This window comes from Sciscionella sediminilitoris (assembly GCF_000737195.2).
GTDB classification, from domain to species: Bacteria; Actinomycetota; Actinomycetes; order Mycobacteriales; family Pseudonocardiaceae; genus Sciscionella; species Sciscionella sediminilitoris.
Genome location: NZ_JALM01000053.1, coordinates 1 through 55,827, shown reverse-complemented (window position 1 = coordinate 55,827; position 55,827 = coordinate 1). Strand labels below are relative to the sequence as shown.

Here is a 55,827-nt window from a genome sequence, read left to right as displayed (position 1 = left end):
TATTACCGGAGCGGCCGCACCCGGCCAAGGGGCTGCGCCCAATTTGTCTTGTTGTCATGTCCAATGCGGCGAACTGGCGGCGTCGCCGAAGCGGAGCGTGTCGAGCTCGATCTGCTCCGTGCGGGTTCGCCTGGCGAAAGGGTCCGGGCCGAGCCGGTACCAGTGCCACACCGCCTTCGCCGGTTCCCAGCCGGGGAACCGTTCCGCGATCTGATCGTTCACGTACAGCGCGTGACTGCACCACTCGTACCAGATGCTCGCCCGTCGCCGGCGCAGTTCGGCATCGGTGTGGGTTTCCCGCGGCGGGCGATACAGCTGCGCTCGAGCCTCGAGATGGGCGCGCAGCGAATGCTGCATGGCCAGCGCCGGATCGCGCAGCAGTTCGAGCGTGCCCCCGCAGCACACCGCGCAGCCGCATTCCCACAGCTGGGCCAGTTCGGTCATGCTCGCGACCAGCCGCTCCACCTTGTCCGCACGCAGATAGGTCAGCAGGCTCGGCACGTACACCGAGAAACCCGTTCCCGGTGCGCCGCCATCGCCCGGCGGATAGATGTGCCGCAGCGTCGCGCGGGTGCCCACCGCCGCCGCGTAGCCGCCGTGCGCGAGCAGGCCGAGCACCGAGCTGTCCCCGCGCAGGAACAGCAGCGGCGGGCCGTGCTCGAGTTTGTCGGCGAGCCGCAGCGCCCCGCGCAGCGTGCGCCGCACCGCGAAGGGATCGCGCTGGTGTTCGACCGCGACGGCGACCGGCACCTCGAAGGTCACGATCGCCTCGGCGAGCCTGGCGACCGTTTCCTCCTCGGCGAGCCACCAGTTGGCCAGCGGCAGCAGCGCGATCACCGGCCCCGGGCGCACGGCGGTCTGCTCGAGGATGCCGTGCAGTCCCCGCCAGTCCCGTTCGGCGAGGTAACCGGAATCCGTCAGCGCGATATGTCCCCGGTTCTGCTGGGCGGTTATCCAGTCGTCATCGATTCCCTCGCCCGCGTATTTCCGCCGTTTTCCGGTGTAATAATCGCGGTCGTGCAGCACCGGAAAATCGCCCGCCGACGCCAGTTCCACCCGCCCAGTGCACACCAGCCCGGAATTCCCCGGTTCCACCAACCCGGTGAGCGAGTCCGACTCGGCCTGTCGGCATTGCAGCATCAGCAGGCCACGTAGGTCCCCGATCGAGGCTGGCACACCATTCATCCTGCGGGAACGGTGCGCTATTTGTCAGCGTAATTCCCTCGAATGCCAGCGCCGGTCACCTTTTCAGACCAGTACGCTCGAGCTGTTCAGTCACGCTGCCGTTCGGCGAGGCTCAGTCACGCTGCCTTTCGGCAAGGCTCAGTCACGCTGCCTTTCGGCAAGGAAATGCGCGATATCCGCCGTCGCCGGGTAGAGCTCACGATAGCGGAGGTAGAAATCCTGGTACTCCTCGTGCCGTGCCGGATCGGGGCGCACGGTCCGCACGACCGGGTTCCACCCCTGTGCTTCGGCACCGGTGGCGAGCGCGGCGAGCATGGCGTTGCCGAAACAGGCACCGATGGTCTCCTGAGGCACCGACTGCTCGGCGCCGAGCACATCGCTGACGATCTGGGTCCACAGTCCGCCCGTGGTACCGCCACCGACCGCGACGAGCCGGTTCGTCTCCCCACCGGCGGCCTGCATGGTCTCCAGGTTGTGCCGCACTCCGTAGGCGATCCCCTCGAGCGCGGCACGATACAGCTCGCCGATGCCGTGACCGAGCGTGAGCCCGGCGAGCACACCCCGCGCGTCCGGGTCGAAGATCGGGGTCCGCTCACCCGCGAAATACGGCAACAGCAGCAGACCGGCGCTTCCCGCGGGCGCCTGCCCGGCCAGTTCGGCGAGCTCGGTGTAGTCCCGGCCGCTGAGCTGGCGCAGCCAGTCGGTGATCGAGCCGGAGGTGGCCATTCCCGCGGCGAGCGTGTAAGTGTCCGGAAAAGCGCCGCAGGTGGTCCACAATCCCTTGTGCGGCAAGGGATCGGTGAGCACATCGACGAGGAACATCGTGGTGCCGTACATGACCATGGTGTCCCCGGGCTCGCGCACCCCGACGCTGGTGGCCTCCGACCAGGCGTCCACCGTCCCCGCGGTGACCGGAATCCCTTGCGGCAGACCGGTTTCCCTGGCCGCCTCGGCGGTGACCGTGCCCACCACCTCGGTCGGCCAGGCCAGCCTCGGCAGGGTGATCCCCGGCGCGACCAGCGGGGCCCATTCGGCCGACCAGTCCCGCGCGGTCAGGTCGTACATCGGATCGCACTGGCTCGCCGAATGGTGGTCCAGCACGTACTCCCCGGTCAGCCGGTGCACCACGAAGGAGCTGCACATCAGGAACAGCTCGGTGCGCTCGTAGACCTCCGGTTCGTGCCTGGCCAGCCAGCGGAACTTCGGCCCGACCGCCTGGCTGGACAGCGGAGTCCCCGCGCGGCGCAGGATGTCCTCGGCCCCCAGTTCCTCGGTCAGCTCGGCGATCTCGGCGGTGGCCCTGGTGTCCACTCCGTACAGGATCGCCGGGCGCAGCGGGGTGCCATCGGCCCGTGCGGGCAGCAGTGTCGGGCCGATCCCGCTGACCCCGACCGCGCCGACCGGTTCGGCCGCCTCGGCGAGCAGTTCCGTGGTCAGCGCGCGGAAATCCTGCCACCATACGGTTTCCGCATCGTGTTCGAACCAGCCGGGATGCGGGCTCGCGGTCTCGTGCGGGCGGCTCGCCCGGGCCCGGATCCGCCCAGCGGCGTCCACGAGCACCCCTTTGGAGCTCGCCGTGCCGATATCGATACCGAGAAAAAGTCCGTTCACCGCCGCGACCACTCCTGCACCTCGACACCGAGCATCCGGGCCGCCGCGACCAGTTCCGCCCTGCGGTCACCGGGAACCGCGTGGATGTGGTTCGCCCCGAAGTTCGACAGGAACACCTCGGCGGGCGCGTCCAGGCGAGCGAAGGCGTGCGGCCACTCCGGAGTGGACTGGTTGACCAGTTCGGTGTTCGTCGCCTCGTCGTAGTTCTCGAACTCGCCGAGCATCAGCTGCAGCCGGTAGGCCCCGTCGGCGCGGGTGAGCCTGCCGAGTGTCATCTGCCCGGGCGCGGCGATGTGCTGCACCGAGGCCCCGCCCGCCGGGAAGAAGAACACCTCCGGATACAGGTGCACCTTGGCCAGGTTCTCCGCGGGATCGGCGCTGCGCGCGGCGTACCAGGTGGCGTGCTGGCCGGAATTGCACAGGTCCCAGATATCGCGATCGGCGTGATAGTGCCGGACATCCGCGAACAGCACCGGATCCCCGGAGATCTCGTGCATCAGCTGCATCGTCAGCGCGCCGTCCATGTCCGCCTCGGTCGCGGTGATGTGCGGTGCCTTGGGGCCGTTCCAGTCGTAGGGATCGTTGAGGAAGGCCTCGGTGACATCCATGGTCGCGAAGTTCTCGGTGAGCTCCGGCTGGGCCTTGATCCCGGAGAAGTCGATGTGCCGCTCCTCGATGATGTCCCGGATCGCCAGATAGGAACGGATCTGCCGCTCCAGCAGTTCCGGGGTGAGCTTCGCCCCGTCGTAGTGCACGCCCGCAGCGTAGCGCTCCAGCCATTCCCGTGCCCGCTTCGCCTCGGCCGCGTCCGCCCGTTCGGCGCGCAGCACCAGCTCGTACTGGTCGATCTCCTCCACATCGATGCCGAACCGGCGCATCCACTGGTCGGTATTGGCCACCGTGGTGTTCATGCCCATCGGCCTGCCGCCGAACCGGCCGAAGGTGCGCCCGCGCAGCCCGCGCACCGCGGCCGCGGCACCGGCGACGGCCCCGATCCGGGCCACGAGCTCCGTCTCCTCCGGCGCGCCCCACAGCCGGGTGTGCTCCCGGCCGATCTGATCGAGCGAGCCGCCCGCGGCCAGCATCCCGACCAGCCCCGGCTCGGCCGGATCGGTGCTCGCCACCAGCACGAGCGGACTCTCGGTCGCGTCCGCGGCGAGCATGGAGAAGTGCGGGAAGGCCCAGACCGCGTAGTAGAAGACGGTCAGATCGACCCCGGCCGCGGCCACCTCCCTCGCCCGAGCGGTCGCGATCGCGTTGCTGGACAACGACTCCCCGGCGCGTACCACCTCGTGTCCCGCGGCCTCCAGCGCCCCGGCCAGCCGATCCTCCTTGGCGCGGATGAACTCCCGCACCCGCTCGTGTACGTGTCCCCGGCCGTCCGAAATACTGATCACGCCGATTCGCGCCACGTGTATCCCTCCAACGGACACCTGCCCGGGTAATCGTTTACTCACGACGTTATGCTGGTGCATGATGGGGTGTCAATAGCCCTTCAGAGCCCACGAAACGAGCCCTGTCCGGCACCCAGTGAGGAGCAGTCCGTGGCGACGATCAGCGATGTGGCAGCCCGTGCGGGGGTCTCCACCGCCACGGTGTCCCGCGCGCTGAACGGGAAGAGCAGCGTGGATCCGGCGCTCGTGGAACGGGTCGTGCAGGCCGCGCGCGAGCTCGGGTACCAGCCGAACGGCCTCGCCCGCAATCTGCGCAGGCAGGAGACCGCGGTGATCGCGCTGATCATCTCGGATGTGGAGAACCCGTTCTTCACCGCGCTCGCCCGCGGGGTCGAGGATGTGGCGCAGGCGGTCGGCTACTCGGTCGTGCTGTGCAACGCGGACGAGAACGGGGAGAAGGAGCGCCGCTACATCGATGTCGCCGTGCAGGAGCGGGTCGCCGGGGTGCTGCTCTCCCCGACCAGCACGGGCACCGATGTCCGCGCCCTCACCGAGCGCGGCACTCCCGTCGTCGCCGTCGACCGTCCGCTGCCGCAGGCGGCGACCGACAGCGTGCTCGTCGACACCCGCGCGGCGGCCAGGGAGGCCATCGTGCACCTGGCCGAGCAGGGCTACACCAGGATCGGCTGCCTCACCGGTCCGTCCGGGATCCCGACCGCCGACGAACGCCTCGCCGGATACCGGGACGGGCTGCGCTCCGCACGCCTTCGCCGCGATCCGAGTCTGGTGCGGCGGGCCGAATTCCGCGCGGCAGGGGCCCGCGCGGCCATGACCGAATTGCTGGCCGGGGAAGGCGGCGAGCGCCCCGATGCGCTGTTGATCGCGAACAACGCGATGGCCATCGGGGCACTCGTCGCCATATCGGAGGCGGGTTTACGGCCGGGCACCGATATCGGGGTGGTCTCCTTCGACGACGCGCCGTGGGCACCGCTGATCGACCGGCCGCTCACCGTGGTCGCCCAGCCCGCCTACGAGATGGGAACCGTTGCCGCGCAACTACTCCTGGCGCGCGTCAACGACAGCTCCCGCGCACCCACGCGAACCACCCTCTCCGCGCGCCTCATCCCGCGCGCCAGCTCGAACCCCACGGCCTGAGGCTTTTCGCTTTCCACCCGGCTGTCCGCTCGCACCGCGGCGGGGTTCCGCCACCGGACCCGCCAAGCAAGCCGCACCCAGCTCCTAGCCCTGGTTGAGTTTGGTGTAGACCTGGGCGGCATTGTCCTTGGTCACCTGCTGCGTCGGCAGGGTCTGGTTCTTGGGCACCGGTTTGCAGTCCACGAGGATCTTCTTCGCGGCCTCGATGGCCTCTTTGCCTCCGGTCGGGTACACGAAGGTCGCGGCGAGCCTGCCCGCTTCGACCGCCTTGATGCCGCCGGACGGGATCGGCAGCCCGTCGATGCCCACGAATTTGACGTTCTTGAGCCCGGCGGACTGCGCGGCGAGGTAGGCACCTTCGGCCATCGGGTCGCCCTGGGCGAACATCACCTGGATGTCGGGGTGTGCCTTGAACATCGCTTCGGCCTTCTGCTGGGCCTTGTCCCGCACCCATTCTCCGGACTGGCTCTCCACGACGTCGATCTTCTTGCCCTGGATGCCTTCCTTGAACCCGTCGGAGCGTTCCTTGGCGGGGGTGGAGCCGTCCAGTCCGCGGATCTCGCCGACCTTCCCGCCGCCCGGCAGCAGCTTCGAGGCGACGAACTGGCCCGCCTGTTTGCCGATGTCCTTGTTGTCCCCGCCGATGAAGCTCGTGTACTGATCCCCGTTGATCTTACGGTCGAGCACGATCACCGGGATCCCTTTGTTGTAGGCGTCCTTGACCGCCTGGGTCAGCGGTGCCGCCTCGTTGGGGCTGATGATCAGCAGGTCGACCTTCTTGGTGATGAAGTTGTTCACGTCGTCGCGCTGTTTGGCGTTGTTCTGCTGGCCGTCCTGCACGTCGACATCGGTGACCTGGGGCAGCAGTTTCTTCGCGTATTTCTTGATGTCCTCGTCCATGCGCTCGCGGTACGGCTCGGCCACGTTGGCCTGGCTGACCCCGATCTTGTACTTCCCGTTCGGGCCGCCGCATTTGGGCTGCTGCTGCGGGGCGCCGCTACTGCCCTTGTCGGCGCTGGTGGTGGTGCCGCAACCGGCGATGAGCGCGAGGGTGCACGCGGCGGCCGCCGCCACGGTGCCGATCTTGCGTACTGACATGGGTTTCTCCAACCGTGTAGAAGGGATTCAGGCGCGCATCGAGGCGGGGCGCAGCAGCTGCAGTCCCGCGGTGAGCACGATGACCAGGCCGATGATGATCAGTTGCAGATCGGAGTTGACCCCGCGCAGGGCGAGGATGTTGCGCAGTACGCCGACCAGCAGCGCACCGGCGACGGTGCCGAGCACTCCACCGCGTCCACCGGTCAGGCTCGCTCCGCCGATCACCACCGCGGCGATCGCGTCCAGTTCGTAGGTCTGCCCGTCGTTGGGGTCACCGTTGTTGAGCTGCCCGGCGTGCACGATCCCGGCGAGCGCGGCGAGCAGCCCGCAGATGCCGAACACCAGGATCTTCGTCCGCAGCACCGGAACCCCGGAAAGGCGCGCGGCCTTCTCGTTGCCGCCGATGGCGTAGACGTGCCGGGAGAACGTGGTGAACCGCAGGAAGAGCGCGGCGAGCACGGCGATCACGATGAAGATGATCGCGGGAATCGGCACGGTGCCACCGAAGGTCTTGCCGCCGATGAAGGCGAAGGCGTCCGAGACCGGGCCGCCCTGGGACTGGTAGGTGATCGACACTCCCTGCCCTCCGGACCAGATCCGGGCGATACCGCGGGCCACCTGCATCCCGGCGAGGGTGACGATGAACGCCTGGATCTTGAACCGCGCGTTCGCGATTCCTTGCAGTATCCCGAAAACCAGGCCGACCCCGAGTACGCAGATGATCGCGGGCCACATGCCGAACCCGCTGTGCGCCAGCAGTACCGAGATGCCGACGCTGGCCATGCCCAGCACCGAGCCGACCGAGAGATCGATCCCGCCGATCAGGATCACCATGGTCATGCCGACCGCGAGGATCCCGTTCTCCGCGGAGGCGCGCACCACGTCGAGCAGGTTGTCCGGGCGCGGGAAGGTCGCCGGGTCCAGGATCGTGGCGAGGATGAACACCGCGACCAGGCCGAAAAGGCTCTGGAACTTGAATATCGTGGCGATCACCGTGGCACCGTTCGACCGAGTGCCCGGCAGGTGCTCCTCGAGCCCCTTCGCTGCGTTCATCCGTGCTCTCCCCTTGTTTCGTCCGTCGGCGCCGTGCCCATCGATACGGCCAGCAGTTCGGCCTCGCCGAGCCGTGCGGTGGACATCTCCCGCACGCTCACCCCGTCGCGCAGCACGACCACCCGGTCGCACACCCCGATCAGCTCCGCGAGTTCGGAGGAGGCGAGCAGTACCCCGAGTCCCTGCTTCGCCGCCTCGGTGAGCAGGGTGTAGATCTCGGCCTTCGCCCCGATGTCCACGCCCCTGGTCGGCTCGTCGAGCAGCAGCAGTCGCGGCTCGGTGACCAGATTCCGCCCGAGCACGACCTTCTGCTGGTTTCCCCCGGACAGTGCCCCGACCGCGGTGCGCACCGAGGCCGTCTTCACCCCGAGCCGTTCGACCATCCGCGCCGCGGCGTCCCGTTCGCTGCTGCCGCGCAGGAATCCGTTCCAGGCGATCGTGGACAGTGTCGACAGCACGCTGTTCGCGGTCACCGAATGGTCCAGGCTGAGTCCCTCGATCCGGCGGTCCTCGGGCACGTAGGCGATCCCGCTCGCCATGGCGTTGCGTACCCCGGAGGGGCGGTATTCCTTGCCGTTCAACAGGATCCGCCCGTGCAGCCGTCCCTTGGCGCCCACTCCGTACAGCGTCTGCAGCAGCTCCGTGCGCCCCGCGCCGAGCAGCCCGGCGAGGCCGACGATCTCCCCCGCGTGCACCCGGAGGCTGATCCCGCGCGGATCGCGGCGCCCGGGAACCGGGCGTTTGCGGGACAGCCGGAGCTCGCTGACCTCGAGCAGTTCGGCTTCGCGCGCCGCGGATTCGTGGGTGAACAGCGCCTCGACCTTGCGCCCGACCATGGCCTCCGAGGCCTGTTCCGAGGTCATGGAGCCGACGTCGAACTCCTTGACCACCGAACCGTTGCGCAGCACCGTGGCCACATCGGCGATCCGCCCGATCTCGTCCATCCGGTGCGAGATGTAGACGATGCCCACACCCGCCGCCCGCAGTTCGGCGACCACCCCGAACAACTGCTCGACCTCGTGCGAGGACAGCGCGGAGGTCGGTTCGTCCATGATCAGCACCCGCGCGTCGAGGGCGAGCGCCTTCGCGATGATCACCAGCTGCTGTTCCCCGGTGCGCAGCTGTTCCACCGCGCGGCGCGGATCGATCGGGATCCCGGTGCGCTCCAGCAGTGCCGCGGTGCCCGCCACCATGGCGCCGAAGTCCGCGGTGCCCAGCCGGGTCCGCGGTTCGCGGCCGAGGTACACGTTCTCCGCAACGGACAGCGCGGGGACGAGGTCGAGCTCCTGGTGGATCATCGCGATCCCGGCGTGCTGCGCGTCGGCCGGGCGGGCGAACCGGCGCGGCTCACCGCCGACCTGGATCATCCCGGTGTAGTCGGTGATGTCCCCGGAGAGCACCTTCATCAGGGTGGATTTCCCGGCCCCGTTCTCCCCGAGCAGCGCGTGCACCTGCCCCGCGCGGATGGTGAAGTCGACATCCACGCAGGCCTGCGCGCCACCGTAGGATTTGCTGATCCCGGCCATCGCGACAAGTGGGACGCCGCCGTCCGTCTCGTTCCCCATGAGCTCCCCGACACTTCGGGTAATCGATTTCCGCAACGCTAAGGCAGTCCCGCTCAGGGTGTCAAGCATCACGCTCACTGACGGTATGCGGGCGCGGGCTATTCTGGATCCCGTGCGCCGCCCCAATCCCCTGCTCTGGCTGGCCTACCAGTTCACCGGCAGGCTGCCCGCCCGGTATCGGGACTGGGTGCTGCACGACGGCATCTGCCGGACCTGGCTGCTGCGGGTGTTCCTGCGCGGCTTCGTGCAGATGCTGCCGGTGCTCGCGGTGCTGTTCGTGTTCTTCGCCGTGGTGCTCGGCGGGCCGCTACTGCTCGCCTTCGGTTCCATCCTGCTCGCCCTGCTCGTGGGTTTCCGGTTCGTGCTGGCCTATTCGGTGGAGAGCGTGGACCACCGGCTCGCCAAGAACGGGCACCCGCCGGGTTACGGCACCACGATGCGCAAGGCCCGGTACAAGGCCGAGCACACCGATGAGGACGAGGACTACGACCGGGTCTGGCGCACCCCGGGACGCTGATCCGGCGCTAACGACTCCGAGTGGAACCGATCGAGGCCACCACGACGCAGCCCACGGCGATCCACTGCCGCCAGCCGAGCTGTTCCCCGAGCACGATCAGCCCGGCCAGCGCGGCCACCGCCGGTTCTAGGCTCATCAGCACGCCGAACACCCGCGGCGGGATCCGGCGCAGTGCCTCGAGTTCCAGGGTGTAGGGCAGCACCGAGGACAGCAGGGCGACGCCGAGCCCGGCCAGCAGCGCGGTCCAGGAGAATATTCCGGATCCGCCCTGCACGATGCCGACCGGAAGCGCCAGCACCGCGGAGACCGCCATCGCCAGCGCCAGCCCGTCGTGCCCGCTGGTGCGCTTGCCGAGGGCGCTGCCCGCGAGGATGTAGCCGCCCCAGCAGACACCGGCTCCGAGCGCGAACACCACGCCGAGCCAGTCGATCCGCCCGCCCTCGGCGAGCAGGAACACCCCGAGCGCGGCGAGCAGTGCCCACCCGGCGTGCACCAGCCTGCGCGCCCCGATCAGCGCGATGGTCAGCGGGCCGAGGAACTCGATGGTCACCGCGACCCCGAGCGGGATCCGGGAAATCGCCTGGTAGAGCAGCATGTTCATACCGGCGAGGACGACCCCGTAGCAGATGATCGCGGGCCAGGCCTGCCTGCCGACCCGCAGCGAGGGCCGCAGCACCGCGAGCATGATTCCGGCCGAGAACACGATCCGCAGTGCCACCGCGCCGATCGGTCCGGTCACCGCGAACAGCTGTTTGGCCACGCTCGCCCCGAACTGCACCGAGACGATCCCGACCAGGATCATCGCCGGCGGTGGCACCCGGCCCCATGCCGCCCCCGCCGATTCGCGGATCTCCCCGGCGAACGACCAGAACCGCTGTGCCCGTTCCGAGGAGGTAACCGTGACCACTCGCCCTTCTCCTTCCACCGCCCACTCACCAGCGTCTCACTGTGTACATGTCAAGCTGACGGTGGATCAATGACATTTCAGTGGGAGGGACCCAACCGTGCGGTACGCGCCCGTCTGCGCCGCGATCGTGCTCCTCGCCGCGGTGCTCGCCGGATGCACGGCGGGCCCCTCGGCACGGCCCGCGATCATCGGCGCCCCGGGCCCCGCTCCGGCACCGGCCGGTTCCGGTGACCCGGCCAAGCGTCCCGTTCCCCCGCTGGACCGCAGCAACCAGGATCAGCTCGCCTGGCAACCCTGCCCCGCCGATGTGCGCCGGAATCTCGCCGAGTCCAATGCCCCGCTGGGCAACGCCCAGTGCTCGACGATCGCGCCCCGGCTCGGCGAGGACACCGTGCCGAGCATGATGAACGCCAAGATCAGCCTGCTCAAGGCGGGCACCGGCGCGGTCCCGCTGCTCGTGCTCGACGACGTGGACGGGGAACCGGGCACGGTGTACGCGGCGAAGCTCGCCGCGACTCTTCCCCCGGAGATGCTGCGCACCTTCACCCTGATCGGGATGGACCGGCGCGGTACCGGCGACTCGGACGGGCTCGGCTGCATCCCGCAGCCCGACCGGGCCGCGATCCTCGGCTACGACCCGGCCGAGGACAAGCTGGACGACCTGATCACCGCCGAGCGCGATGCCGTGCAGCAGTGCCAGGTCGACATGGAGAACACGCTGCAGAGCTTCGACACCTACAACACGGTGCGCGATATCGAGGTGCTCCGGGACAAGCTCGGGGTCGCCCACCTGAGCGGCATCGGCCGCGGTGAGGGTGCGCGGCTGCTCGCGCAGTACGCCACGCGCTATCCAGGGCACGCGGGCCGGATGGTGTTCGACGGGTTCCCCGATCCCAACGCCGAGATCCAGGACCGGTATCGCACCAGGGCGGACACCGCCGAGCAGACCTTCGACGCCTTCACGGACTCCTGCCGCGAGGACGGCTGCCCGCTCGGCGCGGATCCCCGGGCCGCGCTGACCGCCCTGCTGGGCTCGCTGCGCGCGAAACCGCTCAGCAGCGCGGGGATCAGCATCGGGCCGGGGATGGCGGTGAACGCGGTGCTGACCGGGCTCGCGGACAAGCAGCGCTGGCCCGAGCTCGCCAAGGCCATCGCGAGCGCCCGCGGCGGGAACGGAGACGGCCTCGCCGCCTTCGTGCGCCCGCTGATGCAGGGCAACGAGGACACCGGATCGCGGCTGGACGCCCGCATGGTGACCGGGTGCAACGATGACGAGGCCCGGCTGCCACCGCAACAGGTCAGCGCTTCGGTCAAGGAATGGCGCGCCAAGGATCCGCTGTTCGGCGCCACCTTCGGGCACCGGTTGCTGCTGTGCCTGCCCTGGCCGCCCTCGTCCAAGGCGGTCGGGAAACCCAGCGACAAGCTCCCGCCGAGCCTGATGCTGTCCACCGCGCACGATCCGGTCACCCCGCAGGAGGGAACCCAGCGGGTCGCCCAGCAGATCCCCGCCGTGGTGCGGGTCGGCTGGCAGGGCGCGGGACACGGCGCGCTCGGGAATTCCGAGTGCGCGACCGGGAAGGCGAGCAACTACCTGGTGCACGCGAAGCTGCCGAGTTCGAGTACCGCCTGCCCGGCCTGAGAGCGCACCGGACACGCCCGGCGCGCGGATTCCGGTCCGTGCCTCGCCGCCCGGCTAGCCTTGGCCCGTGCACAGCCGAACCCTGTCCGCCTGCGTCCTCGCCTGCGCCGCCGTCCTCGCGACGGCCTGCTCGGGAACACCGCACTCCACGCCGGCCGAGCAGTCCCCGGCACCGAGCAGCCCGGCCCTGTCCAGCGCGCCCAGTTCCGCACCGCAGTCCAAGGCGGGCAACGGGATCGACCTCGCGGGCGCCGATCCGTGCGGCCTGCTCAGCGCGGCCAAGGCGAGCGCGATCGGGATGCCGGCCAAGGGCAGCCCGGCACGCAACGAGGTGCTGGACAACGCCCCCATGTGCGGTTACACCAGCGAACAGAGCCACCTCGGCCTGCTGCTGACCGCGGTGAGCAGCAAGGGACTCGAGTTCTTCGGCCCCGGCAAGGTCGCGGGCTCGGTGCGCAAGACCACCGTCGCGGGCCTGCCCGCCTTCCAGAACCGGCCCACCGATGCCCCGCCCGGATCGGATTTCTGCACGGTCACCGTCGGCGTGCGCAGCGGCCAGGCACTCGACGTGCTCTACCGCGAGGACGCCGCCGAGGAATCCAGGGGCGAGGATTTCCTGTGCCAGCGCGCGAAACAGGCCGCGAACGCGGCGGTGGGCACGCTGCGCGCGAAGTGAGCACCGCAACCCGGAACCCGAGTGGTCAGCCGGATTTCAGCCGTTCGAACAGCGCCCGGAACCCGTCCAGGGCCGCTTCCAATGCCACCTCGAACGACTCACCGTCGATCTCGGCGGCGTGCGCGTGCAGGCGGTGCGCGTCGTAGAGGTTCGGGTACCGGTCGAGGTAGACCCGAACGTCATCGGAGAACCCCTCGGAGAATCCGCCGGAGTACTGGGTCATCGCCGCACCGATCACCAGATAGCTCACCGAGGCGCCCACCATCGTGGCGTAGCGGGGTGGCCAGCCCGCGGCGAGCAGGGCGCCGTGGATGGCATCGGCCTGGCGCAGCGAGGCGGGCCGGCTGCGCGGCCCGCGCGCGAGGAACGGGACCAGATTGGGATGTTCGGCCAGCAGTGCCCGGTAGGAACGTGCCCAGGCGCGCAGTCCGCCGACCCAGTCCCGCTGCCGCAGCGCATCGGCGATGTCCACCCGCGCGGCGAGATCGTCGACCAGCGAGTCGAGCAGTTCGTCCTTGGTGGCCACGTGCCCGTACAACGAAGCCGCCCGCACCCCGAGCGCGGTGGCGATCCGTCGCATGGTGAGCCCCTCGAGTCCCTCGCTGTCCAGGATCTCGAGTGCCTTCGCCTTGATCACCGCCCCGGAGAGCAGCGGCGTGGACGGTCGCGGCACGCTCGCTCCCTCCTGCCGATGGGCCGGCCCTTGACCGCCGAGGGTACAGTAAACCTAACGATGTTCGGTTTTTCGGGAACGAGCGAAGGAGCGAGAACAATGGCGTTGCGCCACGATGTCGTCGGTACCGTCACCGGCCCGTGGGACCGAACCTGGAGCAGCACCGACAGCCTGCTCTACGCGGTCGCGGTCGGCGCGGGACAGGACGATCCGCTCCGCGAGCTGCCGTTCACCACGGAGAACAGCGCCGAGATCGCGCAGCAGGCGATCCCCTCGCTGGCGATCGTGCTCGCCCAGTTCGACGGCCCGCCGAACACCGCACTGGAGGGCGTGGACTTCACCAAGCTGCTGCACGCCGAACAGGCGCTCACCCTGCACCGGCCGCTGCCCGCCGAGGGGAGGATCAGCCTGCGTTCCGAGGTGACCGGGCTCTACGACAAGACCAAGGGCGCGCTGCTGGAGACCTCGTTCACCGCGAGCGACGAGCGGGGCGACGACCTGTTCACCACGCGCACCAGTGTGTTCATCCGGGGCGAGGGCGGCTGGGGCGGTGACCGGGGCGCCAATCCGGACTCCCCCGTTCCCGAGCGCGCACCCGATGCCGAGGTCTCCTTCCGGACCGCGGTGAACCAGGCGTTGATCTACCGGCTCACCGGCGACCGCAACCCGCTGCACTCCGATCCCACCTTCGCCAAGGCCGCGGGCTTCGACCGGCCGATCCTGCACGGGCTGGCCACCTACGGGATCACCACCCGGCTGCTGGTCGGCGAGGTGTGCGGGGGCGACGCGAGCCGGTTGCGGCACATCGAGGGCCGGTTCACCAAACCCGTGTTCCCCGGTCAGGATCTGACCGTGCGCACCTGGTCCACCGGGGACGGCACCGCCTTCCAGACGGTGAACGAGGACGGGGACGTGGTCATCGACCGGGGACTGGTCAAGCACTCCTGACCGGCTTACCGTAGGTCCCATGCCGCAGGGACCGCGCGAGCTCTTCGACGACGAGCTGCTCGGCCTCGACCCGGAGGACCCCGAAGCGGTGGCGTTCGCCGAGCACCTGCACCGGATGCGCGAGGCACGGCCGACCTACACCGTGGAGGGGCAGCTGGGCGGGGTCGCCCGGTTCGCCGACTCCGCCAACCGGGCGACCGGGCATCGCCGGATGACCGCGGTACTGCTGGTCGGGCTGATCCTGTTCGGCGTGGTTTTCACCGTGATACGCGCGATCGCGGAGATGCTCGCCGTGTTCGGCTGACCGGCTCGCGCGTACCGTTGGCGGTATGCGACAAGAAGCCGAGCCCGGTCCGCGGATCGTCAAGACCGAACAGGAATGGCGCAGCGAGCTCAGCCCCGCCGAGTACGCCGTGCTGCGCGAGGCGGCCACCGAGCGCCCCTATACCGGCGAGTACACCGACACCGAGACCGAGGGCGTCTACGAATGCCGCGCCTGCGGGGCGGAACTGTTCCGCAGCACCACGAAATTCCATTCGCACTGCGGCTGGCCGTCCTTCTACGACCCCGCGGAGAGCGAGGCGGTACTGCTGCGCGAGGACAATTCGCTCGGGATGCGGCGCGTCGAAGTGCTGTGCGCCCATTGCCACAGCCACCTCGGCCACGTCTTCGAGGGCGAGGGCTATCAGACCCCCACTGACCAACGGTATTGCATCAACTCCATCGCGCTACGACTTTCGCCTACTGACGGTAGCGATTCGTAGCGGCTGTGCACGCAACCTCCCACTTCGTGGCTAGCGAACCTTAAATCTAGGTGAAACGGTCTTGTCACGCCGCGTGGTTTTCACGAATATGAATGACTGTGCCGGGACGGCGGTACTAATCCGCGAACAGCGGTAACAGGGCCGTCGGCGTCGTCGCTGGGGGTACGACGCCGGCGGCCCAAGAGAACGATTACCCGGAAAACCTCGTTCCGGCTCAGCTCCACTCGGCGGGATCGGCTCCGCGCGGCCGCGGACCGTGTGCCCAGTACGGCGGACAGCCCTCGATGCCCCCGGGAATCCGGAGATGCGCCAGCCTGCCGAACGGCGAACCGGTCTCGGTCAGATAGCGCGCGACTTCCCCGTCAGCTGCCTCGATTCCCTTGCGCCCCAAGCTGTCCAGCCACCGTCCGGTACGCGCCAGGGACAGCCGCACCCGCCAGGATCCCCCGCCGCGGGCGCGCCTGCGCAGCGCGGTGACCGCGCCGAGCGCGGCAAGCCAGCCGGTGGCGTGATCGAGTGCCTGCGCGGGAAGCGGACGTGGCTCCTCCTCCCCCGCGGCGACCGCGCCCTCGTGCGCGATCCCGGAGGCCAGCTGCACGAGGCTGTCGAATCCACGCCGCCGCGCCCAGGGCCCGCGCCAGCCGTACGCATCGAGTTCCACGGTGACCAGGCCCGGCCGCAGATCCGCCAGCTCCCGCGCGCCGAACCCTTTCGCGGCAAGGGATCCCGGCCGATACGACTGCACGAGCACATCGGCATCGCCCACCAGCTCCCGCAGCCGCGCCCGGCCCGCATCGGTGCGCAGATCCAGATTCGCGCTGCGTTTGCCGAATCCGGTGTCCACCACCAGCGTGTGCACCGCGGGCAAGTGCTCGGCGTCGATGCGCAGTACCTCGGCACCGTGCGCGGCGAGCACCCGGCCGCACACCGGTCCCGCGATCACGTGGGTCAGATCGAGTACCCGGATCCCGGAAAGCGGGCGCGCTCCCGCCGGTTCGCCGCGGGCGGGCGCCGGGCCGAGGCGCTCGAATCCGACGAGCGGTTCCCCGGCAAGTGCCCTGCCCTGTTCGTGGGCCAGCCAGTCCGCACGGGAACGCAGCGCCGCGGCCGCGCCGCCCGCGGCGAGCACCGCTTCCTCCACGGCCACCGCGCGCATCCCGGCGATCACCGCGGTCATCCGACCGGCGTCCCCGGCACCGAGCGCGCGCAGCGCCGCCGCCGAATGGTGCGGATAGTTGCCGTGCACCCGCACCCAGCCGTCCGCGCACCGGTAGAGCCCGGAGACCCCGCTCCACAGCGGTTCCGGTTCGGCGCCCAGGATCCGCAGATGGCGTTCGCTGCGAAAGGACTCCGCGGCGTGCGCGAGGTCCACGGAGACCGTGCCCGGTTCCCCGCCCCGTTCCGCGTGATAGCCCGCCATGGCCGCGGTGGTGGCTCCGACACAGGCGGCGGCCGCGGTGCCGACCAGGAACGGCCCGGCGAGCGCGGGTTCGGCGCCGTGCACGGTGACCGGCAGCGATGGCTCACCGGTCACCAGTCCGGCGAGCTCCTCGGGGGTCACGGCAGGTTCGCGACCAGCTCGGCGATCGGGGTGCGGGTTCCGGTGTAGAAGGGGGTTTCCTCGCGCACGTGCCTGCGCGCCTCGGTGTAGCGCATCAGCCACATCAGCTCGACGATCCGGTGCAGTTCGTCCGCCTCGAAGGCGAGGATCCACTCGTAGTCGCCGAGACCGAAGGCGGGCACCGTGTTGGCACGCACATCCGGGTACTCGCGGGCCTTCATGCCGTGCTCGGCGAGGATCTTGCGCCGCTCCTCATCGGGAAGCAGGTACCAGTCGTAGGAGCGCACGAACGGGTAAACGCACACGAACTTGCGCGGTTCCTCCCCCATGACGAACGCGGGAAGGTGGCTCTTGTTGAACTCGGCGGGCCGGTGCAGCGAGGTCTGGCTCCACACCGGGGTGCTCGCCCTGCCGAGCGCGGTGCGGCGCAGTCCCGCGTACGCCGCCTGCAGGTCCTCGATGCGCTCGGCGTGCCACCACACCATGAAGTCCGCGTCCGCGCGCAGCCCGGAGACGTCGTAGGTGCCGCGCACCACGATGTCCTTCTGCTCGAGGGATTCCAGGTACTGCGCCACCTCCTCGCCCGCGGGGCCCCGCTCGGTGGGCAGGGTGCCGTCGACCCGGAACACCGAATGCATGCTGTACCGGGTCATGTTGTTGAGCTCTTCGTAGTTCAGCCTCGCCATGGCTCGATCATCCCACCGCGAGCAGGCGTTGCGCAGCCGCGTCGGCTGTGGCGATGCACGCAGGTACGCCAACGCCGTGCAATGTGGCCCCGGCCACCGCGAGACCGGGTACCGCGGCCACGGCGGCCTCGATGCGCTGCACGCGTTCCAGGTGGCCGGGCCCGTACTGGGGCAGTCCCCCGCCCCAGCGCTGCACCCGCACCGCGGCCGGTTCCGCGGTGATCCCGGTCAGCTCGGCCAGATCGGCGCGCACCGCCTCGATCAGCGTGCCGTCGGTTCCGCGCAGGAGCTCCTCCTCGCCGAACCGGCCGACCGAGGCACGCAGCAGTCCGGGTGGCAGGTGCGGCCATTTGCGCGAGGAGAAGGTGACGGCCTTGGCGGTGAACGGGGTCCCGTCGGCGCGCCGTTCACCGGAAGCGAGCAGGATCCCGGACCGTTCGGGCAGCGGGACCGTCTCCGGATAGGCGAAACCCAGTACGGCCATGGAGGCGAGCTCGATCCCGGCATAGCCGCGCGCCGCCTCCGGAGCGACCTCGGCGAGCAGTTTCGCCGCCGCGGGCGCGGGCACCGCGAGCACCACCCCGTCCGCCTCGGCGTACTCGGCCGAGCCATGCCCCCCTATCCCGAGCCGCCAGCCGCTTCTGTTGCGGGACAGGGCATGCACGGTCGTACCGGTGCGCACATCCCGGTCCAGCGCCTCGGTCAGCGCCCGGTAGCCGCCGCGCACGGCGCCGAACACCGGGGCCGAGGACGGGTTCGCCGGGAGCAGCGCGGCCGCGGCGGCCAGCACCGAGCCGTGCTGCTCGATCGCCTCCGCGAGCCCGGGCATGGTGGCGCGCAGCCCCAGCGCGTCCGCCCGTCCCGCGTACACCCCGGCCAGCAGCGGATCCACCAGCCGGTCCACGACCTGATCCCCGAGCCGCGCGCGCAGCAGCCCGCCGACCGTGGTCTGCGGGCCGATCGCGGCCGGTTCCGCCGGTTCCTCGGTGAGCTCGACGATCTCGCGCACCGCTTCCCTGGTGGCCGGCACCCCCATCACGGTGCCCGCCGGGATCGGATGCTCCGCTCCGCCCGCCCGGATCACCGCGCGCGCCGGGCCCGGGTGCACCACCTCGAGGCCGAGTTCCCCGGCGAGCCGGACCGCTTCGGGACGGCGGGCGAGGAAGGACTCCGCACCCAGATCGAGTGCCGAGTCGCCCGGCGTCGAACTTCCCGGCGTCGCAGCCTCGAGCGCGGCCGTGCGCAGTTTGCCGCCGATCCGCTCGCTCGACTCGTACACGGTCACCGTGGCGCCCGCCGCACGCAGCCGGTGCGCCGCGACCAGTCCGGTGATCCCCGCTCCGACGACCGCGAACCTCACGAGCGGTGCACCAGGTCCACGAGCCTGGTCAGTTCCGCGGGATCGGTGTTCGGCAGCACCCCGTGCCCCAGGTTGAAGATGTGCCCCGCGGCCGCCTTGCCCTCGGCGAGCACCCGCGCGGTCTCCCGCTCCACGACCTGTTCCCCGGCGAACAGCACCGTCGGGTCCAGGTTGCCCTGCACGACCGGGTTCTCGATCCCGGCGGCACGCAACCGGGCCGCCGCCTCGTCCAGCGGGATCCGCCAGTCGACCCCGACCACGTCCACCCCGGCCTCGGCCATCGCGGGCAGCAGCTCCCCGGTGCCCACGCCGAAGTGGATGCGCGGCACCCCGAACTCGCCGATGCTGTCGAACACCGCCCGGGTGTGCGGGAGCACGGACTCCCGGTACTCCCGCTCGGGAAGGGCGCCCGCCCAGGAGTCGAACACCTGGACCGCGTCCACCCCCGCCTCGGCCTGCACACGCAGGAAGGTGCTCGTCATCCGGGCCAGCTTGGCCGCGAGCAGATTCCAGGTCTCCGGGTCACCGAGCATCATCGCCTTGGTGCGCTCGTATGTCTTGCTCGGCGCCCCCTCGACCAGGTAGGAGGCCAGGGTGAACGGGGCACCGGCGAAGCCGATCAGCGGCACCTCGCCCAGTTCGCCGGTCAGCAGCCGGACCGCCTCGGCGATCGGGGCCAGCGCCGCGGGATCGAGCTCGGGCAGCCGTTCCACGTCCGCGCGGGTGCGCACCGGTTCGGCGATCACCGGCCCCACCCCGGGAGTGATCTCCAGCTCGATCCCCGCCGCGTACAGCGGGACCATGATGTCCGAGTACAGCACCGCCGCGTCCACCCCGTGCCTGCGCACCGGCTGCATGGTGATCTCGCGCGCCACATCCGGGGTCAGGCAGGACTGCAGCATGGGGGCGCCGGCGCGCACCTCGTGGTACTCGGGGAGGGATCGCCCAGCCTGGCGCATGAACCACACCGGTGTCCGTTCCGGGCGTTCCCCGCGCGCCGCGCGCAGGAACGGAGCTTCGGCCAGGTCACGGCGGTTGTTCGGCACAGCGTCCCCAATCTCGGTCTCGGTGAGCTCATCCTCCCACCACCGCCGATCGGCGCGCCTAGCCGGTAAGAGTCGGTGCTCGGGCTTACAGTGCCGGACGTGACTCCGACTACCACTGGTACCGAGACCGGCAACGGCGAGGCGTTCACCGCGCCGGACGGGGGTTCGGATCGCACAGGACTGCAGGGGCCGCCGATGTTCCTCGAGGCGGTCCGTTCGCTGGTGTCCTACAAGCCGCGCGCCGAGATCAGCCTGAAGCGGATCAAGGCGCCGCAGCGGCTCGCGCCCTACGCCTTCGGCATCGGCTGCGAGATCGACGGTCCGGGTGAGGACGAGGAGGACGCGGCGACCGCGCGGCTGATCCTGCTGCACGATCCGGACGGCCAGGAGTCCTGGGACGGGGTGCTGCGCCTGGTCGGTTTCCTGCGCGCGGACGTGGACAGCGAGCTCGCCGCCGATCCGCTGCTGCCCGAGGTCGGCTGGTCCTGGCTCACCGAGGGCCTCGAACAGTGCGGTGCCTCGTTCACCGCACTCGGCGGAACCGTCACCCAGACCACCTCGGCGCGCTTCGGCGACATCGCGGGCCCGGAGCACGCCTGCGATCTCGAGGTGCGAGCCTCCTGGACCCCGCTCGGCACCGATCTGGCCGCGCACACCGAGGCGTTCTGCGGCCTGCTGGCGAGCGCGGTCGGGCTGCCGCCGGTCGGGATCTCGATGCTCTCCCAGCGCGACGGCAGCCGCTGAACCTCGCTCAGCCCGTCAGCTCCGGCAGCGCTTCGAGTACCGCGGCGAACCCGGGCGAACCGGGCGCGACGAGGTCGAAATGGTCCGCCCCGGGCACGGTGTGCAGCCGCGCACCGAACCGCTCGGCATAGCGCACGCTGAACTCGTGCGGTACCCGATCGTCGGCATCCCCGTGCACCAGCACGGTGCGGGCCGCGGGCGGACCTTGACGCAGCGGATCGGCCGCCGCGTACGCCTCGGGCAGCTCCGCGGGCTCACCGCCCATGAACTCCTGTGCCGCGCCCTCGTCCAGCCGCTGCCGCGCGGTCTCGGCGAGATCGCTGACCGCGGCAAGGGCGAGGATCCCGGTGATCCCCTCGTGCGCGGTGAGCAGCGCGAGGTGCCCGCCCGCGGAATGCCCGAGCAGCACCGTGTCACCGCTCCGCCCCGGTGCCGCCTCCGCGATCCGGGCGGGCAGGGCGTGCACGGCCGCGCGCACGTCCTCGGCGGTCCCCGGCCAGCCACCGCCGGGCTGACCGCTGCGGTGGTACTCCACGTTCGCGGTGAGGTATCCGCGGGCGGTCAGTTCGGCGCACAGCGACCCCAGGTAGCCGCGGTCGTGCTTGGCCCGCCAGTAGCCGCCGTGCAGCACCAGCACGAGCGGGGCCGGTCCGCTCCCCTCTGGCAGGCGCACCTCGGCCACCCGTTCCGGCCCCGGCCCGTAGCCGAGCACCAGATCGGGTTCGGGCACCGGGCCGCGGGTTGCCGGGTCGAGGATCCAGCGCGCGTCCCCGCTCATCAGCGGCTCGCCGTGGACTCGGCGTCGGCGAGCACCCGCAGCGCGTTCTCCCCGGCGAGCTTGCCGAGATCGGTGCGCGACCAGCCGCGTTCGGCGAGCGTGTCGAACAGCAACCGGTAGCCGGTGACGTCCTCGAGCCCGCGCGGCTGGGCCGCGACCCCGTCGTAGTCTCCGCCGAGGCCGATGTGCTCGATCCCGGCGACCTCGCGCACGTGGTCCAGGTGTTCGAGCACGTCCTCCAGCGTGGCCTGGGGCCGCGGCGGGCCGTCCCAGGTCTCGATGAACGCGCTGCGCCGTCCGAGGTCGACGTAGCGGTCACCGGCCGCGTCCATCGCCGCGCGCACCTGCTCGTCCCAGGCGGCGATCTTCTTCGAGACGAACCCGGGCACGAAGCTGACCATGCACACCCCGCCGTTCCCGGCCATGGTGGTCAGCACGTCGTCCGGGACGTTGCGCGGCGAGTCGGTCACCGCCTTGGCGCAGGAGTGGCTGAAGATCACCGGGGCGGAGCTCACCTCGAGTGCGGCCCGCATCGTCGACTCGGCGACGTGCGAGAGATCCACGAGCATGCCGAGCGCGTTCATCTCCGCGACCACCCGGCGGCCGAACTCGGTGAGCCCGCCGTGCGCGGGTTCGTCGGTGGCCGAATCGGCCCAGTTGGTGTTCTCGTTGTGGGTCAGTGTCATGTACCGCACACCGAGCCGGTAGAGCGCGCGCAGCACGGTCAGCGAGTCGTCGATGCAGTGCCCGCCCTCGGCACCGAGCAGCGAGGCGAGCCTGCCGGAGGCGAAGACCTCACGCGCCTCGGCGGCCGTGGTGGCCAGGCCGAGCCGGTCCGGGTACCGGCGGACCATCGCGTGCGCCAGCTCGATCTGCTGGAGCACCGCGGTCACCGCGCTGGAGCCGGTGTAGGAGCAGGGCACGTAGACCGACCAGAACTGGGCACCGAGCCCGCCCTCGGCGGCGCGCACCAGGTCGGTGTGCAGTTCGGGGTGGGCCTGCCGCAGATCGGTGTCCAGGTCGAGCTCGCCGAGCCGGGTGGCCGCGTCCGGACCGAACATTTCGCGCAGCGCCCACGGCAGATCGTTGTGTCCGTCTACCAGAGGTGTGACGCGAAGCACCTCACTTCCGGTGCCGTTCTCCCCCGCCTGAACCGAATTGTCGATCGCTGATTGAGGCATGTCGTCAGCCAAGCTCCTCGCGTTACAGGTAAACACATTTGTCGCTCAAATGTGTGAATCTACCGGCATCTTCACTCAAACTATTTCGTACAGATTGGCCCGGGCGCATGTCATTAGGCCGCTTGGGGGGCTACTCTTCTCCGCTATCGGCACCACTTTCGGTCGATCAGTGGCGCGGCTGGTTGGCCGAAAGACCCGGTGCGGTCGGGGGCACGACCGACTCCAGGGAGGTATGACGTGGCTGCCGTCGGATTACCCGACGCCGTCCGAAACACGACGACGGCCGGCAACACATTGCCGGCAAGCAATTTGGTCCCGCACCCGCGGGAAGAGCAATTCTCGGTGCTCGTTGTCGATGACCACCCGCTGCTGCGGGAAGCCATCGCGGCACGACTCGCCACTATGGGCGCCGGCGAGGTGCACGAGGCGGCCACGGTCGCCGAGGCAAGAGCGAGAGCCGTGGCCACCGGGCCGTGTGACCTCGCGATCCTCGATCTCGGGCTGCCGGACGGCAGCGGGATCGAACTGGTCACCGAACTGCGTACGCAGGCGTGGCCACGGATCGTGGTGCTGGCCTCCTCGGATGATCCCTACGCCGTCCGCTCGGCCTTCCAGGCCGGTGCGCAGGCATACCTGCTCAAGTCGGCGTCCGCGGTCGTCGTCGTGGACGGGGTGCGGCGGGTGCTGGACGGCGGGGTCTACGCGGATCCGTCCGTGGCTCCGCTGCTGGCCACGGGGTCTCGGGTGGCCGGCGCGGACCACTCGACACGGGAACTGTCCACCCGAGAGGTGGAGGTGCTCCAGCTCGTCGCGGACGGCCAGTCGAACAAGGAGATCGGCGAGACGCTGAGCCTTTCCTCGCTCACCGTCAAGTCGCATCTGTCCCGGGTCGGCAGGAAACTCGGCACCGGGGACCGGGCGCAGATGGTGGCGCTCGCCATGCGGGCCGGAGTGATCAGGTAAGGGCGTCCGGCGGTTCCCCAATATGGGGGGTATCGCCGGGAAATGAGCGTCCGAGCACATCACTCGACCGCGGCGACGTAGTGTCGCACACCGTGGGAGCAGTTTCCGAAGAACACGACCAGCAGGCGGTGACCCCGCTCACTGAGCCGGAACACGGCGTTCCCGAGGTGATCGCCGATCCGGACGCACTCGCCGACGGAGTACGCACTCTCGAGGCAGGCGAGGGTCCGATCGCGGTGGACACCGAACGGGCGTCCGGGTACCGGTACTCACAGCGTGCGTACCTGATCCAGCTGCGCAGGACGGGCACACCGACCCTGCTCATCGATCCGGTCGCACTCGACGGTGAGCTCGACGGTCTCGTCGAGGCACTGGACGGTCCGGAATGGGTGCTGCACGCGGCATCCCAGGACCTGCCGTGCCTCGACGAGCTCGGGATGCGGCCTGCCCGGCTGTTCGACACGGAGCTGGCCGCACGGCTGGCCGGCTACGAACGGGTCGCCCTCGGCACGATGGTCCGCATCCTGCTCGGCTACGAGCTGGAGAAGGGCCATTCGGCGGCGGACTGGTCACGACGGCCGCTGCCGAAGGACTGGCTGGTCTACGCGGCACTCGACGTGGAGTTGCTCATCGAACTGCGCGATCGACTCGAGGAGCAGCTGCGCGCGGCGGGCAAACTGGAGTGGGCACTCCAGGAGTTCGACGCGGTTCGCACGGCGCCACCACGCCCCCAGCGCCAGGAACCGTGGCGGCGGACCTCCGGTATCCACCGGGTCCGCTCGCCGCGCAAACTCGCCGCGGTCCGTGAGCTCTGGCTCGCCCGCGAACAGCTCGCCGCCCGGCGCGATATCGCGCCGGGCCGCGTGCTGCCCGATTCCGCCATCGTGCAGGCCGCGACCGAGGATCCCCGGGACGCGGGCGAACTGATCAAGCTCCCGGTGTTCCGTGGCCGGGCACAGCGGCGCAATGCCAGTCTGTGGAGCGGGGCGCTGCAGCGGGCGCGGGAACTCGACGGCGCCTCGCTGCCGAACTCCTCCCCGCAGCACGAGGGCCCGCCGCCGACCAACCGCTGGGCCGAACGCGATCCGGACGCGGCGGCCCGGCTGAGCGCGGCGCGCGAGGCGCTGAACTCGATCGCCGAACGCCACACCCTCCCGGTGGAGAATCTGCTGCTCCCCGATCTGGTGCGCAGGCTGTCCTGGCAGCCGCCCGGGCCGGTGGAAACCGAAACCGTCGCCGAGGCACTGCGCGCGGGCGGGGCCCGTCCCTGGCAGGTCGAGCTCACCGGCGGGGTGCTCACCGCTGCGCTGCGGGAAACGGCTCCGGTTCAGCCGGGCAAGTAGTTCAGGTGGATGCCGTCCACGGAGTACATCCGCTCGTGACGGCCCACGTAGAGCGCGGAGAGCCGCCGGAAATGCCCGGTCATCGCCGCCTCGAAGTCGAGCTCCCCGGCGAGCAGCAGACCGGCCGCGTCGAGCAGTTCCTCGAGATCGCTCTCAATCCGGTCCGCGCACATGCTCGGTGACCGCGGGCCCTCGTCCTCGACCGGTTCCGGGTTTTCCAGCGAGCCGTCGCCGAGAATGGGCCGGTAGCAGGGAAACCGCCGGATATCGGGCAGCACCGAATAGAACGGGACACCGGGATTGAAGTAGTACTCCGGCCAGTGGTTCCCGGCGAGCACGAGCCACGGGGTGCCGACCGCGAGCGCGGTGAACCCGAAACCGGTGTGCGGGGAGAGCAGCATCGAGCAGCCGCGCAGCAGGGCGAGCTGTTCGGCGAGCGGCAGATCGAGATCGAGCCGCACCCCGTCCACCCGTTCGGCCAGCGCGGTGAACTCCTCGGCGGCGAAGCCGGTGCTGGTGCGCCCGTCGGCGGTCAGCTTGCCGAGTACCCGCAGCCGCACCTCGCCGAACCGGGCGCGCACCGCCCGCAGGATCCGCACCCAGGAGTCGAGCGTGGGATACAGCGAGCGTTCCGCACTGCCCGCGGGGAGTACGGCGATCTGCGGCACTCCCCCGGATTCCGGGACCGCCGCGGGCGGTTCGATCCGCAACCGTTCCCCCGGCCGGTATTCGGCCGAACCGTCGCCGACCACTCCGTGCCGCCTGCGGGCGCGGAAATGCTCCCCCGCCAGCTCGTAGTAGCGCCCGAGCCCGGGAAAGAACTCGCGCTGCCATTCCTGGTGGCCGCGCGCATCGTCGAACACCCAGTCCCAGTCCCGGGGGATGTGCGCGAGCACGTCCGCCTCCGGTGGTTCGAACACGTCGATGTCCACCGTGTACACCTCGTCCACGTCCGCACACCAGTGCGCGAGCTCGGCCGGGGTGTCGGCGTTCAGCACCACACCGACCCGCCGCCGGGGATCGGCGCGCTTGTAGCCGAGGCAGTACTGCAGCGCTTCGATGGCGTGCCCGACCGGATGGCAGTAGACGAAGTCGACCAGGACCGACTCGGTCATGAGTACCTCGGGAGCTCGCCGGGGAGCAGTGCCGTGGTGCCGCCGTTGACCGCGATCGTCTCGCCGTTGACGAAGGCGGAATCGCTCCCGGCGAGGAACGCGACCACCCCGGCGATCTCGTCGGGCACACACAACCGGCGCAGCGGCTGCGCGTCCAGCATGGGTCCCCGGATCTCGGGTTTGGCGAGGTGTTCGGCGCTCACCGGGATCTCCACGGCCCCCGGCTCGACCACATTGCACCGGATCCCCCGCGGGCCCCACTCCACCGCTGCCGCCCGCGCCAGGCTGGCCAGACCCGCCTTCGAAGCCGCGTAGGGCGCCGCCCCGGCAACCGCGCGATTGGCCTGGACCGAGCCGATGAGCACGATCGAGGCGGCGCGCCCGCCCTTGGCGAGCCGGACCGCGGCCTCCCAGGCGGAGAGCAGGCCCACGTCGAGTACCCGCAGCCAGTCCTCGCGGCGCAGCTCCTCCAGCGGGGCGCGCACCCAGTGATAGACGCCGTGCACGAGCACATCCACCGGATCGGCGAAGGCCTCGTCGAGTACCTCGGCCGCGGTGCAGTCCCCGTGCACCGGGCGGCAGTCCGGAAGCTCGCGCACCCGTTCGTCGGCGTCTACGGCGACGACGCGGTACCCGTCGGCGGCCAGCCTGCGCACACAGGCCGAGCCGATCCCGCCCGCGGCACCGACCACAACGGCGGTTCGAGTCATGGGCGCACTTTAGCTAGGGAGCCGCGGGCAGGCGAGCGAATACTTCCAGTCCACCACCCTCGACCGGGCGCCCGGAGACCTCCCCGCCGTGCGCCTGCACGATCGCGCGGACGATCGAGAGCCCGAGACCGGCACCGCCGCGTGCGGTGCGGGCGACCCCCGCCCTGCGGAACGGCTCGAACAGCGCGGTGACCTCTTCGGCGGCGATGGGCGGACCGGAGGAGGCGACCCGCAGCTCGGTCCAGTGCTCGTCGGACACCAGTCGCACCCGGATCCAGCCCTGGTCCACGTTGTGCCGGATGGCGTTCTCCAGCAGATTGCCCGCCACGCGTTCCAGCAGCGAGGGATCGCCGACCGTGGAGGCGGGCGGGGTGTCGAACGCGACCTCGAGTTCCCGTTCGGCGGCCATGTCCTGCACGGCGCGCCAGGCACTCGCCACGAGCACGGCCATGTCGACCGGTTCGCGCACCGCGATCCCGGTGCCGTCGGTGCGGGCGAGCAGCAGCAGCGCCTCGACGAGCTGCTCGGAGCGGTCCGAGGCGCCGCGCACCACCTCGGCCATCCGGCGCAGCTCGGCGGCGTTCGCCTGCGGATCGGAGAGTGTGACATCCAGTTCGGTGCGGATCACCGAGAGCGGGGTGCGCAGTTCGTGGCTGGCGTTCGCGACGAAGCGCTGCTGCGAGTCGAAGGTGGCCTGCAAGCGGTCGAGCATCGCGTCGAAGGTGTCCGCGAGCTCGGCCACCTCGTCGCGCGGGCCGTCCAGCCGGATGCGTTCCCCGAGCGAGCTCGCCGAGAGCGTGCGCGCGGTGGCGGTCACCTCGTGCAGCGGGCGCAGCAGCCTGCCGGTCAGGGTCCAGGCCAGCAGCGCGGCCGCGATGACGACCAGGCCGACCGCCACTCCCCCGTCCCGCAGCACCTCGGTGCGTGCGTGGCTGGCGAGCGCGGCCGCGAGCTGATCCGAGGTGACGTCGTAGCCGTCGACCTGGACGACCTCACCGTCCGGCAGCCGCGGCACCGCCTGCATGACGTTCCCGGCGAGCATCCAGCCGAGCCACAGCAGCACCAGGCTGACCAGTGCCACCAGGCCGGTCGCGAGCACGGTCAGGCGTGCCCGGAGCCCGAATCCACCGAGCCGGGGAGATTGGCTCAACCGGCTCACTCAACCTGCCGTACCGGTTCGGCGACCCGGTATCCGGAGCCGACCACCGTGTCGATCATGCCCGGCTCGCCGAGCTTCTTGCGCAGCGTCATCACGGTCACCCGGACAGTGGTGGTGAACGGGTCGGCATTCTCGTCCCAGACCCGCTCCAGCAGCTCCTCGCTGGACACCACCGAACCGCCCGCGCAGAGCAGCACCTCGAGCACCCCGAACTCCTTGCGGGTCAGCTCGATCGGTTCCCCCTTGCGCGTGACGGCCCGCTTGGCCGGATCCAGCCGCAGGTCACCGGCCGCGAGCAGGGGCGGAGTCGCCGGGGTCGCCCGCCTGCCGAGCGCGCGCACCCGCGCGACGAGCTCGGGGAAGGCGAAGGGCTTGGCCAGGTAGTCGTCCGCGCCGAGGGAGAGCCCGTCCACCCGATCGGTGACCGAGCCGCTCGCGGTGAGCATGAGCACCCTGGTCAGCGCGCCGGAGTTGACGATGTCCCGGCAGATGTCGTCCCCGGAGACGCCGGGCAGGTCCCGATCGAGCAGCACGACGTCGTAGCGGGTGACACTGGCCTTCTCGCTGCCGGTCGTACCGTCGGTAGCGACGTCCACGGCCATGCCTTCCCTGCGCAGCCCGCGGGCGATGGCCTCGGCGAGCGCTTCTTCATCCTCGACTACCAGAATCCGCACGTTTCCACCGTGCCACAGTCACCCTGTGTATTGCCGCCTTCTGGGCAGGTCATCAGGGTTTTCTCAGAGTGTGCCTAGGAACTCCCGTCCGTCGCGAGCGGGTGCCCAGCGTGGATGCATCGCAAGGCGGAGGATTGAGCCATAGCGGCAGCTATGGTGATTGCGCGCCTTCGCAGCGAGGCGCCGCGCTGGCCCCGCGTAGCAGGACATGGAGCTTCTAGGTGCGCTCTACTGACGATTCAGCTGTTCGGCAGGAATCCAGGCGGTCCGCGGACCACTCGGTGATCTGGCGCGCCACATCCTGGGCGGTCAGGCCCAGCCCGGCGAGCACCTCCGAACGCGAACCGTGATCGTGGAACCGCTGCGGGATCGCGAGGTCGAGCAGCGGCACCTCGACGCGCGCGTCCCGCAGTGCCGCGGCCAGTGCCGTACCGAAGCCCCCGTGCCGCCCGCTGTCCTCGACGCTGGCCACGCAGGTGTGCCGGGCGGCGAGCTCGGTGAGCGCCTCGGGAACCGGGAGCACCCAGCGCGGATCGACCACGGTGACCCCGATGCCCTGCGCGGCCAGCAGCTCCCCGGCGAGCACGGCGAGCTCACCGAATCCGCCGATCGCGACGAGCAGCACATCGGCCGTCTCCGACTCGCGCAGCACGTCCACCCCGCCGACGCGGCGCACCGCGGGCACCGATTCCGGCGCGGTCCCGCGCACCAGGCGCAGCGCACCCGGTCCGTCCGAGATCTCGATCGCCTCGGCGAACTCCTCGGCCAGGGTGACCGCGTCACGGGGTGCGGCGACCCGCATCCCGGGGATCATGCCGAGCAGCGAGAGGTCCCACATCCCGTGGTGCGAGGCTCCGTCCGGACCGGTGATGCCCGCGCGGTCGAGGATCAGGGTCACCGGCTGCTTGTGCAGGGCGACATCCATGAGCAGCTGATCGAAGGCGCGGTTGAGGAAGGTCGAGTAGAGGGCGACGACCGGATGCATACCACCCATCGCGAGCCCCGCGGCCGAGGTCATCGCGTGCTGTTCGGCGATGCCCACGTCGATGCAGCGCTGCGGGAAGGACTCGGCGAACTTGGAGAGGCCGGTGGAGCCCATCATCGCCGCGGTGATCGCCACCAGGTCCGGGCGCCGGTGCCCCGCCTCGTGCAGCGCATCGGCGAACAGCGAGGTCCAGCTGCGGCCGGTGCTCTTGCCCCCGCCCGCGGGACCGACCTGGTGCATCTGGTCGGCCTCGTCGTCCTCGGCCGGGGCGTACCCATTGCCCTTGCGGGTGACCACGTGCACGATCACCGGCCCGCCGAAGGCCTTGGCCCGCGCGAGCCCGGCCTCGACCGCGTGCAGATCGTGCCCGTCGACCGGGCCGACGTACTTCAGGCCGAGATCGGTGAACATGGCCTGCGGGGCGAGCGCGTCCTTGATGCCCGCCTTCGCCGCGTGCAGCGCCTGATAGACCGGCTTGCCGAACACCGGGGTGGACAGCAGGGTGCGCCGCCCGGATTCGAGCGCCCGTTCGTAGCCGGGCTGCAGGCGCAGCGAGGCGAGGTGATCGGCGACCCCGCCGATGGTCGGCGCGTAGGAGCGGCCGTTGTCGTTGACCACGATCACCACGGGACGGTTCGGGTCCGCGGCGATGTTGTTCAGCGCCTCCCAGCACATCCCGCCGGTCAGGGCACCGTCCCCCACGACGGCCACCGCGTACCTGCGGCTGCCGCGCAGCTGGAACGACCTGGCCAGCCCGTCGGCGTAGGACAGCGCGGTGGACGCGTGCGAGTTCTCCACGAAGTCGTGTTCGCTCTCCGCCCGCGAGGGGTACCCGGAGAGGCCGCCCTGCTGGCGCAGCGAGTCGAACTCCTGCCAGCGGCCGGTGACGATCTTATGCACGTACGACTGGTGCCCGACGTCGTAGAGGATCGCGTCGTGCGGGGAATCGAAGACCCGGTGCAGCGCCATGGTCAGCTCGACGACCCCGAGGTTCGGCCCGAAGTGCCCGCCGGTCTCGGGCACCTTCGCCACGAGGAATTCCCGGATCTCGCGGGCGAGCACCGTCAGCTCGGCATGCGTCATGCGCTTCAAGTCAGCAGGTCCGTGCACGGTTTCCAGCAGGGTCACCGCCAGCTCACCTCGTCCCGTCCGGCGAATGGAATTCACGTCGCGATCAAGCGTAATCCCTGACGCCAGCCGGGATACCAACCAGGCGCGCCGGATGTGAGCACGCTATCGATGCGGCAACCGGACCGGCCGGCGTTCAGGACGCCAGCGCCTTGGCGAACAGTGAACGCAGCCATTCCCGCGAGGGCACCGATTCGCTGAGGCTCAGCTGCACCAGCAGGCCGCACACGGCCACCGCGATCAGTTGCCCGGTGGTCTCATCGGTGCATCCGACGAAGATCCGGGTCAGTTCCGCGTCCCAGGCCTCGCTCGCCGAACGCAGGGACGGCCGGTGCAGGGCCGCGGTGTACAGCGCGTAGCCCACGATGGTCTCGTCGCGCTGGGTGGTCACCGATTCGAGGACCAGGTCCGCGAGCGCGCTGGGGATGTCGGGGTACCCGCCGAGCCCGGCCGCCCAGCGCTCGACCTGGGCGACGTTGTCCTGGGTGGCCCGCAGCAGCGCGAGCTCGAGCAGATCGTCCAGGGTCGCGAAGTGGTAGGTGGTCGACCCGAGCGGCACTCCGGCCTCCGCCGCGACCTTGCGGTGGGTCAGATCCGCGACCCCGTGTTTGGCGATCACCGCGATCGCCGCACGGGCGATGCGCTCCCGCCGTGCCGGATCGTAGGCACGACGGCGCCCACCACCCTGCACCCGTTCAGCAGTCACTACAGGTAACTCCTCATCACCGACCGCAATAATTCCGCACAATTCCCGACTATATCCAATGCCGTTGTGGACATATGTACGTAAGCAGTGTACAAATGTACGCAACCTGATCGCCGTCCGAACAGACACGCTGAAACAGGAAGAAGTTATCGCCTTGACGACTGAAAGCTGCCTATACGCGCGTCGTCTTTCGTCCGAGGCCGCCGCAGGGCCGCGGCCTTCGTCACCGCCATTTTCCGCGCCCGTACGCGCGAGACACGGCAGTTGAAACAAATCCACGAAACCGCAGTTCAAACCGCGAAAACAACGATGCGAAACGGCTGAGAATCAGCCTCGAGAACGGCACTCCGCCCGGAGTCTGTGCACGAGAAAGGAATACTCCATGCCCGAACTTCACATCGATGGCAGCTGGCGCGCGGCAATCGGCGGCGCCACACGCGAGATCCGCTGTCCCGCGGACGGATCGCTCGTCGCCACGGTCGATGAGGGAGACGAGCGGGACACCGAGGCCGCCATCGCCGCGGCACGGCGCACTTTCGACGCCGGTGAATGGCCGGCCACCCCGGCCGCGGAGCGCGGTGCGCTGCTGCTGCGCGTGGCCGACGGGATCGAGCGGGACACCGAGGAATACGCGCGCGCCGAGTCCCTGGACACCGGGAAGCGCATCGTGGAATCGCGCTACGACATGGCCGATATCGTCGCCTGTTTCCGGTACTTCGGCACGCTCGCCGCACACGACGCGGGCCGGGTGGTGGACGCCGGTTCCGCGGATGTGGCCTCGCGGATCGTGCACGAACCGGTCGGCGTGTGCGGGCTGATCACGCCGTGGAACTACCCGCTGCTGCAGGTCGCCTGGAAGGTCGCGCCCGCGATCGCGGCCGGGAACACCTTCGTGCTCAAGCCTTCCGAACTCACCCCGCACACCGCGATCCTGCTGCTGCGCACGCTCACCGAGGCGGGACTGCCTGCCGGGGTGGCCAACCTGGTGCTCGGTTCCGGGGCCAAGGCGGGCGCGCCGCTTTCCTCCCACCCGGATGTGGACCTGGTCTCGTTCACCGGCGGGCTGCACACCGGGCGGGTGATCGCGGCCTCCGCGGCGGCGACGGTGAAAAAGGTCGCCCTCGAACTCGGGGGCAAGAACCCGAACATCGTGTTCGCCGACGCCGATTTCGACACCGCCATCGATTTCGCGCTCACCGCGGTGTTCCTGCATTCCGGCCAGGTGTGCTCCGCCGGTGCCCGGCTGATCGTGCAGGAGTCGCTGCACGATCGGTTCGTCGAGGAACTCGTGCGGCGCGCCGAACAGATCCGGCTCGGCGGCCCGTTCGACGAACAGGCCGAGACCGGCCCACTGATTTCCGCGGCACACCGGGAAAAGGTGGAGAACTACGTGGCCGCCGCGATCGCCGAGGGCGCGAAACTGCGCACCGGTGGCGCGCGCCCGGAGAATCCCGCGCTGGCCGACGGTTTCTACTACCTGCCGACGATTCTCGATGACGTGGCGCAGGGATCGCATGCGGTCACCGAGGAATCCTTCGGTCCGGTGCTCACCGTGGAGACCTTCACCGATGAGGACGACGCGGTGCGGATCGCGAACGACACCATCTACGGGCTGGCCGGCGGGGTGTTCAGCACGGACATCGACAAGGCACAGCGAGTGGCCGGGCGGCTGCGGCACGGCACGATCTGGATCAACGATTTCCACCCGTATCTCCCGCAGGCCGAATGGGGTGGCTACAAGCAGTCCGGAATCGGCAGGGAACTCGGTCCGAGCGGGCTCGGTGAATACGTCGAGACCAAGCACGTCTACCACAATCTGCGACCAGGTCCCGGTCACTGGTTCTCCGGAGGCCCGGCGTGACCGTCGAGAAAACCACCACGAACGACAGCGATCTGCGGGAATTCGGGTATTCGAGTTCGCTGAAGCGGACGCTGGGAAGTTTTCACACATTCGCCGCGGGCATCTCCTACATCTCGGTGCTCACCGGGACGTTCCAGATGTCCTATCTCGGCATTTCCCAGGGCGGGCCCGCCTACTGGTGGGGCTGGCCGCTCGTGTTCATCGGCCAGTTGATGGTCGCGCTGAGCTTCGCGGAACTGTCCGGGAAATACGCCGTTGCCGGTTCGGTCTACAACTGGACGAAGAAACTCGCGAATCCGCACATCGGCTGGCTCGCCGGTTGGATGATGCTGCTCGCCTCGATCGTCTCGATCGCCGCGACCGCACTCGCCTACCAGAAAACGCTCCCGCAGATCTGGGAAGGATTCCAGATCATCGGCGGAACGCATCCGAGCCCGACCCAGGATTCGGCGAACGGCGTGCTGCTCGCCACGATCCTGATCGTGTTCACCACCGTGGTGAACGCGTTCGGCGTGAAACTCATGGCACGCATCAATTCCACCGGCGTGTTCATCGAGCTGGTCGCCGCGGTGCTGCTGATCGTGCTGCTGCTGTTCCAGGCGGTGCGCGGGCCGAGCGTGGTCACCGAGACGCACAACACCGGAGCGGGGTACTCCTCCGGTTATCTCGGCGCGTTCCTGGTCGCGATCATCGCCTCGAGTTACGTGATGTACGGATTCGACACCGCGGCCTCGCTCGGTGAGGAATCCCTGAATCCGCGCAAGAACGCGCCGAAGGCGATCCTGCGTTCGCTGATCGCCTCGTTCGTGCTCGGCGGGCTGATCATCCTGTTCGCGCTCATGGCGGTGCGCAACATCAACGCCCCGGAACTGGGCTCGGTCGGCCTGCAGTACGTGCTCACCGACGCGCTCGGCCCGTGGATCGGGCGAGTGTTCCTCGCGGCCTCGTTCATCGCGATCACCGTCTGCGTGCTCGCCGTGCACACCGCGGCGATCCGGATGGCCTTCGCGATGGCGCGGGACAACGCGCTTCCCGCGGGCTCGAAACTCGCCACGGTGAGCAATAAGTTCGGTACCCCGATCGTTCCCGCGGTCGTGATCGGCGTGCTCGCGGTCGCCCTCCTGGTGCTCAACGTCGGGCAGCCGCAGATCTTCTCCGCGGTCACCAGTCTCGCGGTGATCCTGATCTACATCTCCTATCTGCTGGTGACCGTGCCGATGCTGATCGCGCGGATTCGCGGTCGCTGGTCGAGCAAACGGGAACCGGGCCGGTTCTCGCTCGGCAAGTTCGGGTTCATCGTGAACCTGCTCGGCGTGGTGTGGGGCATCGCCATGGTGATCAACCTCGCCTGGCCGCGCAACGAGATCTACAACGCCTCCCCGCCGTATCACTGGTATCTGCAGTGGATGGCCGTGATCTTCGTGGTCGGCGCCGCGGGCATCGGCTTCGCGTACTACTGGTTCGTGCAGCGCCACAAAACCGGAATTCTCGCCGCACACGCGGCGGGCACGGACGCCGTCGAGGACGAAAACCTTGAAAAGGAAGGAAAGTAACATGGCCGAGTTCGATTACGTCGTGGTCGGCGGTGGCACCGCCGGATCCGTCGTCGCCGCCCGCCTTTCCGAGGACCCGAACGTCTCGGTATGCCTCATCGAGGCCGGACCGTCCGATGAGGACACTCCGGCGGTGCTGCGCCTGACCGACTGGATGGCGCTGCTGGAATCCGGATTCGACTGGGATTACCCGATCGAACCGCAGGAGAACGGGAACTCCTTCATGCGGCACGCCCGCGCCAAGGTGCTCGGCGGCTGCTCCTCGCACAACTCCGCGATCGCGTTCTGGGCACCCAAAGAGGATTTCGACGAGTGGGAGTCCCTGGGCCTTCCCGGCTGGGGCTCGCGCGAGATGTTCCCGCTCTATCAGCGCCTGGAGAACAACGACTCCTCCGCCGAGCACCACGGCCACGACGGGCCGGTGCGGCTGCGTTCGGTGCCGCCGAAGGACCCGGCCGGGGTCGCCCTGCTGCAGGCCTGCGAGCAGGCCGGTATCCCGATCACCGAGTTCAACAGCGGGAACACGGTGACCAACGGGGCGAACTGGTTCCAGATCAACTGTTTCGAGGACGGCACCCGCGCCTCGGCCTCGGTCTCCTATCTGCACCCGATCCTGGGTAAGCGTCCGAATCTGGAACTGCGCGCCGGGCGGCGGGCCAGGAAACTGCGCTTCGAGGGCAAGCGGTGCACCGGGGTGGATGTGCTCGCCCCGGACCAGCTGCACACCGAGACGATCACCGCGCGCCGCGAGGTGATCGTGTCATCCGGGGCGATCGACACCCCCAAACTGCTGATGCTCTCCGGTATCGGACCGGCCGCGCACCTGCGTGAGCACGGCATCGAGGTGCTCGCCGACTCCCCCGGTGTCGGTTCCAACCTGCAGGACCACCCGGAGGGGCTGGTGCAGTGGGAGGCGACCAAGCCGATGATCACCGAGTCCGAGCAGTGGTGGGAGATCGGCATCTTCACCACCACCGAGGAGGGCCTGGACCGCCCGGACCTGATGTTCCACTACGGTTCGGTGCCCTTCGACATGAACACCCTCCGGCACGGTTACCCGAGCACCGAGAACGGCTTCTGCCTCACCCCGAACGTGACGCGCAGCCGTTCGATCGGCACGGTTCGCCTGCGCACCAAGGACTTCCGGGACAAGCCCATGGTGGATCCGCGCTACTTCACCGATGAGCACGACATGCGGGTGATGACCTACGGCGTACGGCTCGCGCGCAAGATCGTCAGCCAGTCCCCGATGGCCGAATGGGCGAAGGCCGAACTCGCCCCCGGCGTGGACACCCAGTCCGACGACGAGATCGCCGACTACATCCGCAAGACGCACAACACCGTCTACCACCCCTCCTGCACGGTTCCCATGGGACCGGCCTCGGACCCGAACGCCCCGCTGGACGAGCGGCTGCGGGTGCGCGGGGTGGACGGACTGCGCGTGGCGGACGGCTCGGCGATGCCGTTCCTGGTCGCGGTGAACCCGTGCATCACCACGATGGCCATCGGTGAGAAGTGCTCGGACATGGTCAAGGCGGATCAAGCCTAAGCCTTGACTTATATAAGCCGTAGACGGTAGGTTCTCCTCGTGCACGCCTTCGATGTGCTCGGCGACCCGGTGCGCCGGCGGATCCTGGAACTGCTCGCGGACGGCGAGGCGACCTCGGGCATGGTGACCGAGGTCGTCACCGCCGAGTTCGGGATCTCCCAGCCCGCCGTGTCCCAGCACCTCAAGGTGTTGCGCGAGAACGGATTCGCGACGGTGCGCCCGGAGGGGACGCGGCGGCTCTACTCGGTCGGTACCGAGCCGCTGCGGGAGATCGACGAATGGCTGCGGCCGTTCCGCCGGTTCTGGGCGCCCCGGTTGGACGCGCTCGGCACCGAACTGGCGCGCGGAAAACGAGAACGACGAAAACAGCAGGAGAACCCATGATCGACGTCGACCACCAGATCAGCACCGTACGACGGCAACTCGGCACCCGGGTGCTGGAAGCGGGCCAGGCGCGCGTGCAGACCATCAGCCAGTCCTACCCCGCCACGCTCGAGGACGTGTGGGACGCGTGCACCAACCCCGAGCGGCTGCCCCGCTGGTTCCTCCCGGTGTCCGGGGAACTGCGGCTCGGCGGGAAGTACCAGCTCGAGGGAAACGCGGGCGGCACCATCGAAAGCTGCGATCCGCCCAAGAGCTTCGGCGCGACCTGGGAGTTCGGCGGGCAGGTCACCTGGATCGAGGTGAGGCTGCACGCCGAGTCCGCGGAGCACACCAGGCTCGAGCTGGACCACATCGCGCACATCGAGGACGGCCCGAACGAGTTCTGGGAGCAGTTCGGTCCCGGCGCGACCGGGGTCGGCTGGGACTCCGCCCTGATCGGGCTGGTGCTGCACCTGTCCACCGGGGAAGCCGTGGACCCCAAGGCCGTCGAGGCATGGATGGGCTCGGCGGACGGCATCCGGTTCGTCAACGAGAGCGCCAATGCCTGGGCGGAGACGGACATCGCCGAGGGAACCGAGCCGGAGACCGCCCGGGCGCGCGCGGAGCGCACCGCCGCGTTCTACACGCCCCAGCCCGAATAGCCCCACCCGAATAGCTCCGGCCCGGACAGCCGCACCCCGGTCAGGCCGGTTCGATCACCAGCTGCCGCCGCTGCGCCCTGCGCGTTCCCCAGTCGTAGAGCGCCTGCAGCGCGGGACCGAGCTCCTCGGCCTCCTCGGTGAGCCGGTAGCTCATCGTGGTCACCGCACCCGCACGCCCGGCGGTGCGGACGACCAGCCCGTTGCGTTCGAGCTCGCGCAGCCGTTCGGTGAGCATCTTCTCCGTGATCCCCGGGACCTGCCTGCGCAGTTCGCCGTAGCGGCAGGTGCCCTGTTTGAGCCTGGCGAGGATCACGACCGCCCATTTGCCGCCGATGGCGTCCACCGCGACCTCCACCGGGCAGTGGTAGCGCGTGCGTTCTCTACCCACGCACCAAAAGGTACGTACTTGTTCGGTTTCCGCCAAGGTGTTTGGCTGCTTTCCATGGTCACCGAATACATTCGTTATCGCATCGCGTCCGGGTCCGGGGCCGCGTTCGAAGCGGCCTACCGGCGCGCCTCGGTACCGTTGTCGGGCGCCCCGGAATGTGTGGACTACGAACTTTCCCGTTGCGCGGAGGAGGCGTGCTGCTACATTCTGCGCATCACCTGGACCTCGAAAGAGGATCACCTCGATTCGTTCCGGCGAAGCGCGGCATTCCGTTCGTTCTTCGCCGAGATCCGGGATTACGTGGACGCGATCGAGGAAATGCGGCACTACGTGCCGACAGGCATTTCCGGCCGGGGCAGCGCGATCCCCACCCTGTTCGACTGGGTCGGCGGAACGGATGCGCTGACCAGGCTGTGCGAGGTGTTCTACGCCCGGGTCGGCGCGGACGAGCTGCTCGCCCCGGTCTTCGCGGACATGCCCGCCGAGCATCCGCGGTTCGTGGCTCTCTGGCTGGCCGAGGTGTTCGGCGGGCCGGACCGGTATTCCACCGAGCGCGGCGGCCACCCGGGCATGCTCGGCAAACACCTCGGGAAAGCGATCACCGAGGAGCAGCGGCGGCGCTGGGTCGATCTGCTCGTGGACGCGGCGGACGAGACCGGTCTGCCCGCGGATCCCGAGTTCCGCGCCGCGTTCCTCGGCTATCTGGAGTGGGGAACCCGGATGGCCGTGCTGTTCTCCCGGCCGGGCGCGGAACCGGACATGGCCGAACCGATGCCGTCCTGGGGCTGGGGCGAGCGCACCCCGTGGCTGCCCGCTACCGGCGCGCCCGTTCCTGCTCCCACACCGGCCCGTCCGATTCGGTGACCGTGCCGTCCGCGCCGAACACCAGGAAACGGTCGAAGGAGCGGGCGAACCAGCGATCGTGGGTGACCGCGAGCACGGTGCCCTCGAACCGCTCCAGGCCGTCCTGGAGTGCCTGCGCGGAAACGAGATCGAGGTTGTCGGTCGGTTCGTCGAGCAGTAACAGGTTCGCCCCGGCCAGTTCCAGGAGCAGGATCTGGAACCGCGCCTGCTGGCCACCGGAGAGCGTGTCGAACTCGTTGCCCGCCGCCGCGGCGAGCTCGTAGCGGGCCAGCGCCCTGCTCGCCTCCTCGCGCGGGACCCCGTCCCGATGCTCGTCCCCGTGGCCGAGGATGTGCAGCAGGGTCCGGCCGAGGAACTCGCCGTGTTCGTGGGTCTGGGCGAACCAGCCGGGCCGCACCCTGGCACCGAGCCTGGCCAGCCCGGTGTGCGCGACCTCGGCGATCTCCACCCCGCTGACCGGGCGGTGCTCGGGTTCCGGATCGGTGCCGCCGCGCGCGAGCAGGCGCAGGAAATGCGATTTACCGGAACCGTTCGAACCGAGCACCGCGACCCGTTCCCCGTAGAACACTTCCGCGTCGAAGGGCCGCATCAGGCCGGTGAGTTCGAGCCCGGCGCAGACCACGGCGCGTTTCCCGGTCCGTCCGCCGCGCAGCCGCATGTGCACCCGCTGCTCCCGCGGCACCGCCTGCGGCGGTCCCGCCTCCTCGAACTTCCGCAGCCGGGTCTGCGCGGCCTGATAGCGCCCGGCCATCGTGTCGTTGTAGGTCGCCTTGTTCTTGAGCATGGTGACCAGTTCCTTGAGCTTCGCGTGCTCCTCGTCCCAGCGCCTGCGCAGTTCCTCGAACCGTTCGAAGCGGTCCGCGCGGGCCTGTTCGTAATCGGCGAATCCGCCACCGTGCACCCAGGCCGTGTTCCCGCCGGTGCCGAGTTCCAGGGTCACGACCCGGGAGGCCACGCGCGCCAGCAGTTCCCGGTCGTGCGAGACGAACAGCACCGTCTTCGGAGACTCGAGCAGCCGCTGTTCGAGCCACCGCTTCGCGGGCACGTCCAGGTAGTTGTCCGGCTCGTCGAGCAGCAGCACCTCGTCCGGGCCGGCGAGCAGCGCCTCGAGCACGAGCCGCTTCTGCTCCCCGCCGGACAGCGTGCGCACCGGGCGGAACCGGGCCCGTTCGAAGCCGATCGACAGCGCCGCCTCGCACACCCTGTCCCAGTCCACCTCCGCCTGGTAACCGCCCGCGTCGGTGTAGTCCGCGATCGCCTGGGCATAGCGCAGCTGGGTGGCCTCGTCCTCATCCTGCATCATGGCCAGCTCCGCGGATTCCAGGTCCGCGGCCGCCGCGCGCAGAGCGGGCGGGGCCAGACTGAGCAGCAACTCGCGCACCGTGGTCTCGTCCCGGATCCGGCCGACGAACTGCCGCATCACGCCGAGCCCGCCGACCCGTTGCACCGCACCGGAATGCGGTTTCAGCTCACCGGTGACGATGCGCAGCAGCGTGGTCTTGCCCGCGCCGTTCGCCCCGATCAGCGCCACCTTGGCGCCCTCGCCCACCCGGAAACCCACCCCGTCGAGCAGGGTCCGCCCATCGGGCAGGGTGTAACCGATCTGCTGCACATCCACGTATCCCATCGCCGCGCATGCTAACCGGGTGCTCGGTGCGGGCGAACCGATTTTCGCTCGGCCCGGATCTGTCGGTGGGTGCTCCTACCATCGGCACATGACGGAACCGAACCTGGGCACACCACTCACCGAGCAACTCTCCTGGCACTGGGACAACCAGCTGCGACCGCGCCTGGACGGCCTCAGCGATGCGGAATACCTGTGGGAGCCGGTGCCCGGCTCCTGGAACATCCGCCCGCGCGCCGAGGCCGAACAACCCAACGGCAGCGGCGAATTCAGCGTCGACTTCACCTTCCCGCAACCCGAACCGCCGCCGTTCACCACCATCGCCTGGCGGCTGGCGCACCTCATCGTCGGCGTGTTCGGTATGCGGGTGGCCAGTCACTTCGGCGGACCGCCGATGGACTACGCGAGCCACGCCTATCCGGGCACGGCCGCCGAAGCGCTCGGCCAGCTCGACGCCACGTACGCGGGCTGGATCGCGGGCGTGCGCGGGCTCGACGAGGCGTCGCTGTGGCAGCCCTGCGGCGAGGAGGGGCACGCGGACTTCCCGATGATCGCCCTGGTGCTGCACATCCACCGGGAGGTCATCCACCACGGCGCCGAGGTCTCGTTGCTGCGGGATCTGTATCGCGCGCGGTACGGCGGATGAGCACCGCGCTGGACCGGCTCACGGAGACCGCGTGGTGCACCAGCACGGCACTGCGGGCCGGGCTCGAACGGCGCGGGCTTCCCGTTCCCGACGCGGCCTATCTGGACCGGGCCTTCACGGCACGGGACCGCTCGGAGCTGGCGGCCGCGATCGCGGAACTGGGCGCGCATTTCGCCCGGGCGCACGGTTCTTCCAGCAAGCACGGTGCCGAACAGGTCCGGTTCGGGGCGCTGCTGGTGCCCGATCCGGCACGGCTGGACACCCGGACCGCGGTGGAACCGGAACTGCGGGCCGGGCAGACCGGGATCACCGGGCCGGACTTCGTGGACGCGCGACTGCCCGCGGGCAGGCTGGTCACCGAACCCGGCCGGGACTGGTCGCTGTTCGCCACCGTGCTCGGCCCCGCCGGTCCGCACTTCGGCAGCGACGAGACGGTCCGCGCGGCCGATCCTGCGCTGTTCACGGTGCGCGGAACCGATACCCGCACGCTGATGGTGCGCCAGCTCTGGGGCGCGCGGGTGCTGCAGAGCGGGGCTTCGCTTCCGGACTGCGAGATCGGTGGTGACTGGACGTTCAGCCTGTTGCCCGGGGAGGACCGGGTGGCGGGCAAGGCGGTCTCGGGCACCATCCTGCACGGCAAGGTGCGGTTCCGGCTCGGCCGCGCGGACCGCGGGATCGCGGTGGCCAGGGTGTGCCCGGCGCTCCCCATCCGTTGAGCTACCGAGCCGCTGAACCGGGCAGCGTGGTGCGCACCCGGTGGACCAGCGCCTTCGCCGCCGGGCTCAGCGGACCGTTCGCGCGCCAGGCGAACACCAGCCTGGCACGCATCGCCGGTCTGCCGAGCGGGACGGCGCGCGCCCGCTCACCGTAGGTGGTGGCGAACCGCCTCGGCAGGATCGCGATCCCGAGCCCGCGTTCGGCGAGTTCCACGGCGAACCACGGATCGCTGCACTCGAACGCGATCCTCGGCCATACCCCGGCCGCGGCGCAGCCCTCGTCGAACACCGCGCGCACCCCGGAACCGCGGACCAGACTGATCACCTCCCGGTCCGCGATTCCGCGCAGCGTCAGGCTCTTGCGGTTCGCGAACGGATCCCCCGGTCCGAGGACGGCCACCACCGGTTCGTCCGCGAGCGGGTGTACACCGATTCCCTCCGGATCGGTGGCCCCGAGCCCGAACACCGCACCGTCCAGCGTTCCGGAACGCAGCGCGCCGATCAGCTCCGCCGAGCTCGCCTCGGACAGGGTGATGTCCACATCCGGATGCGCCTGGTGGAAATCCGCGAGCACGGCGGGAAATCCGTGCGCCGCGGTACTGACCATGCCGAGGGTCACGCTGCCCCGCACCAGCCCGGTGAGTTCCTCGACCGCGACCCGGCCCTGGTCCACCGAGGCGAGCGCGGCCCGCGCGTGCGGGAGGAACGCCGAACCGAGCGCGGTCAGCCGCACCGTACGGGCCGAGCGATCGAACAGCGGACCGCCGAGTTCCCGTTCGAGCTGGCGGATCTGGGCGCTCACCCCGGGCTGTGCGATGTGCACCCGCTCGGCGGCCCTGGTGAACGAGCCCTCCTCGAGGACCGCGAGGAAATAGTGCAGGTGGCGCAGTTCCATAACTGGTAATTCTAGATCGCAGACGATCCAGCTGGTGGACTTTTACCTGTTCCCGCGCCGAGCATGGCGGTATGACACGGAACATTCTCATCGCGGGCGCGGGAATCGGCGGGCTGGCCGCGGCACTCGCCTTGCACGACAAGGGATTCGGCGTCGAGGTGCTGGAGAGCGCGCGGGAGGTCCGCCCGCTCGGCGTCGGGCTGAACATCCAGCCGGCCGCCGTGGCGGCGCTCGACAAGCTCGGGCTCGGGGAATCCCTTGCGGCCAGCGGGATCCCGACCGCCGAGCACGTCTACTTCGATCATCTCGGCGAGCGGTTGTTCACCGAACCGCGCGGACTGGCCGCGGGCCACGAATGGCCGCAGTACTCGGTACATCGCGGGGAACTGCAGTCGCTGCTGCTCGAACAGGTGCGCGAGCGGATCGGCCCACGGGCGGTGCGCACCGGAGCACAGCTGGTGGATGTGAGCCAGGACGGCGAATCGGTGCGCGCGACCGTGTTCGACCGGGCGCGCGGTGAACACGTGCGGCACACCGGCCGGGTGCTCATCGGCGCGGACGGGGCGCATTCGGTGGTGCGCGAGCTGCTGTACCCCGGCTCGGCACCGCTGCGCTGGAACGGCGCGCACTTCTGGCGCGGGATCACCGAAGTGGACTCCTTCGGGACGGGCCGCTCTTTCCACCACATCAGCGATGCGCGCGGGACCCGCGTGGTCGCGTACCCGATCTCGGCGAAGGCCGCCGAATCCGGGCGGGTACTGGTGAACTGGGTGGTCGAGGCGGCCGTCGCGGAGCCGGGCACCCCGCTCGAACGGAGCTGGAACCGGGCCGGGCGGCTGCCGGATCTGCTCGCTCACCTCGAGGGATGGGAGCTGGACCCGCTCGGCCTGCGCGAGCTGTTCATCGGCGGCGGGCCGATCCTGGAGTATCCGATGGTCGACCGGGACCCGCTGCCGGGCTGGGGCGCGGGCCGGGTGAGCCTGCTCGGGGACGCCGCGCACCTGATGTATCCGGTCGGGGCGAACGGAGCGAGCCAGGCCATCCTGGACGCCCGCGCGCTCGCCGAGGCGCTCGACGGCTCCGGGCTGGTGACCGGGCTGCGCGAGTACGAGCGGCTGCGGCTGGCGCGGACCACCGCGGTGGTGCTCGCCAACCGGGAGATGCACGCCGCGGAGAAGGCCAGTGCCGGTCGCGCGGACCGTGGCGAACGACTGGCCGCGATCACCGCGGACTACCGGCGCGCGACCGCTACCGGCGCTGCGGGATGACCAGCCAGAGCCCGAGGTAGAGCAGGAACTGCGGGCCGGGAAGCAGGCAGGACAGCAGGAACACCAGGCGGACCGTTCCCGATTTCCAGCCGTAGCGCTCGGCGAGCCCGCCGCAGACACCGCCGAGCACCCGGTCGGTGCGCGAGCGGGCCAGCCTCGAGGTCCGGTAGGTGGGGTTCGGATAATTCGGATAAGTCGTCATGTCTTCACGATGCCCGGCCGCGAGCTTCCGCACCTCGGTGACCGCCCTGAGTCCACCCCCGAAGTTCCACCCTGATCTCCACCCTCGGGAGGTCCGAATCCACCCGGCCCCGGACGTAGCTTTCCGGGCATGGAAACCTACCTGAACTTCATGCTCATCCGGTTCGGCATCCTCGCCGCCGGGGTCGCCGTACTGGTCATCATCGGCTTCGCCGTCGCCCTCTACCTCAAGCGCAGGGGAAAGCTCGGCCAGGCGCGCCGGTACGTGGAACCGATGGCCCGCACCGTGATCGACCGGGCCGGTGACCGCAGCGCGCGGACCGGGCGCGGCGCCTGGAAGGGCACCGCAGCCCGCGCGGTCGTCAACTACCTCGACAAGAACGACAAGCGATGATCGCGGGCCCGGTACTCGCCGAGGACGGCGGAAACATCATGGCGCACCTGTTCCAGGATTACCTGATCAAGGCGGGGATCGTGGTCGGGCTCGCCGTCCTGGTACTGATCGCCATGGTGATCATCTGGAAAAAGGTCGGCAGCAGGAAGTAGGTTCGGTGCATGGGCGAACGACTCGTGCACGCATTCGGTGAAGACGCGCTCGGCGAGCTGGACGGGACCGCGATCGCCGAGCTGATCAGGGCAGGCGAACTCACCCCGGAGGACGCGGCGCACCAGGCCGCCGAGCGGGCCGGGCGGGTGGACCCCATGCTGCACGCGATCGCCGAGGCCGACTACGCCAACGTCGCCGAGCCGAAACCGGGACCACTGCGCGGAGTGCCGAGTTTCATCAAGGACAACACGCCCGTGCCCGGGCTGCCGACCAGGCACGGTTCGGCCGCGGTCCCCGGCACGGTCTCCCCCGGCTACGGCGCCTTCGCCAAGCAGTTCATCAGCACCGGCATGACCGTGCTCGGCAAGACGCGGCTGCCCGAGTTCGGCCTGAACGCGACCACGGAGTTCGTGGACGAGGAACCCACCCGCAATCCGTGGAACACCGGCTACTCCGCGGGAGGTTCCTCCGGAGGGGCCGCCGCCCTTGTCGCCTCCGGGGTGGTGCCGATCGCGCACGGCAACGACGGTGGCGGCTCCATCCGCATCCCGGCGGCCTGCTGCGGGCTCGTCGGACTGAAACCGAGCCGGGGCCGCACGGTCGCGAGCGAGCTGGCCAAGATGCCGATCAACCTGGTCGTGGACGGCGTGCTGACCAGGACGGTGCGGGACTCGGCGGCTTTCCTGGCCGCGGCCGAGGGGTACCGGCGGTCCCCGAAGCTGCCACCACTCGGCCACATCCGCGAATCGAGGGGACGCAAACTCCGCATCGGGCTGGTGCTCGATCCGGTCGTGGACACCGAGATCTGCCCACAGACCAGGGCCGCGGTGGAGGCGACGGCCGCGCGGCTGGAGAAACTCGGCCACACCGTGGAACCGATCCGGCTGCCGTTCGGGGACCCGTTCGTCACCGACTTCCTCACCTACTGGGGCATGCTCGCCTTCCTGCTCAGTGCTCTCGGCAAGCACAGTTTCGGCAAGGAGTTCGACCCGGCGCGGCTCACCCCGCTCACCACCGGACTGCGCCGGATCTACCAGCGCGGCGCGCACCGCACCCCGGGCACCCTCTACCGGCTGGCGCGGGCGAAATCCGCCTATGCGGCCATGTTCCGCACCCACCACCTCGTGCTCTCCCCCGTGCTCGGCCATGTCACCCCGGAACTCGGCCACCTGCGCCCCGATGTGCCGGTCGCGGAACTCATCGAACGGCTGAAACGCTATGTCGCGTTCACCCCGCTCGCGAACGTGACCGGCGCACCCGCGCTTTCGCTGCCCGCGGGCCTCGCCGAGGAAGGGGTTCCGATCGGGGTGCAGTTCAGCGCGGCCGACGGCGATGAACGCAGCCTGCTGGAGATCGGCTACGAACTAGAGGACGCGATGTCCTGGCGCACCATCGCCGAGCAGGCCCGCCGTGCTTAGATAGGGGCGACCCATCGGCGGGTGAGGAGGAATCCGTGCCGATCTACGACTACCGGTGCCCCTCCTGCGGGATCTCCGAGCACAGCTATCCGATGCGCGAGGCACCCCCGGCCCTCGACTGCGCGTGCGGTCTCCCGGCCCGCAAACTCGTCACCGCCGCCCGGCTCGGCAAGGGCTCCTCGACCGCGATGCGGCTGCTCGACCAGACCGGGAGCACCGCGAGCGAGCCCGCCGTGGTCCGCTCCCCGCCGCCCGCGGCACCGAATCGCCCGGTGAGCCGGAATCCCCTGCACGCCAAGTTGCCCCGTCCCGGAAAGTAGGTGCGCGATGCCCGACGTGATCTTTCCCCTCGACTCCACCAAGGCGTTCACCGAGCAGGAGATCCTCGGCCACAACCGCTGGCATCCGGACATTCCCGCCGCGGTCCGGGTCAAGCCGGGCGACACCTTCCGGGTGCACTGCCGCGAGTGGTTCGACGGCGCCATCCACAACGACGACTCGGCCGAGGACATCCGGGACGCCCCGCTGAACTCGGTGCACACCCTCTCCGGCCCGATCGGCGTCGAGGGAGCCAAACCCGGCGACCTGCTCATCGTGGACATCCTCGACCTGGGCCCGATCCCGCAGGAGGACTCCGGCCCGCTCGCCGGGCAGGGCTGGGGTTACACCGGGATCTTCGCCGCGCGCAACGGCGGCAGCTTCCTGACCGAGCAGTTCCCGGACGCGTACAAGGCGGTCTGGGACTTCGCCGGGCACACGGCGACCTCACGGCACGTCCCGCACGTCTCGTTCACCGGGATCACCCACCCCGGCCTGATGGGCACCGCGCCGAGCAGGGAACTGCTGAGCGCGTGGAACACCAGGGAGGCCGCGCTCATCGCGACCGATCCGGACCGGGTCCCGCCGCTCGCCCTGCCGCCCGAGCCCTCGGAGGCGGTGCTCGGCGGGGTCGCCGGTGCCGAGTTCGACCGGATCGCGAACGAGGCCGCGCGCACCGCACCGCCACGGGAGAACGGCGGGAACCAGGACATCAAGAACCTCACCCGTGGTTCGCGGGTGTTCTACCCGGTCTTCGTGGACGGGGCGAACCTCTCCGTCGGCGATCTGCACTTCTCCCAGGGCGATGGGGAGATCACCTTCTGCGGGGCGATCGAGATGGGCGGCTTCATCGATCTGCACGTGGACATCATTCCCGGCGGCATGCAGACCTACGGGGTCAGCGAGAACGCGATCTTCATGCCGGGCAACGTCGAACCGCAGTACTCCGAATGGCTCGCCTTCTCCGGCACCTCGGTCACTCTCGACGGCGAACAGCGCTACCTCGACTCGCACCTGGCCTACCAGCGGGCCTGCCTGCACGCGATCGACTACCTGACCACCTTCGGCTACACCCCGGAACAGGCCTACCTGCTGCTCGGCGCCGCGCCGATCGAGGGCCGCCACTCCGGGGTCGTGGACATCCCTAACGCCTGCTCGACGGTGTACCTGCCGACCGCGATCTTCGATTTCCCGGTCACGCCCGGCAAGGACGGCCCGGCCCGGATCGACCCCGGCATGGGCGCCCCGCGCGCGGCGTTCTGAGGTTCCGCTACCGGCACCGCCGTTCCGGCCGTCACGGTTCCTGCTTTGCTCTTGGCGGCGGAGCCGCTCTCCCGCCCACGCAACTGGCCCTGCGGCGGGTTCTCCGGCGTTCCCTCGCGAGGACAGCGCCGACGTGGTGTATCGGCATACATGAGGAGGGGGTTCCGGAGCGAGGGGGCGCCTGAGGTTCCGCTACCGGCACCGCCACTCCGGCCGTTACGGTTCCTCGGCGATGGCGGCGGAGCGGCAGGCGCCGAGCCCATCGGCGCGCGCCACGATCCGCCCGCCGCTGATCCGCACCGCGACCTCGGTTCCGTCGCTGACCGCGGGCACCCCGACGGCGGCCGCGAGCGTGCCCCGTTCATCGTGCACCACCCGGACCGCGGGCAGGGCGTGGTCCGGGAAGGCGATCCGCAGGTAGCCGCACAGCTGGGCGAGCACCAGCCGGGCGAGCGGGCCGAGCTCCTTGGGTTCCCCGGTCACGAGCACCGCGGTGACCTCGGCGCCCTCCGGAGCGGCGCGCACCGCGTCCTCGATGCCGTTGAGGCGGTGCAGGCCGAGCACCGCGAGCACCCCGTTCCCGCCCAGCCGCACGGTCTCGGCCCGCACCGCATCGGCGATCTCGGTGACCGGCCACGGCTCGTCCACCGGCTGCGCCTGCGGCATGATCGGCGCGGGGTTCCAGGTGTCCCCGAGGTCGAGTCCAGCGAGCTCCTCGCAGGCGCGCACGGTGTTGAACGGCTCGAGGAATCCGGGCGCCGCGGCGGCCAGCTGACTCGCCCCGTGCAGCATCGTCAGGATGTTCTCCGCCTGACGCACCATCCGCCCGGCCGCGCCGCCGCGTTCGAGCGCGAGCCCGAGCAGGATCGCGTTCAGCTTCATCAGCTGCGCGAACGGGCGCCTCGTCTGCTCGTCCACCAGCACCTCGGAGAGCAGTTCCACATCCAGGCGGGCCTCGCCCTGTTCCACGTTGGCCAGCAGCAGCTTGCTGACCCAGGCCCTGGCGAGCAGCCCGATCGAGTCCCGCGCGCCCTCCCCCGGTCCACCGAGATCCTGGCCCGCACCGCGCTCGGCCTCCTCGGCGAGCACCCCGAAATACAGCGCCCGCTTACCGGGGAAGTTGGAGTAGACCGCGCCCCTGGTCAGCCCGGCGCGCTCGGCGATGTGGTCGATCTTGGCCTCCCGGAAACCCCGCTCCACCAGGATTTCCCGGGCCGCGGCGAGCACCTTCGCCCGATTGCGTTCCTGTAGCTCCACCCGTGTCAACGCGGCCATCGCGTCACGATAACCCACCGCTGTAGATGATATGATCATCTGAATTCATCATCTGAACTGGAGGGCGCTTTCATGACCACCGCACCGGAGCTCGACCCGACGACCCCGGCGGCGCTCGAGGACCCGTTCGCCTTCTACGCCGAGGCACGCGAACAGGCCCCGCTGATCCGCCTCGCCCTCCCCGGGCTCGGCACCATCTGGACCCTGACCAGGCACGCCGACGCGCGGGCGATGCTCGGCGACCCGCGGTTCGCGATCACCCCGGGCAGCTTCCAGACCCCGCAGGGCGTCCCCGAGGAATACCTCGGCTATCTGCACACCATGTCGGAGATGGACGGACCGGAACACCTCCGGCTGCGCAGGCTGCTCACCCCGGCCTTCGCGCCGCGCCGGATCGCCGGATTCCGTGCCGAGATCGCCGGGATCGTGGACAGCCTGCTCGACGCGCTGCCCGAGGACGAGCCGGTCGATCTGCTCGAGCGGTTCACCAAACCGCTGCCGATGGAGGTGATCTGCGCGATCGTCGGGATCCGGGAACCCGAGCGGCCGCGCTGGCACGAGTTCGGCGCGACGATCGTGTCCGGCGTGGGCTCGGCGTTCGGGGCAGCGGTCCCGGAGTTCGTGGAGGCCGCCAAACAGGAGGTGGCCGGGCGCAGGAGGGAACCGGGAACCGACCTGGTCTCCGATCTCGTGCGCGCCGCGACCGAGGACGGCGACCGGCTCACCGATACCGAGGTCGTCACGCTGATCTGGCACCTGCTGCTGGCCGGCCAGACCCCGGTGAACCTCATCGCCAACGCGGTCGAGGCGCTGCTGCGCCATCCGGACCAGCTCGCCGCACTGCGGGCCGACCACGGCCTGATCCCCTCTGCGGTCGAGGAGTTCCTGCGCTGGTGCGGGCCGAATCTGCTCGCGGTCCCCCGCTATGCCGGTGCGGACGTCGAACTGCACGGCCACACCGTCCGCAAGGGGGAACCGGTCATCGCCGCGCTCGGTTCGGCCAACCGGGATCCACGGGTGTTCGCCGAACCGGACCGGCTGGACATCACCAGGAGCACGACCGGGCACCTCGGTTTCGGGCACGGCCCGCACTTCTGTCTCGGCGCCTCGATCGCCAGGGCGCAGACCGAGATCGCGCTCGGCACCCTCCTGAAGCGGTACCCGGACCTCAGGTTCGCCGCCGAGCCGAAACGCAACTGCGATGGCGGCACCTGGCGACTCGCCGCGCTCCCGGTGCGCCTGACCGGATAGCGGGGATACTACAAACATAGTAGTGTCGCGTCATGAGCAGGCACGCGACGATCATCGGCGCGGGCGTCGCCGGCCTTACCGCCGCGATCCACCTGCGGGCGCACGGCTGGCGGGTGGCGGTGCACGAGCGGGAGCCGAATCTTTCGGTCAACGGCACCGCACTGACCCTCTGGCCCGCCGCGATGGCGGCACTGGACACCCTCGGGCTCGGCGAGCGCGCGCGGGCACTCGGGGTAACCGCGGTCCGGGGCGAATACCTGCGCGCGGACGGCAGCCGGATCGCCCCGGTCGACCTCGCGGCCATCGAGCGCAAGACCGGTGAACCACTGCGGTTCGTGTCCCGCCCCGCACTGCTCGGCCTGCTCACCGAGGCGCTGCCATCCGATGTGCTGCACCTCGGCTCGGCGGTGTCCGCGCGGGACCTGCCCGCGGCCGAGGTGCTCATCGGGGCGGACGGGTTGCGCAGCACCGTGCGGTCCACGCTGTTCGGCGCGCGATTCCGGGCCCGCTACACGGGTTCCACCGTCTGGCGCGGCAGCGCGGACCGGGCGACCACGGCCATGACCGAGACCTGGAGCGAGGGCTGCTTGTTCGGCACCACTCCCCAGGACGGCGGGCGCACCAACTGGTACGCGAGCGCACCGGCCCTGGAGACCGATCGCTGCCCGGACGGGGAACCCGCGGCCCTGCGCGCCCGGTTCGGCGGCTGGCACGACGGAATCCGTGCGGTACTGGACGAGCTCGACGAGGGCTCCGTACTCCGGCACGGGCTCTACACCCTCGCTCCCCCGCTGCCGAGCTACGTGCGCGGGAACGCCGTGCTGCTCGGGGACGCCGCGCACGCGATGAGCCCGACGCTGGGCCGGGGCGGCTGCGAGGCCCTGATCGACGGCGTGACGCTCGCCGGGGAACTGCTCGGGCGCGCCCGGATCGCCGATGCGCTCGCCGCCTATGACGCGCGGCGGCGGGGACCGACCCAGCGCCTCGCCCGCGCGGCCGGACTGGTGGCCAGGATGGCCGAGGTGCGCAGGCACACCGCGCCGCGGGACACCGCGCTCAAACTGGCCATGCGGCTGAGCCCGGCCGGTTAACCGCCTGCCTGCCCGACGGCGAGATCGAGCAGTCCGGGGAAGCGCTGCTCCAGATCGGCCCGCCGCAGCCGGTTCAGCCGCCGGGTCCCCTCGTCGCGTTGCTCGATGACCCCCGCCTCGCGCAGGGTCCGGAAGTGCCCGCTCTGCGTCGATTTGCTCACCGGAAGCGCGAAAGTACTGCAGGCCAGTTCCCCCTCCGGACCGGCCTCCGCCAGCCGGGCGACGATCGTCAGCCGCACCGGATCGCTGAGCGCCGCCATGACTTCGGTGAAGCGGATCTCCGCTCGCTCCGGGTGCACGAGTTCGGTCGCGGTACGACTGGCCATACCCGCAGTCTAGCAAAACATGTTCATGATTTCCGAACATGTGCTATGTTCGGAAATCGTGAACATGAGAACGGGTTCGAGGGCACGCTTCCTCGGCAATGCCTATACGCTGCTCATCCTGTTGACCGGGACCAATCTCGCGACCCCGCTCTACCGCGGCTACCAGTCGGCATTCGGCTACCCGCCGCTGACCACCACGCTGATCTTCGCCGTCTACGTCACGGCGCTGATCCCTACGCTGCTGCTCGCCGGGTCACTCGCCGACGCACTCGGCCCGCGCCGCGTCGTGCTCCCCGCGATCGGACTGGCCGCGCTCGGCACGCTGGCCTTCGCCTTCGCGGAGAACACCGGCTGGTTGTTCGCCGCCCGGATCCTGCAGGGTCTCGCGATCGGTGCCGCCTCCGGGGCACTGACCGCGGCCATCGGCGAGTCCGAACCACGCGGCAACCAGCGAACGGCCTCCCTGGTCGCGACGGCGGCCTCGGTCGGCGGGCTCGGCCTCGGCCCGCTGCTGTCCGGAGCGCTCGCGCAATACACTCCGCTACCGCACCTGCTGCCGTTCCTCGCCGAGCTCGTCCTGCTGATCCCCGCGGCCTTCGTGGCACACACCCTGCCCTCGACCGGTACCGGCGCACGACTGCGCCCCGCGCTTCCCCGCTTGCCCGGGCCGGTGCGCGCGGTGTTCTTCTCCCATGCCGCCGCGGTTTTTCTCGCCTTCGCGGTGCTCGGACTGTTCCTCAGCCTCGTGCCCGCCTACCTCGGCTCGCTTTCCGGCAGCACCGACCTGCTGCTCACCGGAGCCACGGTCGCCCTGCTGCCCGCCGGTTCGGCGTTGGCACAGTTGTCCGGAACCCGGCTGCGCGCCGTCCGCCCGGAACGGGCCGGGCTGCCACTGCTCGCGGCCGGGCTCGGGGCACTGCTCCTCGCCGGGAACGGTGGCTGGCTCACCCTGCTGTGCCTCGCCGCCGTGGTCGCCGGGATCGGGCACGGGCTGATCTTCCTCGGTGCGCTGCGCGCCATCACCGCGGAAACCCCGCTGCCGCACCGGGCCGAGGTGTTCTCCGCGTTCTACGTGGTGGTATACCTCGGCGTCGGCCTGCCCACGGTCGGCGTCGGCCTGCTCAGCACGGCACTCGGCCTGCTCGGCGCGGTGGAGTGCTTCGCAGGGCTCGCCGCGGTCGCCAGTCTGCTCCTGCTGATCCGGCTCCCCGGGAGAAGGACCGCCGCGGCGCGGACCACCGCTTAGGCAGGGCCACTCTCCGGACCGGCCTCGGCCAGCGGCCGGTCCGGATCCAGCCGCACACCGACCGTGCGCAGCGTGTCGTCGATCATCCGCCACACCAGCCCGTTGAGCAGGCCCGCCAGTTCCTCTCGGGTCAGTTCACCCGGGTTGGTCAGCCAGCGCGCGGTGCTCGATTCGACGAGCCCGACCACGCCGAAGGCCACCGGCTCCGCCACCTTGGTATCGGCCCCGAACCGGGGCAGGTAGTACTCGAACAGGGCAGCCAGCTGCCCGGCGATCGCGGTCTTGGCATCGGTGATCGCATCGGTGCCGTCCGGTCGCGCGGACAGCGAGTGCATGCTCAGGTAGCGGTACAGCGGCTCGTGCTCCACCAGCCAGCCGATGTGCGCCTCGATCGCGGAGCGGATCATCTCGGCCGGACTGCTGCGCGGGCTCAGCGCGGGCGCGAGCTCGGTGTTCAGCATCTCGATCGCGCGCCGGGCCACCGCGGCGGCGAGGTCCGCGGCATCCGCGAAGTACTTGTACAGCCGGGTGCGCCCGACCCCGGCCTCCTCCGCGATCCGCTCCACCGAGACATCCGGACCGTGTTCGGCGATCGCCCGCACCGCGGCGTCCACGAACTCGGCGCGGCGCCGTTCCCGCTGACCGGCCCAGCGCGCGGCGCGGCCGTCGACCTGGTCACGGGCACGCTCGGAAGAAACGGTCACCCCTGGGAGTGTACGGCTGTTCTTCGCAGGCAGTTATGGGGTACAGTCTGTCCCTGTTACCGAAAGTCCGGGGTAAATGGAGGTTCGGACAATGACCGGTGCGACACGGACCACGGAACACAGCGCGGCGGACGACGACGTCTCGCGCCGGCTGCTCGAATCCTCGGCGACGCTGTCCTACGACCCGATGACCGAGATCGACTGGGAGGCCCCGCTTCCCGAGGACGGCTACGGGCTCAATCCGGAGTGGAGCACGCTGTACGGAACCCCGCTCTGGGACGAGATGACCGAGGCACAGCGGGTCACGCTCACCAGGCATGAGGTGTGCTCGATCATGAGCACCGGCATCTGGTTCGAGATGATCCTGCAGCAGATGATCCTGCGCGATCAGTACGTGCACAATCCGGCGAACGCGGAGTTCCAGTTCGCGCTGACCGAGATCGCCGACGAGTGCCGGCACTCGATCATGTTCGCCCGCACCTGCGCGAAGCTCGATGTCCCCGCCTACTTCCCGCGCAAGGACGTCGTGGAGGCCGCCCGCATCTTCAAATCCGTCGCGGGCGGGGAGGTCGCCTACGGCGGCACCCTGGTCGCCGAGGAAGTACTGGACGTGATGCAGCGGGACTGGATGCGCGGGGAGAACGTGCTGGACATCGTGCGCACCAGCTCGAAGATCCACGTGGTCGAGGAATCCCGGCACATGAAGTTCGCCCGCCAGGAGATCCGCGAGCACATGGAGGGAATCAGCCCGCTGCGCCGCCGGGCCAGCGCGGCCCTGATCGCGCTCGGTGCCTCGGTGATCGTGCGCAGTCTCGTCAATTACGGCGTGTACCGTGCCGCGGGCCTGGACACCCGGCGCGCGGTCGAGGCCGCGGCGAACAACCCGCACCGCCGCTCGATGATGCGCACCGCCTGCGCGGGGCTGATGGAGTTCCTGGACGAGGCGGGGCTGCTCACCCGTCCCGCGGTGGCCATCTATCGCCGCGTGCACATGATCTGACCCGGTCATGGCCTACGCGATCACGCAGACCTGCTGCAACGACGCCTCCTGCGTCGCGGTGTGCCCGGTCAACTGCATCCACCCCACCCCGGACGAGCCGGATTTCGGCACCACCGAGATGCTCTACATCGACCCGGAGACCTGCATCGACTGTGGCGCCTGCGCGGACGCCTGCCCGGTGGACGCGGTGCGCCCCGCCGATCTGCTCTCCGGTCCCGAGCAGGTGTACTCCGAGCTCAACCGCGCGCACTTCGGGGGCGGTTCACCGGGAACGGTGTGGGGAGCGCCCCGGTTCCCGCGTTCGCTGCCCTCGGCGGCCTCGGCTCCACGGGTCGCTGTGGTGGGCACCGGACCCGCGGCCGGATACACCGTGCAGTCGCTGCTGCGCTCCACCGACGCCGAGATCACCGTGCTGGACCGCGCCCCGCTCGCGGGCGGGCTCGTCCGGTTCGGGGTGGCCCCGGATCATCCGGCCACCAAACAGATCGGGGACACCTTCGCCGGCGCGTTCCGGCATCCCCGGGTCCGGGTACGGCTCGGTGTCGAGATCGGCGGCAACCTCAGCCACGCCGAACTGGCCGCGCACCATCACGCGGTGATCTACGCGGTGGGCGCCGAGGCGAGCAGGGACCTCGGCATTCCCGGCGAGTCGCTTCCCGGCAGCCTGCCCGCGACCACGGTGGTGCGCTGGTACAATGGTTCCCCCGAGGTCCCGGTGGACGCGGTGGACCTGGCGGGCGAGCGCGCGGTGATCGTGGGCAACGGCAATGTGGCACTGGACATCGCGCGGATCCTGCTCAGCGATCCCGATGGACTCGCGGACACCCCGATCGCCGGGCACGCGCTGGCCGCGCTGCGGGCGAGCAAGGTCCGCGAGGTCGTGCTGCTCGGGCGGCGCGGACCGGAGCACGCCGCCTACACCCGCCCGGAATTCCTTGCCATGCGCGAACTTCGCGGAGTCACGGTGCACGTGGACGTGCGCGGCGAACCCACGGCGGCGGATCCGGACTCGAAGGCCGCACTGCTGCACGGGCTGCCGAGCGGCCCGGTCGATCTGGGTTTCCCGCCCCCGGAAGGCAAGCGGCTGGTGCTGCGCTTCGGTTCCACCCCGGGCGCGGTGCTCGGCGAACACGGGGTCCGCGCGGTCCGGGTGGACGGGGAGGATGTTCCGGCGGGCCTGTTCGTCCGCTCCATCGGATGCCGCGGGGTCGCCGTACCCGGGGTTCCCTTCGACGCGGCGAGCGGGGTCATCCCGAACGAGCGCGGCCGGGTGCCCGCACCGGGGACCTACGTGGTCGGCTGGGCCAAACGCGGGGCACACGGCGGAATCGGGGCCAACCGTGCCTGCGCGGCCGAGACCGTGGACACGCTGTTCGACGACATCGCGGCCGGGCGGCTCGCCGAACCCGCACACGGTCCCAAGGAGTTCGAGCGGCTGCTGCGCGCTCGCTAGATGTAGGAGGCCAGGACGTTG

General features: G+C 70.1%; 56 protein-coding genes. 29 read left to right on the top strand and 27 right to left on the bottom strand.

Features of this window, described 5'->3' with window-relative positions; translation table 11 throughout:
* Positions 1-54: 54 nt before the first annotated feature.
* From AD72_RS21400 to AD72_RS21390, 3 genes are all read right to left on the bottom strand, one after another.
* Positions 55-1,176: a hypothetical protein gene (locus AD72_RS21400; protein WP_055731207.1), complete on the bottom strand. Its 1,122-nt coding sequence runs from the start codon at positions 1,174-1,176 to the stop codon at positions 55-57.
* Positions 1,177-1,323: 147 nt separating this feature from the next.
* A complete protein-coding gene (locus tag AD72_RS21395) occupies positions 1,324-2,796 on the bottom strand; it encodes an FGGY-family carbohydrate kinase (protein ID WP_031468323.1) in 1,473 nt (490 codons plus the stop codon).
* Complete coding sequence (locus AD72_RS21390) at positions 2,793-4,208, bottom strand: L-fucose/L-arabinose isomerase family protein (protein WP_031468322.1); 1,416 nt, start codon at positions 4,206-4,208, stop codon at positions 2,793-2,795. Before AD72_RS21390 ends, AD72_RS21395 begins: the two co-directional genes overlap by 4 nt.
* Before the next feature lie 132 nt (positions 4,209-4,340).
* Here AD72_RS21390 and AD72_RS21385 point away from each other — a divergent pair, with 132 nt between their 5' ends.
* Entirely contained in the window at positions 4,341-5,345 is a 1,005-nt protein-coding gene (locus AD72_RS21385; protein ID WP_031468321.1) for a LacI family DNA-binding transcriptional regulator, read from the top strand.
* A gap of 84 nt (positions 5,346-5,429) precedes the next feature.
* Here AD72_RS21385 and AD72_RS21380 read toward each other — a convergent pair whose 3' ends face one another.
* From AD72_RS21380 to AD72_RS21370, 3 genes are read right to left on the bottom strand one after another with little or no spacing between them, the layout of a single operon-like run.
* On the bottom strand, positions 5,430-6,443 hold the full coding sequence (locus AD72_RS21380) for a substrate-binding domain-containing protein (protein ID WP_031468320.1): 1,014 nt from the start codon (positions 6,441-6,443) through the stop codon (positions 5,430-5,432).
* 27 nt (positions 6,444-6,470) lie between these two features.
* Positions 6,471-7,496 carry an ABC transporter permease gene (locus AD72_RS21375; RefSeq protein ID WP_031468319.1) on the bottom strand — a complete coding sequence of 342 codons (1,026 nt, stop codon included), beginning with the start codon at positions 7,494-7,496 and terminating at the stop codon, positions 6,471-6,473.
* The gene (locus AD72_RS21370) at positions 7,493-9,061 is read right to left on the bottom strand and encodes a sugar ABC transporter ATP-binding protein (RefSeq protein ID WP_031468318.1); all 1,569 of its coding nucleotides are present in this window, start codon (positions 9,059-9,061) and stop codon (positions 7,493-7,495) included. The genes AD72_RS21375 and AD72_RS21370 overlap by 4 nt, the downstream gene beginning before the upstream one ends.
* Before the next feature lie 112 nt (positions 9,062-9,173).
* Here AD72_RS21370 and AD72_RS21365 point away from each other — a divergent pair, with 112 nt between their 5' ends.
* Positions 9,174-9,578 (top strand): DUF5313 family protein, encoded by a 405-nt coding sequence (locus tag AD72_RS21365; protein ID WP_231644921.1) that lies wholly within the window; start codon positions 9,174-9,176, stop codon positions 9,576-9,578.
* A 7-nt stretch (positions 9,579-9,585) separates the two neighbouring features.
* Here the strand turns inward: AD72_RS21365 and AD72_RS21360 are convergent, their stop codons facing one another.
* Positions 9,586-10,485: an EamA family transporter gene (locus tag AD72_RS21360; protein ID WP_031468316.1), complete on the bottom strand. Its 900-nt coding sequence runs from the start codon at positions 10,483-10,485 to the stop codon at positions 9,586-9,588.
* A gap of 97 nt (positions 10,486-10,582) precedes the next feature.
* Between AD72_RS21360 and AD72_RS21355 the strand changes: the two genes are divergently transcribed.
* Both AD72_RS21355 and AD72_RS21350 read left to right on the top strand, forming a co-directional pair.
* On the top strand, positions 10,583-12,124 hold the full coding sequence (locus AD72_RS21355; RefSeq protein WP_031468315.1) for an alpha/beta fold hydrolase: 1,542 nt from the start codon (positions 10,583-10,585) through the stop codon (positions 12,122-12,124).
* 67 nt (positions 12,125-12,191) lie between these two features.
* Complete coding sequence (locus tag AD72_RS21350) at positions 12,192-12,800, top strand: DUF3558 domain-containing protein (RefSeq protein WP_031468314.1); 609 nt, start codon at positions 12,192-12,194, stop codon at positions 12,798-12,800.
* 25 nt (positions 12,801-12,825) lie between these two features.
* Here the strand turns inward: AD72_RS21350 and AD72_RS21345 are convergent, their stop codons facing one another.
* Positions 12,826-13,473: a TetR/AcrR family transcriptional regulator gene (locus AD72_RS21345; protein ID WP_031468313.1), complete on the bottom strand. Its 648-nt coding sequence runs from the start codon at positions 13,471-13,473 to the stop codon at positions 12,826-12,828.
* 99 nt (positions 13,474-13,572) lie between these two features.
* Between AD72_RS21345 and AD72_RS21340 the strand changes: the two genes are divergently transcribed.
* From AD72_RS21340 to msrB, 3 genes are read left to right on the top strand one after another with little or no spacing between them, the layout of a single operon-like run.
* Positions 13,573-14,421: a MaoC family dehydratase gene (locus AD72_RS21340; RefSeq protein ID WP_031468312.1), complete on the top strand. Its 849-nt coding sequence runs from the start codon at positions 13,573-13,575 to the stop codon at positions 14,419-14,421.
* Between the two features lie 19 nt (positions 14,422-14,440).
* The gene (locus AD72_RS21335; RefSeq protein WP_031468311.1) at positions 14,441-14,725 is read left to right on the top strand and encodes a hypothetical protein; all 285 of its coding nucleotides are present in this window, start codon (positions 14,441-14,443) and stop codon (positions 14,723-14,725) included.
* A gap of 25 nt (positions 14,726-14,750) precedes the next feature.
* Positions 14,751-15,185 (top strand): peptide-methionine (R)-S-oxide reductase MsrB, encoded by a 435-nt coding sequence (msrB, locus tag AD72_RS21330; protein WP_031468310.1) that lies wholly within the window; start codon positions 14,751-14,753, stop codon positions 15,183-15,185.
* 214 nt (positions 15,186-15,399) lie between these two features.
* On the opposite strand, the gene AD72_RS21325 is transcribed toward msrB, so the two are convergent.
* The 4 genes from AD72_RS21325 to hemE are packed head-to-tail and all read right to left on the bottom strand — an operon-like array spanning position 15,400 to position 19,838.
* Positions 15,400-16,746, bottom strand: a complete 1,347-nt coding sequence (locus AD72_RS21325; protein ID WP_051898848.1) for a CoA transferase — start codon at positions 16,744-16,746, stop codon at positions 15,400-15,402.
* Complete coding sequence (gene hemQ / locus AD72_RS21320) at positions 16,743-17,432, bottom strand: hydrogen peroxide-dependent heme synthase (protein ID WP_031468308.1); 690 nt, start codon at positions 17,430-17,432, stop codon at positions 16,743-16,745. The genes AD72_RS21325 and hemQ overlap by 4 nt, the downstream gene beginning before the upstream one ends.
* 7 nt (positions 17,433-17,439) lie before the next feature.
* Positions 17,440-18,792, bottom strand: coding sequence for a protoporphyrinogen oxidase (gene hemG, locus AD72_RS21315; RefSeq protein ID WP_031468307.1), 1,353 nt, complete (start codon positions 18,790-18,792; stop codon positions 17,440-17,442).
* The gene (gene hemE / locus AD72_RS21310) at positions 18,789-19,838 is read right to left on the bottom strand and encodes a uroporphyrinogen decarboxylase (protein ID WP_031468306.1); all 1,050 of its coding nucleotides are present in this window, start codon (positions 19,836-19,838) and stop codon (positions 18,789-18,791) included. Before hemE ends, hemG begins: the two co-directional genes overlap by 4 nt.
* 195 nt (positions 19,839-20,033) lie before the next feature.
* Between hemE and AD72_RS21305 the strand changes: the two genes are divergently transcribed.
* Positions 20,034-20,582, top strand: coding sequence for a DUF3000 domain-containing protein (locus AD72_RS21305; protein WP_031468305.1), 549 nt, complete (start codon positions 20,034-20,036; stop codon positions 20,580-20,582).
* Between the two features lie 7 nt (positions 20,583-20,589).
* On the opposite strand, the gene AD72_RS21300 is transcribed toward AD72_RS21305, so the two are convergent.
* Both AD72_RS21300 and AD72_RS21295 read right to left on the bottom strand, forming a co-directional pair.
* Positions 20,590-21,360 (bottom strand): alpha/beta hydrolase family protein, encoded by a 771-nt coding sequence (locus AD72_RS21300; RefSeq protein ID WP_031468304.1) that lies wholly within the window; start codon positions 21,358-21,360, stop codon positions 20,590-20,592.
* Complete coding sequence (locus AD72_RS21295) at positions 21,360-22,541, bottom strand: dipeptidase (protein ID WP_051898847.1); 1,182 nt, start codon at positions 22,539-22,541, stop codon at positions 21,360-21,362. The genes AD72_RS21300 and AD72_RS21295 overlap by 1 nt, the downstream gene beginning before the upstream one ends.
* 294 nt (positions 22,542-22,835) lie before the next feature.
* On the opposite strand from AD72_RS21295, the gene AD72_RS21290 reads away from it, so the two are divergent.
* Positions 22,836-23,504 (top strand): response regulator transcription factor, encoded by a 669-nt coding sequence (locus AD72_RS21290; protein WP_197285036.1) that lies wholly within the window; start codon positions 22,836-22,838, stop codon positions 23,502-23,504.
* Between the two features lie 92 nt (positions 23,505-23,596).
* A complete protein-coding gene (locus tag AD72_RS21285) occupies positions 23,597-24,847 on the top strand; it encodes an HRDC domain-containing protein (RefSeq protein ID WP_051898854.1) in 1,251 nt (416 codons plus the stop codon).
* On the opposite strand, the gene AD72_RS21280 is transcribed toward AD72_RS21285, so the two are convergent.
* From AD72_RS21280 to AD72_RS21255, 6 genes are all read right to left on the bottom strand, one after another.
* The gene (locus AD72_RS21280; protein WP_031468301.1) at positions 24,832-25,962 is read right to left on the bottom strand and encodes a glycosyltransferase family 9 protein; all 1,131 of its coding nucleotides are present in this window, start codon (positions 25,960-25,962) and stop codon (positions 24,832-24,834) included. The genes AD72_RS21285 and AD72_RS21280 overlap by 16 nt on opposite strands.
* Complete coding sequence (locus AD72_RS21275; RefSeq protein ID WP_031468300.1) at positions 25,959-26,672, bottom strand: SDR family NAD(P)-dependent oxidoreductase; 714 nt, start codon at positions 26,670-26,672, stop codon at positions 25,959-25,961. Before AD72_RS21275 ends, AD72_RS21280 begins: the two co-directional genes overlap by 4 nt.
* Before the next feature lie 13 nt (positions 26,673-26,685).
* Complete coding sequence (locus tag AD72_RS21270; RefSeq protein WP_031468299.1) at positions 26,686-27,822, bottom strand: sensor histidine kinase; 1,137 nt, start codon at positions 27,820-27,822, stop codon at positions 26,686-26,688.
* A gap of 5 nt (positions 27,823-27,827) precedes the next feature.
* Entirely contained in the window at positions 27,828-28,505 is a 678-nt protein-coding gene (locus AD72_RS21265; protein WP_031468298.1) for a response regulator transcription factor, read from the bottom strand.
* 217 nt (positions 28,506-28,722) lie between these two features.
* Complete coding sequence (gene dxs / locus AD72_RS21260; protein ID WP_031468297.1) at positions 28,723-30,618, bottom strand: 1-deoxy-D-xylulose-5-phosphate synthase; 1,896 nt, start codon at positions 30,616-30,618, stop codon at positions 28,723-28,725.
* 136 nt (positions 30,619-30,754) lie between these two features.
* The gene (locus AD72_RS21255) at positions 30,755-31,324 is read right to left on the bottom strand and encodes a TetR/AcrR family transcriptional regulator (RefSeq protein ID WP_051898845.1); all 570 of its coding nucleotides are present in this window, start codon (positions 31,322-31,324) and stop codon (positions 30,755-30,757) included.
* A 382-nt stretch (positions 31,325-31,706) separates the two neighbouring features.
* Between AD72_RS21255 and AD72_RS21250 the strand changes: the two genes are divergently transcribed.
* The 5 genes from AD72_RS21250 to AD72_RS21230 are packed head-to-tail and all read left to right on the top strand — an operon-like array spanning position 31,707 to position 37,312.
* Positions 31,707-33,185 (top strand): aldehyde dehydrogenase family protein, encoded by a 1,479-nt coding sequence (locus tag AD72_RS21250; protein WP_031468295.1) that lies wholly within the window; start codon positions 31,707-31,709, stop codon positions 33,183-33,185.
* The gene (locus AD72_RS21245; RefSeq protein WP_031468294.1) at positions 33,182-34,738 is read left to right on the top strand and encodes an APC family permease; all 1,557 of its coding nucleotides are present in this window, start codon (positions 33,182-33,184) and stop codon (positions 34,736-34,738) included. Before AD72_RS21250 ends, AD72_RS21245 begins: the two co-directional genes overlap by 4 nt.
* A 1-nt stretch (position 34,739) precedes the next feature.
* Positions 34,740-36,287: a GMC family oxidoreductase gene (locus AD72_RS21240; protein WP_031468293.1), complete on the top strand. Its 1,548-nt coding sequence runs from the start codon at positions 34,740-34,742 to the stop codon at positions 36,285-36,287.
* Positions 36,288-36,326: 39 nt separating this feature from the next.
* Positions 36,327-36,671, top strand: coding sequence for an ArsR/SmtB family transcription factor (locus tag AD72_RS21235; RefSeq protein ID WP_031468292.1), 345 nt, complete (start codon positions 36,327-36,329; stop codon positions 36,669-36,671).
* Positions 36,668-37,312 (top strand): SRPBCC family protein, encoded by a 645-nt coding sequence (locus tag AD72_RS21230; RefSeq protein WP_031468291.1) that lies wholly within the window; start codon positions 36,668-36,670, stop codon positions 37,310-37,312. Before AD72_RS21235 ends, AD72_RS21230 begins: the two co-directional genes overlap by 4 nt.
* A gap of 40 nt (positions 37,313-37,352) precedes the next feature.
* Here the strand turns inward: AD72_RS21230 and AD72_RS21225 are convergent, their stop codons facing one another.
* Complete coding sequence (locus AD72_RS21225) at positions 37,353-37,700, bottom strand: winged helix-turn-helix transcriptional regulator (protein WP_037346805.1); 348 nt, start codon at positions 37,698-37,700, stop codon at positions 37,353-37,355.
* A gap of 54 nt (positions 37,701-37,754) precedes the next feature.
* Here AD72_RS21225 and AD72_RS21220 point away from each other — a divergent pair, with 54 nt between their 5' ends.
* Entirely contained in the window at positions 37,755-38,564 is an 810-nt protein-coding gene (locus AD72_RS21220) for a group II truncated hemoglobin (protein WP_037346801.1), read from the top strand.
* Here AD72_RS21220 and AD72_RS21215 read toward each other — a convergent pair.
* The gene (locus AD72_RS21215; RefSeq protein ID WP_031468288.1) at positions 38,515-40,191 is read right to left on the bottom strand and encodes an ABC-F family ATP-binding cassette domain-containing protein; all 1,677 of its coding nucleotides are present in this window, start codon (positions 40,189-40,191) and stop codon (positions 38,515-38,517) included. The two genes, AD72_RS21220 and AD72_RS21215, sit on opposite strands and share 50 nt — an antisense overlap.
* 88 nt (positions 40,192-40,279) lie before the next feature.
* Here AD72_RS21215 and AD72_RS21210 point away from each other — a divergent pair, with 88 nt between their 5' ends.
* Together AD72_RS21210 and AD72_RS21205 are read left to right on the top strand one after the other, a co-directional pair.
* A complete protein-coding gene (locus tag AD72_RS21210) occupies positions 40,280-40,834 on the top strand; it encodes a DinB family protein (protein ID WP_031468287.1) in 555 nt (184 codons plus the stop codon).
* Positions 40,831-41,550: a hypothetical protein gene (locus AD72_RS21205; RefSeq protein WP_031468286.1), complete on the top strand. Its 720-nt coding sequence runs from the start codon at positions 40,831-40,833 to the stop codon at positions 41,548-41,550. Before AD72_RS21210 ends, AD72_RS21205 begins: the two co-directional genes overlap by 4 nt.
* Position 41,551: 1 nt before the next feature.
* Here AD72_RS21205 and AD72_RS21200 read toward each other — a convergent pair whose 3' ends face one another.
* Positions 41,552-42,445 (bottom strand): LysR family transcriptional regulator, encoded by an 894-nt coding sequence (locus AD72_RS21200; RefSeq protein ID WP_031468285.1) that lies wholly within the window; start codon positions 42,443-42,445, stop codon positions 41,552-41,554.
* Positions 42,446-42,516: 71 nt separating this feature from the next.
* Here AD72_RS21200 and AD72_RS21195 point away from each other — a divergent pair, with 71 nt between their 5' ends.
* Entirely contained in the window at positions 42,517-43,713 is a 1,197-nt protein-coding gene (locus tag AD72_RS21195; RefSeq protein ID WP_031468284.1) for an FAD-dependent monooxygenase, read from the top strand.
* On the opposite strand, the gene AD72_RS21190 is transcribed toward AD72_RS21195, so the two are convergent.
* Entirely contained in the window at positions 43,694-43,915 is a 222-nt protein-coding gene (locus AD72_RS21190; protein WP_031468283.1) for a PspC domain-containing protein, read from the bottom strand. The two genes, AD72_RS21195 and AD72_RS21190, sit on opposite strands and share 20 nt — an antisense overlap.
* A gap of 129 nt (positions 43,916-44,044) precedes the next feature.
* On the opposite strand from AD72_RS21190, the gene AD72_RS21185 reads away from it, so the two are divergent.
* The 5 genes from AD72_RS21185 to fmdA are packed head-to-tail and all read left to right on the top strand — an operon-like array spanning position 44,045 to position 47,460.
* Positions 44,045-44,308 carry a hypothetical protein gene (locus AD72_RS21185; RefSeq protein WP_037346797.1) on the top strand — a complete coding sequence of 88 codons (264 nt, stop codon included), beginning with the start codon at positions 44,045-44,047 and terminating at the stop codon, positions 44,306-44,308.
* Positions 44,305-44,460, top strand: coding sequence for a hypothetical protein (locus AD72_RS36735; RefSeq protein WP_156365309.1), 156 nt, complete (start codon positions 44,305-44,307; stop codon positions 44,458-44,460). Before AD72_RS21185 ends, AD72_RS36735 begins: the two co-directional genes overlap by 4 nt.
* Positions 44,461-44,469: 9 nt before the next feature.
* Positions 44,470-45,879, top strand: coding sequence for an amidase (locus tag AD72_RS21180; RefSeq protein ID WP_031468282.1), 1,410 nt, complete (start codon positions 44,470-44,472; stop codon positions 45,877-45,879).
* A gap of 35 nt (positions 45,880-45,914) precedes the next feature.
* A complete protein-coding gene (locus AD72_RS21175) occupies positions 45,915-46,199 on the top strand; it encodes an FmdB family zinc ribbon protein (protein ID WP_031468281.1) in 285 nt (94 codons plus the stop codon).
* A gap of 7 nt (positions 46,200-46,206) precedes the next feature.
* The gene (gene fmdA / locus AD72_RS21170) at positions 46,207-47,460 is read left to right on the top strand and encodes a formamidase (RefSeq protein ID WP_031468280.1); all 1,254 of its coding nucleotides are present in this window, start codon (positions 46,207-46,209) and stop codon (positions 47,458-47,460) included.
* 216 nt (positions 47,461-47,676) lie between these two features.
* On the opposite strand, the gene AD72_RS21165 is transcribed toward fmdA, so the two are convergent.
* Positions 47,677-48,735, bottom strand: a complete 1,059-nt coding sequence (locus tag AD72_RS21165; RefSeq protein WP_031468279.1) for a TetR/AcrR family transcriptional regulator — start codon at positions 48,733-48,735, stop codon at positions 47,677-47,679.
* Between the two features lie 72 nt (positions 48,736-48,807).
* Between AD72_RS21165 and AD72_RS21160 the strand changes: the two genes are divergently transcribed.
* Both AD72_RS21160 and AD72_RS21155 read left to right on the top strand, forming a co-directional pair.
* On the top strand, positions 48,808-49,986 hold the full coding sequence (locus AD72_RS21160) for a cytochrome P450 family protein (protein WP_031468278.1): 1,179 nt from the start codon (positions 48,808-48,810) through the stop codon (positions 49,984-49,986).
* 32 nt (positions 49,987-50,018) lie between these two features.
* Positions 50,019-51,077, top strand: coding sequence for an FAD-dependent oxidoreductase (locus AD72_RS21155; protein ID WP_031468277.1), 1,059 nt, complete (start codon positions 50,019-50,021; stop codon positions 51,075-51,077).
* Here AD72_RS21155 and AD72_RS21150 read toward each other — a convergent pair.
* The gene (locus AD72_RS21150; RefSeq protein WP_031468276.1) at positions 51,074-51,403 is read right to left on the bottom strand and encodes an ArsR/SmtB family transcription factor; all 330 of its coding nucleotides are present in this window, start codon (positions 51,401-51,403) and stop codon (positions 51,074-51,076) included. The genes AD72_RS21155 and AD72_RS21150 overlap by 4 nt on opposite strands.
* A gap of 64 nt (positions 51,404-51,467) precedes the next feature.
* Between AD72_RS21150 and AD72_RS21145 the strand changes: the two genes are divergently transcribed.
* Complete coding sequence (locus AD72_RS21145; protein WP_063890780.1) at positions 51,468-52,649, top strand: MFS transporter; 1,182 nt, start codon at positions 51,468-51,470, stop codon at positions 52,647-52,649.
* On the opposite strand, the gene AD72_RS21140 is transcribed toward AD72_RS21145, so the two are convergent.
* Positions 52,646-53,353, bottom strand: coding sequence for a TetR/AcrR family transcriptional regulator (locus tag AD72_RS21140; RefSeq protein ID WP_031468274.1), 708 nt, complete (start codon positions 53,351-53,353; stop codon positions 52,646-52,648). The two genes, AD72_RS21145 and AD72_RS21140, sit on opposite strands and share 4 nt — an antisense overlap.
* A gap of 91 nt (positions 53,354-53,444) precedes the next feature.
* Here AD72_RS21140 and AD72_RS21135 point away from each other — a divergent pair, with 91 nt between their 5' ends.
* Both AD72_RS21135 and AD72_RS21130 read left to right on the top strand, forming a co-directional pair.
* Positions 53,445-54,353 (top strand): AurF N-oxygenase family protein, encoded by a 909-nt coding sequence (locus AD72_RS21135; protein ID WP_031468273.1) that lies wholly within the window; start codon positions 53,445-53,447, stop codon positions 54,351-54,353.
* Positions 54,354-54,360: 7 nt separating this feature from the next.
* Positions 54,361-55,806, top strand: a complete 1,446-nt coding sequence (locus tag AD72_RS21130; RefSeq protein ID WP_031468272.1) for a 4Fe-4S binding protein — start codon at positions 54,361-54,363, stop codon at positions 55,804-55,806.
* The last annotated feature ends 21 nt before the right edge of the window (positions 55,807-55,827 follow it).

What these genes read in the sequence shown, in the direction of transcription:
- AD72_RS21380 (WP_031468320.1), bottom strand. Translation starts at nt 6,443, where the DNA reads ATGTCAGTACGCAAGATCGGCACCGTGGCGGCGGCCGCCGCGTGCACC.
- AD72_RS21375 (WP_031468319.1), bottom strand. Translation starts at nt 7,496, where the DNA reads ATGAACGCAGCGAAGGGGCTCGAGGAGCACCTGCCGGGCACTCGGTCG.
- AD72_RS21370 (WP_031468318.1), bottom strand. Translation starts at nt 9,061, where the DNA reads ATGGGGAACGAGACGGACGGCGGCGTCCCACTTGTCGCGATGGCCGGG.
- AD72_RS21340 (WP_031468312.1), top strand. Translation starts at nt 13,573, where the DNA reads ATGGCGTTGCGCCACGATGTCGTCGGTACCGTCACCGGCCCGTGGGAC.
- AD72_RS21335 (WP_031468311.1), top strand. Translation starts at nt 14,441, where the DNA reads ATGCCGCAGGGACCGCGCGAGCTCTTCGACGACGAGCTGCTCGGCCTC.
- msrB (WP_031468310.1), top strand. Translation starts at nt 14,751, where the DNA reads ATGCGACAAGAAGCCGAGCCCGGTCCGCGGATCGTCAAGACCGAACAG.
- hemQ (WP_031468308.1), bottom strand. Translation starts at nt 17,432, where the DNA reads ATGGCGAGGCTGAACTACGAAGAGCTCAACAACATGACCCGGTACAGC.
- AD72_RS21305 (WP_031468305.1), top strand. Translation starts at nt 20,034, where the DNA reads ATGTTCCTCGAGGCGGTCCGTTCGCTGGTGTCCTACAAGCCGCGCGCC.
- AD72_RS21300 (WP_031468304.1), bottom strand. Translation starts at nt 21,360, where the DNA reads ATGAGCGGGGACGCGCGCTGGATCCTCGACCCGGCAACCCGCGGCCCG.
- AD72_RS21295 (WP_051898847.1), bottom strand. Translation starts at nt 22,541, where the DNA reads ATGCCTCAATCAGCGATCGACAATTCGGTTCAGGCGGGGGAGAACGGC.
- AD72_RS21280 (WP_031468301.1), bottom strand. Translation starts at nt 25,962, where the DNA reads ATGACCGAGTCGGTCCTGGTCGACTTCGTCTACTGCCATCCGGTCGGG.
- AD72_RS21275 (WP_031468300.1), bottom strand. Translation starts at nt 26,672, where the DNA reads ATGACTCGAACCGCCGTTGTGGTCGGTGCCGCGGGCGGGATCGGCTCG.
- AD72_RS21250 (WP_031468295.1), top strand. Translation starts at nt 31,707, where the DNA reads ATGCCCGAACTTCACATCGATGGCAGCTGGCGCGCGGCAATCGGCGGC.
- AD72_RS21240 (WP_031468293.1), top strand. Translation starts at nt 34,740, where the DNA reads ATGGCCGAGTTCGATTACGTCGTGGTCGGCGGTGGCACCGCCGGATCC.
- AD72_RS21230 (WP_031468291.1), top strand. Translation starts at nt 36,668, where the DNA reads ATGATCGACGTCGACCACCAGATCAGCACCGTACGACGGCAACTCGGC.
- AD72_RS21220 (WP_037346801.1), top strand. Translation starts at nt 37,755, where the DNA reads ATGGTCACCGAATACATTCGTTATCGCATCGCGTCCGGGTCCGGGGCC.
- AD72_RS21215 (WP_031468288.1), bottom strand. Translation starts at nt 40,191, where the DNA reads ATGGGATACGTGGATGTGCAGCAGATCGGTTACACCCTGCCCGATGGG.
- AD72_RS21210 (WP_031468287.1), top strand. Translation starts at nt 40,280, where the DNA reads ATGACGGAACCGAACCTGGGCACACCACTCACCGAGCAACTCTCCTGG.
- AD72_RS21205 (WP_031468286.1), top strand. Translation starts at nt 40,831, where the DNA reads ATGAGCACCGCGCTGGACCGGCTCACGGAGACCGCGTGGTGCACCAGC.
- AD72_RS21200 (WP_031468285.1), bottom strand. Translation starts at nt 42,445, where the DNA reads ATGGAACTGCGCCACCTGCACTATTTCCTCGCGGTCCTCGAGGAGGGC.
- AD72_RS21195 (WP_031468284.1), top strand. Translation starts at nt 42,517, where the DNA reads ATGACACGGAACATTCTCATCGCGGGCGCGGGAATCGGCGGGCTGGCC.
- AD72_RS21190 (WP_031468283.1), bottom strand. Translation starts at nt 43,915, where the DNA reads ATGACGACTTATCCGAATTATCCGAACCCCACCTACCGGACCTCGAGG.
- AD72_RS21185 (WP_037346797.1), top strand. Translation starts at nt 44,045, where the DNA reads ATGGAAACCTACCTGAACTTCATGCTCATCCGGTTCGGCATCCTCGCC.
- AD72_RS36735 (WP_156365309.1), top strand. Translation starts at nt 44,305, where the DNA reads ATGATCGCGGGCCCGGTACTCGCCGAGGACGGCGGAAACATCATGGCG.
- AD72_RS21180 (WP_031468282.1), top strand. Translation starts at nt 44,470, where the DNA reads ATGGGCGAACGACTCGTGCACGCATTCGGTGAAGACGCGCTCGGCGAG.
- fmdA (WP_031468280.1), top strand. Translation starts at nt 46,207, where the DNA reads ATGCCCGACGTGATCTTTCCCCTCGACTCCACCAAGGCGTTCACCGAG.
- AD72_RS21165 (WP_031468279.1), bottom strand. Translation starts at nt 48,735, where the DNA reads ATGGCCGCGTTGACACGGGTGGAGCTACAGGAACGCAATCGGGCGAAG.
- AD72_RS21160 (WP_031468278.1), top strand. Translation starts at nt 48,808, where the DNA reads ATGACCACCGCACCGGAGCTCGACCCGACGACCCCGGCGGCGCTCGAG.
- AD72_RS21155 (WP_031468277.1), top strand. Translation starts at nt 50,019, where the DNA reads ATGAGCAGGCACGCGACGATCATCGGCGCGGGCGTCGCCGGCCTTACC.
- AD72_RS21150 (WP_031468276.1), bottom strand. Translation starts at nt 51,403, where the DNA reads ATGGCCAGTCGTACCGCGACCGAACTCGTGCACCCGGAGCGAGCGGAG.
- AD72_RS21145 (WP_063890780.1), top strand. Translation starts at nt 51,468, where the DNA reads ATGAGAACGGGTTCGAGGGCACGCTTCCTCGGCAATGCCTATACGCTG.
- AD72_RS21135 (WP_031468273.1), top strand. Translation starts at nt 53,445, where the DNA reads ATGACCGGTGCGACACGGACCACGGAACACAGCGCGGCGGACGACGAC.
- AD72_RS21130 (WP_031468272.1), top strand. Translation starts at nt 54,361, where the DNA reads ATGGCCTACGCGATCACGCAGACCTGCTGCAACGACGCCTCCTGCGTC.